The sequence below is a fragment of the Methylobacterium tarhaniae genome, from assembly GCF_001043955.1.
Taxonomy (GTDB): Bacteria; Pseudomonadota; Alphaproteobacteria; order Rhizobiales; family Beijerinckiaceae; genus Methylobacterium; species Methylobacterium tarhaniae.
In genome coordinates this window covers 1-55649 of record NZ_LABZ01000027.1, presented here as the reverse complement: position 1 = coordinate 55649, position 55649 = coordinate 1, and the positions used below count along the sequence as shown (strand labels likewise).

Below are 55649 nucleotides of genomic sequence, written 5' to 3'. Positions count from 1 at the left end.
CACGCGCTCCACTCCGCCGTGGCGCTGGCGCTCGACGGCGCGGTGGCCGAGGTCTTCGTCGTCACCGCGCGGCTCACGATGCGGCCGCTCGATGCGGCGGGGATCGCCGCCTATCTCGACGCCGCCGGCCCCGCCGTCACCGGCAGCGTCGGCGCCTACCAGATCGAGGGCGTCGGCATCCACCTGTTCGACCGCATCGAGGGCGACCATTCGACCATCCTGGGCCTGCCGCTGCTGCCGCTGCTCGCGCGGTTGCGCGGGCGGGGGTTGCTGGCGTTCTGAAGGCGCGCTCCGACTTGGACCGGCGGCGTCATGCGAACCTCTTCCATCCCACCCGCGACACACATTCGAACTGTCCGAAACTTGGCTTCCCCATGACGACCCCGCACCCCAGAGCCTTCGTGGTGGGCCACCCGATCGCCCATTCGCGCTCGCCGCTGATCCACGGCCATTGGCTCGCCGAGCATGGCCTGGCCGGGACTTACGAGCGCATCGATATCCATCCCGATGCGTTCCCGGCCTTCGTCCGGTCCCTGCGCGAGGTGGGCTTCGTCGGCGGCAACGTCACGATCCCGCACAAGGAGGCGGCGTTCCGCCTCGCCCAGGTTCTGACTCCGCGGGCTGAGCGGATCGGCGCGGTCAACACGCTGTGGTTCGAGGACGGGCGCCTGCACGGCGACAACACCGACGCGCCGGGCTTTCTGGCCCATCTCGATGCCAGCCTCGGCGCCGGCTGGCCGGAGGCGACGGGCGTCGCGGATGGCCGCGCCGCCCTGGTGCTCGGGGCCGGCGGGGCGGCCCGCGCGATCCTGGTCGGCCTCCTCGAACGCGGCCTCGACCGCCTGATCGTGGCGAACCGCAGCGCCGAGCGCGCCGAGAGCCTGACCGCCCTCGATCCTGCCCGGATCACCGCCGTTCCCTGGACCGCGGTGCCGTCGCTCCTCCCCGAGACCGGGCTCCTCATCAACACCACGGCGCTGGGCATGGCCGGGCAGGACGCGCTCGCCCTCGACCTCGCGCCGCTGCCCGGCGCGGCGGCGGTGGCCGACATCGTCTACGTGCCGCTCGAGACCCCGCTCCTCGCCGCCGCCCGGGCCCGGGCCCTGCCGGTGGTGGACGGACTCGGCATGCTGCTGCACCAGGCGGTGCCGGGATTTTCCCTCTGGTTCGGCCGCACGCCCGACGTGACGCCGGCCTTGCGCGCCCGCATCGTCGCCGATCTCGGGAGCCACGGATGAGCCGGCCCTTCGTCCTCGGCCTCACCGGCTCGATCGGCATGGGCAAGAGCGCCACCGCGGCGATGTTCCGGGCCCGCTCGGTGCCGGTCCACGACGCCGATGCCTGCGTGCACGCCCTCTACGGGCCTGGCGGGGCCGCGGCGGCGGCCATCGGCGAGGCTTTCCCCGGGACGCTCGCTCCCGACGGCTCGGTCGACCGCGCCGCCCTGCGTGCCGCGGTGCTCGGCGATCCCGAACGCTTGCGCCTCCTCGAATCCCTGGTGCACCCCCTGGTGGGCCGGGCGCGGGACGATTTCCTCGCCAGCCACGCCGCTGCGCCGCTCGTGGTGCTCGACGTGCCGCTGCTGTTCGAGACCGGCGGCGAGGCGAGGTGCGACGCCGTCGCGGTCGTCACCGCTCCGCCCGAGGTGCAGCGCGCCCGGGTGCTCGCCCGCCCCGGCATGACCGAGGACGCCTTCGCGCAGATCCTCATGAAGCAGATGCCCGACGCCGAGAAGCGCCGGCGCGCCGACTTCCTGATCGAGACCGACCGCGGATTCCCCCATGCCGAGGCGCAGGTCGACGCGGTGATCGCCGCCGCGGCAGCGAGGCGGGCCGGTTAACGCTTCGTCGCTATACCGGTCGAAAGACCTCTCTCATGGGAGCCGCAGGATGCTGCGCGAGATCGTCCTCGACACCGAGACCACCGGCACCGACGCCAAGACCGACCGGCTGATCGAGATCGGCGGCATCGAGCTTCTCAACCACATCCCGTCCGGCCGCGAGTTCCACCGCTACATCAACCCGCAGCGGCCGGTCTCGGAGGGCGCGTTCCGGGTCCACGGCCTGTCCGACGCCTTCCTGGCCGACAAGCCGCTCTTCGCGCAGATCCTGCCCGACTTCCTGGAGTTCTGCGGCGACGCGACGCTCGTGATCCACAACGCCGCCTTCGATGTCGGCTTCCTCAACGCCGAATATGCGCGCCTCGGCGACAAGTCTCCGCCATTGATCGAACTGGCCAGCGTCGTCGACACCCTGGCACTCGCCCGCCGCAAGCATCCGGGGGCGGCCAACAACCTCGACGCGCTGTGCTCGCGCTACGGCATCGACAATTCCCGCCGCACCAAGCACGGCGCGCTCCTCGACTCGCAGATCCTCGCCGAGGTCTATATCGAGCTGTTGGGCGGCAAGCAGACGACGCTCGGGCTGACCGTCGAGAGCGTGGCCGGCCCGGCCGGCCCGAGCTTGCGTGCGGCCCCCGTCGAGCACGGCCCCCGCCCGACCCGCAGCCGCCTCACCGAGGCCGAGCTGGCGGCGCACACGGCCTTCGCGGCGGGGTTGGGGGAGAAGGCGATCTGGCGGGACTACGTCGGGGAGGCGGGGTGAGACGGTTTCCGTTCGATTTGTCTAAACAAGGGTAGAGCAGATCTCCCCCTCTCCAGGCGATGCCGGGCTTGCCCGGAGAGGAAATACCACGCTTTGTTATTTTAGTTATTGATCGTTTGAAATGTAAAATCGCGTAAAAACGATCTATATTCAAGTTCCAAAGGAAGCGGGCGGCCATGCGAAACGGCCGCCCTTCGTTCGTTACTCCGCCGCCTTCATGTAGCTCTCCACCGGCGGGCACGCGCAGACGAGGTTGCGGTCGCCATAGGCGTTGTCGACCCGGTTGACGGGCGGCCAGTACTTGTCGACCCGGAAGGCGCCGGCCGGGAAGCAGGCGGCCTCGCGGGAATAGGGCCGCTCCCAGGGGCCGATCAGGTCCTCGACGGTGTGGGGTGCGTTCTTGAGCGGGTTGTCGGCCCGGTCCATCCGGCCCTCCTCGATCGCTCGGATCTCCTCGCGGATCGCCAGCATGGCGTCGCAGAAACGGTCGATCTCGCCCTTGGTCTCGGACTCGGTCGGCTCGATCATCAGGGTGCCGGCCACCGGCCAGCTCATCGTCGGCGGGTGGAAGCCGCAATCGATCAGCCGCTTGGCGATGTCCTCGACGCTGACGCCCGCGCTCTTCATCAGCGGGCGGGCATCGATGATGCACTCATGCGCCACCCTTCCGTGGGTGCCGGTGTAGAGCACGTCGTAGGCCCCGGCGAGGCGCCTGGCGATGTAGTTGGCGTTGAGGATCGCGATGCGCGTGGCTTGCGTGAGACCCCGCCCGCCCATCAGCAGGCAATAGCTCCAGGAGATCGGCAGGATCGCCGCGGAGCCGAAAGGCGCGGCCGAGACCGAGAACTCGCGTCCGTCGGTTTCCACGTGACCGGGCAGGAACGGGATCAGGTGCGCCTTGACGCCGATCGGTCCCATGCCGGGCCCGCCGCCGCCATGCGGGATGCAGAAGGTCTTGTGCAGGTTGATGTGGCTGACATCGGCCCCGATATCGCCCGGCCGGGCGAGGCCGACCAGGGCGTTGAGGTTGGCGCCGTCGAGATAGACCTGGCCGCCATGGGCGTGGGTGATGTCGCAGATCTCCCGCACCGCCTCCTCGAACACCCCGTGGGTGGACGGGTAGGTGATCATGCAGGCGGCGAGGTTCTGGCCGTGTTTCTCGGCCTTGGCGCGGAAATCGGCCACGTCGACGTTGCCGTTGCGGTCGGCCCCGACCACCACCACGGTCATGCCGCACATCTGCGCCGAGGCCGGGTTGGTGCCGTGGGCCGAGGACGGGATCAGGCAGATCGTCCGGTGCCCCTCCCCGCGCGACAGGTGGTAGGCGCGGATCGCGAGCAGGCCGGCATACTCGCCCTGCGCGCCGGAATTCGGCTGCATCGAGATCGCCGCGTAGCCGGTGATGTCGGCGAGCTTCTGCGAGAGATCGGCGATCATCTCGGCATAGCCCTCGGCCTGGTCCTTCGGCGCGAAGGGATGCAGCTCCGAGAATTCCGGCCACGAGATCGGCAGCATCTCGGCGGTGGCGTTGAGCTTCATCGTGCAGGACCCGAGCGGGATCATCGCCCGGTCGAGGGCGAGGTCGCGGTCGGCGAGGCGGCGCATGTAGCGCGTCATCTCGCTCTCGGCCCGGTTCATATGGAAGATCGGGTGGGTCAGGTACTCCGAGGTCCGGATCAGGCCGGCCGGCAGGCGCGGCTCGGGCCAGGATTCGTCGTAAGTGAGCGCATCGCCCCCGAAGGCGCGCCACACCGCCTCGACGATGTCGGGCCGGGTGCGCTCGTCGACCGTGATGCCGATCCGGTCGCTGCCGACTTTGCGCAGGTTGATCCCGTTGGCGACGGCGTTCTTCAGGATCACGCCCTGGAACGGCCCGACCGTCACGGTGATCGTGTCGAAGAACGCGTCCGGATGGGTCTCGAAGCCGAGCTGGTTGAGACCTGCGGCGAGCCGGGTCGCGTCGCGGTGGATGCGCATCGCGATCGCCTTGAGCCCGCGCGGCCCGTGGAACACCGCGTACATCGAGGCGATGACCGCCAGCAGCACTTGGCTGGTGCAGATGTTCGAGGTCGCCTTCTCGCGCCGGATGTGCTGCTCGCGGGTCTGGAGCGAGAGCCGGTAGGCGCGGTTGCCGCGGGAATCGACCGAGACGCCGACGATGCGCCCGGGCAAAGCCCGCTTGTGGGCGTCCCGCGTCGCCATGTAGGCGGCGTGGGGCCCGCCATAGCCCATCGGCACGCCGAAGCGCTGCATCGAGCCGACCGCGATGTCGGCCCCCATCTCGCCCGGGGGCTTCAGGAGGGTGAGCGAGAGCGGGTCGGCCGCCACCACGGCGATGGCGCCCGCGTCGTGGAGCTTGGCGAACACGTCGGTGAAGTCGTGGGCCGCGCCCTCGACGCCCGGATACTGGACGATCGCGCCGAACACGCTCGCGGGGTCGAGATCGGTGAAGGGATCGCCGACGACGATCTGCCAGCCGAACGGCTCGGCCCGGGTCTTCAGGACCGCGATGGTCTGCGGCAGGCACTGCGCGTCGACGAAGAACGCATCCGGCTTGGCCGTCGCGACCCGGCGCGCCATGCCCATCGCCTCGGCGGCGGCGGTCGCCTCGTCGAGGAGCGAGGCGTTGGCGATGTCGAGCCCGGTCAAGTCGCTGACGCAGGTCTGAAAATTCAGGAGCGCTTCGAGCCGGCCCTGGCTGATCTCGGGCTGGTAGGGCGAGTAGGCCGTGTACCAGGCCGGGTTCTCGAAGATGTTGCGCTGGATCGCCGGCGGCATCGTGGTGCCGTGATAGCCCTGGCCGATCAGCGAGGTCAGGAGCTTGTTCTTGTTGGCGGTGGCGCGCAGGCGCTCGATCGCCCGGCGCTCCGACAGGGCGGCGCCGAACTCGGTCGCTTCCGTCTGGCGGATGCCCGCCGGCAGGGTCTCGTCGATCAGGGCGTCGAGGCTCTCGGAACCGACCACCTCCAGCATGCGGGCGATCTCCTCCACCGACGGGCCGATATGGCGGCGGTTGGCGAAGTCGTAGGGATCGTACTTGTCCATCGGCATGAGGGGGTGCCCCGGTCGGAGCCGTTGCGAAGCGGCTCGAAAGGTGGAGCGCGTCTCCCCTCTCCAGGCGATGCCGGGCTTGCCCGGTATCGCGACAAGGTGTGGGAGAGGGGCCGGGGGTGAGGGTGATACGGTTCAGTGTGAAGCTCAGACCGTCGTGCTGGCAGCTCGACGCTCAGTGCTTCATCCGGAGGCGTGTCACCCTGCGCGATCTTCGATCGCCCCTACCTCTCTCCCACTCGGGAGAGGGGATCCCGCGCTATACTGGTGTCAGATCAGGTCGAGCGGAAATCCCGTCAGCCGACTAAGGCGCGGTAGGCCGCCTCGTCCATCAGCCCGTCGAGCTGCGACGGGTCGCTGAGGCGGACGCGGTAGAGCCAGCCGGCGCCCTGCGGATCGGTGCCGACGCTCTCCGGGTTGCTCACCGCATCCTCGTTGACCTCGGTCACCTCGCCATCGACCGGCGCGTAGACGTCCGAGGCCGCCTTGACCGATTCCACCACCGCGGCGGCGGCGCCCTTGGTCAGCGTGGCGCCGACCTTCGGCAGCTCGACGAAGACGAGGTCGCCGAGCTGCTCGGCGGCGTGGTCGGTGATCCCCACCGTCGCCACGTCGCCCTCCAGGCGCAGCCACTCGTGCTCGTCGGTATATTTCAGCATGAAAATTCCCTCTCCTCAGGACCGTTTGAAGCCGGCGGGGCGGAACGGCAGCGGCACCACCGCGCAGGGCAGGCGCTGGCCGCGGACCTCGGCGAAGACTTGAATGCCCGGCATGGCGAGCGCACTCGGCAGCACCCCCATGGCGATCGGCCCGTCCAGGCTCGGCCCGAAGCCGCCGGAGGTCACCCGGCCGACCGCCTCGGGCGCGTCGGCCGCCTCGTAGAGCGCCGCACCGGCTCGCACCGGGGTGCGCCCCTCCGGCTTCAGGCCCACCCGCAGGCGTGCCGGCCCATCCGCCAGCTCGGCCAGGATGCGCTCGGCCCCCGGAAAGCCGCCGGCCCGGGCTCCGCCGCGACGGCGCACCTTCGGGATCGCCCAGGACAGGCCCGCCTCGACCGGAGAGGTCTCGTGGTCGATGTCCGAGCCGTGCAGGCACAGGCCGGCTTCGAGGCGCAGCGAATCGCGGGCGCCGAGGCCGATCGGCTTCACCTCCGCATCGGCGAGCAGTGCGCGGGCGAGCGCCAAGGCGGATTCGGCCGGCAGGGCGATCTCGAACCCGTCCTCGCCGGTATAGCCGGAGCGAACCGCCACGCCCTCCTCTCCCGCGAACGCGATCGGGCGCGCATCCATGAAGCGCATCTCGGCGACCGCCGGCAGGTGGCGGGCAAGCGCCGCTTCCGCCCCCGGACCCTGGAGCGCGATCAGCGCCCGCTCGACCGGCTCGACGGTGCACGCGGTGCCGATCGCGTCGAGCAGGTGGGCGAGGCCGGCGGCCTTGTTGGCGGCGTTGACGATCAGCAGGTAGTGGTCGCCCAGATTGGCGAGCATCAGGTCGTCGAGGATACCGCCGCCCTGCGTGGTGAAGAAGCCGTAGCGCTGGCGCCCCGGCTTGAGCCCGAGAACGTCGATCGGCAGCACCGTCTCGAGGGCGCGGGCGGCGTCGGTAAGGTCGCCGGAGCGGGCCCGCACGGCGATCTGGCCCATATGCGACACGTCGAACAGGCCGGCGGCCTTGCGGGTATGCAGATGCTCCTTCAGGAGCCCGAGCGGGTATTGCAGCGGCATCGCGTAGCCGGCGAACGGCACCATCCGGGCGCCGACCTCCTGGTGCAGGGCATGCAGGGGAGTCTGGAGCAGGCTGGAGGCCGTATCGGCGGTCATCGGTGGGAGGCTCCCGCGCATCCGGGCACGAGCGGGCCGGCGACCCCCGATCCCTTGCCGAAGCTGGTTCGGCGAGGAAATATCGACGGGAGGGCCGGTCCCGCACGGTCCGACTTTGCCCGGGACCTTAGGACAAAAGTGCCATTGACGCTACCCGGCGGGTGAATTCCGGACCTGGCTCGACGGCGGCACGGATAGGTGGCGCTGCCGCCACGTTGCGGCAAGATCGACCGCGTGAACCCGGTCTCGCGAAAATGTTTTGCGCTTCCAGTCGAACCGGCGGCAAACGAAGCAGCATCTGCCGCGACCGGGGGATTATCCTGGCGCCATCGATGGGAGGAGACAAGGCCATGAGCGCGAGCGCCAAGCCGATTCCGGCCATGCCGGTCAACGAGAACGACCGCTCGAACGGGCCAGGAAACGGGCCAGGAAACGGGCAAGCCATCCTGGGGCCGCGCGGCGTCGCCGATCCGGATCCGGCCGAGACCGCGGACTGGCTCGCCTCGCTCGAATCGGTGCTGCGCCACGGCGGCGCGGCCCGGGCCCGCTTCCTCCTCGACCGGCTGGAGCAGAAGGCGCGGGAGATCGGCGTCGTCGAGGAGGCGCCGCCCTACTCGCCCTACCGCAACACCATCCCGCTCGAGAAGCAGCCGCCCTATCCGGGCGACCTCGCGGTCGAGGAGCGGATCACCTCGATCATGCGCTGGAACGCGCTGGCCATGGTGGTGCGGGCCAACATGGCCTATGGCGAACTCGGCGGCCACGTCGCCTCCTACGCCTCGGCGGCCGAGATCTTCGAGCTCGGCTTCAACCACTTCTTCCAGGCCGGCGACGCCACCGGGGCCGGCGCCGACCTCGTGTTCTTCCAGCCGCATTCGGCGCCCGGCGTCTATGCCCGCGCCTTCCTGGAGGGGCGGCTCTCCGAGACCAACCTCAAGCATTACCGCCAGGAGATCGCCGGCGAGGGCCTGTGCTCCTATCCGCATCCCTGGCTGATGCCCGAGTTCTGGCAGGTGCCGACCGGCTCGATGGGCATCGGGCCGATGAACGCGATCTACCAGGCGCGCTTCATGCGCTACCTGAGCGACCGCGGCCTCGCGGATACGGCCGGTCAGCACGTCTGGGGCGTGTTCGGCGACGGTGAGATGGACGAGCCGGAATCGATCGGCGCCCTGACGCTCGCCGCCCGCGAAAAGCTCGACAACGTCACCTTCGTCATCAACTGCAACCTCCAGCGCCTCGACGGGCCGGTGCGCGGCAACGGCCAGATCATCCAGGAGCTGGAAAGCGTCTTCCGCGGCGCCGGCTGGAACGTCGTCAAGGTGCTGTGGGGCTCGGAATGGGACGCGATCTTCGCCCGCGACACCAACCACGCCCTGCTGCGCCGCTTCGCCGCCACGGTGGACGGCAAGTACCAGACGCTCGGGGCCAAGGACGGCGCCTACAACCTCGCCCACTTCTTCGGCGAGGACGAGGAGGTGAAGGCGCTCGTCTCCCACATGTCGGATGCCGACGTCGACAAGCTCAAGCGCGGCGGCCACGATTTCCGCAAGCTCTACGCGGCCTTCGCCGCCGCCAAGGCCACCAAGGGCCGCCCGACCGTGATTTTGGCCAAGACCAAGAAGGGTTACGGCATGGGCGGCGCGGGTGAGTCGCGCATGACCGCTCACCAGGCCAAGAAGCTCGACACCGACGCCCTCAAGGCGTTCCGGGACCGCTTCGCCCTGCCGCTCACCGACGCGCAGGTCGAGCGCTTGGAATTCTACAAGCCCGACGAGAACAGCCGCGAATTGCGCTACCTGCGCGAACGGCGCGAACAACTCGGCGGCTTCCTGCCCAAGCGCCGGCGCACGGCGGCCCACGTCGCGGTGCCGGACCTCTCCACCTATGCGGGCTTCGCGCTCGAGGCCGACGGCAAGGAGATGTCGACCACCACCGCGGCGGTGCGGCTGTTCAGCAGCCTGATCAAGCACAAGGAACTGGGACCGCGCGTCGTGCCGATCGTCGCCGACGAGGCACGAACCTTCGGCATGGCCAACCTCTTTCGCCAGGTCGGCATCTACTCGCCGCTCGGCCAGCTCTACGAGCCGGAGGATGCCGGCTCGATGCTCTACTACAAGGAGTCCCGCGACGGGCAGTTGCTGGAGGAGGGGATCACCGAGGCCGGCGCCATCTCGTCCTGGGCCGCGGCCGCGACCTCCTACAGCGTCCACGGCCTCGCGATGCTGCCGTTCTACATCTACTACTCGATGTTCGGCTTCCAGCGCGTCGGCGACCTGATCTGGGCGGCGGCCGACCAGCGCGCCCGCGGCTTCCTGATCGGTGCCACCGCCGGCCGCACCACGCTGGGCGGCGAGGGCTTGCAGCATCAGGACGGGTCAAGCCACCTCGTCGCCGCGACGATCCCGAATTGCCGCGCCTACGACCCGGCCTTCGCCTACGAGATGGCGGTGATCCTCGATCACGGCACCCGCGACATGATGGAGCGCGACGTGGACGCGTTCTACTACGTCACCGCGATGAACGAGAATTACGCCCAGCCCTCGATGCCGGAGGGCGTACGCGACGGGATCATCCGGGGGATGTATCGTTTTGCCGGCTACGGAAATGGTGAGCCGGCTATTCGCCTCCTCGGCTCGGGGGCGATCCTGCCGGAAGTCATCGCGGCTGCAAAGCTTCTCGCCGAAGAGTGGGGTATCGCCGCCGAGGTCCACAGCGTCACGAGTTTCAGCGAGCTCGCCCGCGAGGCCCGCGAGGTCGAGCGCATCAACCGCCTGAACCCCGGTTTGCCGGCAAAGCGCAGCCTCGTCGAGGAGTCGCTGTCCGGCTCCGCGCCGGTCGTCGCCGCCACCGACTACGTCCGCGCCTACCCGCAGCTGATCGCGACCGCGATCCAGGCCCGCTACGTGACGCTCGGCACCGACGGCTTCGGCCGCAGCGACACCCGCAGCGCACTGCGCGCCTTCTTCGAGGTCGACCGGCACCACGTCGCGGTGGCGGCGCTCGCGGCGCTCGCCGACGAGGGCCATCTCGACCGGGCCAAGGTGGCGGACGCCGTGGCGCGCTACGGGATCAGCCCGAACCGGCCGGCGCCCTGGACGGTGTAACGGGATTCGGCGACGCAGGCCGGGGCGCTCCGTCTGGGAGCGCCCTCCCCCTTCTCCTTTGTGAGAGAGGATCCCGCGCGTCCGCGTGAAGTCGGGAGCGAGGGCCAGCCAATCCCGCTCAGCTTGACCGTGTGGAGGGCCGTTCAGGATGGTTTACGGACCATGGCCCTGAGCCTACGCGAGCACGCAAGACTCGAACACCGTAGCTTGAAGGCTCTGCCTACGACCTCGCTCTTAACAGCTAAATTTCTTAAATGCATCGAATCAAGGCGGCGTGCCCGCACGCTCTCGAACCATTTTGAGCTTCAGCCGTTTCCTCTCTCCGATTTATGTAACATCGAAAAAGGGAGGGGTCTATCATGGGCAAATGGGTGTTCGCCGCCGCGACGACTGCCGTGCTGATAACGTCCGGTGCTCCTAGCTTTGCCCAGGGCATCCGGATCGGGCCTGGCGGCGTGGAGATCGATGACGGACGAGGCTATCGCGAAGAGCGCGACGAGCGTCGCCACCGCCGCATGTGTCGGGAGCTTCGTGACCGTTGCGAGAACAGGGACGTCTACGGCGAGGAAGGGCAGGGCAACTGCCGCCGCTATCGCCGCATGTGCGGTTGAGCGGTGGTTATCGCTTAGCTAATACCAACGGTCGTTGAAAACGACCTTTGGTTCCGTTCTCGAGTTTTCGCCAAGCCTCTGGCTTGATGTCGAAAATTCGAGATGGTCAACGGTCTGATGCGTCAGCATCTTAGGCCGTTGGTATAATGGTTCCAAAAATCCAACCTGAGGGTCGGAGCAAATAATCCATGACCTTCTTGGATGAATGCGGAACGAGAATTTTCAGGCACTCGAGATTTGCAAGATAGAGTGCCTGAAAAGACATTTTTTAAAAGATATTATTTCTATATGTCGGATCATATTGCAGGTTGATCGCTCAAGGTTGCAGGCGGCCTTTCGCATGGCCAGCCTGATGAGGTTTGATCCCAGGCGCCGGGCGCTCTCGCCCTCCACCGCGGACTTAAGCACACCCCACCCGCCTCACTCGCGGGATTGACGCATCGGAAAAGACACGGCCTGATCCCCCAAAAGCCGGCACGCGAAGCACCGGCCCGATGGGGGAGACGCAACGAATGGCGCGAGGCGCTGAGCAGGTCGCGATGCGCAGCATCGCGGGAGCCGAGGATCCGGTGCGCGCGCGGCTCCACGCCCTGCGGACCGGCCTGGAGGCGGGCCTGATCGGTGCGTCCGGCCTCGTCGAGCGGCTGTTGATCGGGCTCCTCACCGGCGGCCACCTGCTGATCGAAGGCGCGCCGGGCCTCGCCAAGACCCGGGCGGTCAAGCGCCTCGCCGACGGGCTCCATACGGGCTTCGCCCGCATCCAGTGCACCCCCGACCTGATGCCCGCCGACCTTACCGGCACCACGGTCTGGCGGCCCGACGGCGGCCGGTTCGAGTTTTTGGCGGGCCCGCTCTTCCATTCCCTGGTGCTGGTCGACGAGGTCAACCGGGCGCCGCCGAAGGTGCAATCGGCCCTGCTGGAGGCGATGGCAGAACGCCAAGTGACGGTGGCGGGCATCACCCACCCCTTGCCCGATCCTTTCATGGTGGTGGCAACCCAGAACCCGATCGAGCATGCCGGCACCTTCCCGCTGCCGGAGGCGCAGCTCGACCGGTTCCTGCTTCACGTCGTCGTCGAGATGCCGGACGAGGCGTCCGAGCGCCGCATCCTCGACCTCGTCGAGGGCGAGATGAACGCGGAAGCCGCGCCGATGCCGGTGCGCCTGACCGCCGAGGAATTGCGCGCCGCCCGCGCCGCCGCGCTCAAGACCCATGTCTCGCCGGCCCTGAAGGACTTCCTGGTCCGCCTCGTCGCCGCCACCCGCGGCGGGCCGGCGGCGGCCGACCTGCGCGGCGCCATCGAGCATCCGGTCTCGCCCCGCGGCACCTTGGCGCTGATGCTCGCCGGCAAGGCCCGGGCCTACCTGCACGGGCGCGACCACGTGGTGCCGGACGACGTCGTGGCGCTCGCCGGCGACGCGCTCGCCCACCGCCTCGCCCTCACCTGGCGCGCCGCCGCCGAGGGGCAGACCGCTCGCGCCGTGGTGGCCGGCCTGCTCGACCGGGTGCACCCGCTCTGAGGATCTTGAACTCTGAGGATCTCGTCTCCCGTGGCACGGCCGCTCCCCAGCACGGATCCGCTCGCGCAAGCAGGCATCGCCCTCGAGGCCGGGGCGCTGATGGGCCTGCGCCACCTCGCCCGCCGCGGCGCCGGGGCGACCACGAAGGCGCGCTCCGGGCTGCCCGGCGGCATCGTCACGCGGCGGCGCGGGCGCGGCAGCGAGCCCGACGACGTGCGTCCGTGGGCCGAGGGCGACGACGTGCGCCACATCGACCGCAACGCCACGGCCCGCACCGGCACGCCGCACGTGCGCACCCACCACGAGGAACGCGACCGCGCCGTGGTGCTGCTGGCCGATTTCCGGCCCTCGATGCTGTTCGGTACCCGCCGGGCCCTGCGCTCGGTCGCCGCCGCGGAGGCGCTGGTGCTGCTCGGCTGGCGCATCGTCGGCGATGGCGGCCGGGTCGGCCTCTGCGCCGCCGCCCCCGAGCCGGTGGCCCTGCCGCCGCGGGCCGGTGGGCGCGGCATGGCGGCCCTGTGCCAGGGCCTCGCCCGGGCGCATGAGAGCGCCCTGGCGGCGGCGCCCCACCTCGATCCGCCCCTGGGCCCGACCCTGGAACGAGCCCGCGCGCTGCTGCCGGCGGGCGGGCACCTGGTTCTGGCGAGCGCCCTCGACGCTCCGGGCGAGGGCTTTTCGGAGAGCGCGGCGGCGCTCGCCGAGCGGGTCTCCCTCAGCCTGATCCTGGTGAGCGACGCCTTCGAGCGCGCGCCCCCTCCCGGCCTCTATCCCTATGCTACCCCGGACGGGCGCCGCGGCACGGCCCGGATCGGAAAGGCGCGCCCGGCGCCGGAGGATCGTCTCGCGGCCTATACCCGCCTCGGCCTCGCGGGTCTGCGCCTCGACACCGAGATCGGACCGGAAGGGTTCGCCCCCCTGATGGAGCGGCTCGATGCCGTGCTGTGAGGGGGCACAGTCCATCCAGGCGACCCTCGCCGGCCTTCGCGGCCTGCACGCCCCGCCCGATCCGGGCTGGATCCGGCCCGAGATCCTGGCCGCCGTCACCCTCGGCCTGGCCCTGGCCGGCCTCGCCGCCTGGCTGACGCCGCGCTGGCGCGCCCGCCCGATCCGCCAGGCGGCGTTGGCCGACCTCGCCGCCGCCCGTGCCCTGCCGCCGCAGGAGCGCCGCGTGGCGCTGGCGCGGTTGAGCCGGCGGCTCGCCCGCAGCCTCGGGGTCGAGGGAGCGGCGGGGCTCGATGCACGTCTCGGCACCGATTTCTTCGACAGCGGTCCCGGCCGGGCGCTGAGCCACGATCTCTACGCCCCGGGCCCGGCGCCCGATCTCGGCGCGGCGGAAGCCGGCCTCGCCCGGGTCCTCGCGGGCTTGCGGGCTTGACGACGATGGCCGGTCTCGCCTCCCTCGATTTTGCCGCTCCCCTCGCCGGCCTGCTCCTGCCGCTGCCGCTGCTGGCCGCGCGCTTCCTGCCGCCGCGGCCGGGCGGCAGCGGGGCGCTGGCGGTGCCGTCCTCGCTGGTGGCCGGGCTCGACCGCGGCGGGCCGCTCACCGTCGGCGTGCGCGGGCGCGCGGCGCTCACCTGGCTGCTCTGGGTCTCCCTGGTGGCGGCGCTCGCCGGCCCGCGGCTGGTCCTGCCCGGCGCGGCGCTCCCGGCCTCAGGACGGGACATCGTGCTCGCCCTCGACCTGTCGGGCAGCATGGAGCGGATCGATTTCTCGCTCGACGGCCGCACCACCTCGCGGCTCGCGGCGGTCAAGCGCGTCGGGGCCGAGTTCATCCGCCGCCGGGCCGGCGACCGGGTCGGCCTGGTGATCTTCGCCGATCAGGCCGACGTGGCGGCCGCCCCCTCCTTCGACACGCGGGCCGTCGCCCGGGCGCTGGAGGAGGCGCAGATCGGCCTCGTCGGCCGCTCGACCGGCATCGGCGACGGGCTCGGGCTCGCCCTCAAGCGCCTGAACGCCCTGCCGGGCCCGTCCAAGGTGGTCGTGCTGCTCTCCGACGGCGCCAACAATGCCGGCCAGACCACGCCGCGGGACGTGGCCTTGCTCGCCCGCGACCTCGGCATCCGCGTCCACACCATCGCGCTCGGCCCTCGCGACCTCGCCGACGCCAACGGCGAGCAGGACGTGGTCGATTCGGAGACGCTCCGCGACGTGGCCGCGACGAGCGGCGGTCGATTCTTTCGCGTCCGCACCACCGAAGACCTCCAGGGCGTCGCCGACAGCATCGACGCCCTGGAGGGTGGGCGCGACCGGGCGCCGCCGGTGCCCCTGCGCCGCGACCTCTGGCCGTGGCCGGGCGGGGTGGCGCTCCTCTCGGCCCTCGTGCTCCTGCTCACCCGGAGGGCGGCGTGACCGAGGCCTTTACCATGCTCCGCCCCTGGTGGCTCCTCGCCCTGCCGCTCCTCGGGCTGCTCGCCTGGCGTGCCGCCCACCGTTCCGCGCCCCTCGGCGACTGGGCCAAGGCGGTGGACCCGCACCTGATGGCGGCGCTCGCGGCGCGCGGCGCGGTGCGGCCGGGGCGGCGCGTCGGGCAGGGATTGCTGGTGCTGGCCGCTGCCCTCGTCGCCATCGGCCTTGCCGGTCCGGCGCGGGAGCGCCGCGAGGTGGCGGGGTTCCGCAACCTCGACGCCACGATCATCGCCCTCGACCTGTCGCGCTCGGTCGCCGAGGGCGGGCGGCTCGGCGAAGCGCGGGCGCTGGCGCAGGGTCTCGCCGAGGCCGCCGGCACGAAGGCCGTCGCGGTCATCGCCTATGCGGGCGACGCCTATCTCGTCGCGACGCCGACCACCGACCGCGACAGCCTCAGCACCATCCTGTTCGCGCTGGACGGGGCCACCGTACCGGACCGCGGCAGCCACCCGGCCCGCGCCCTGGCGCTCGCCCGCCGGACGCTTGCCGAGGGCGCGGTGGTGACCGGCGACGTGGTGCTGGTGAGCGACGGCGGCGGCCTCGACGACGCCACCTCCCGCGAGGCGGCGATGCTCCGGGACGAGGGCCACCGGCTGCATACCGTGCTGGTGCCAGGGGGCCCCGCCTTGCCGCCAGACGCGCCGCGGCCTGACGGAACCGGGCTCGCCCGTCTCGCCTCCCTCGCCGGCGGCAGCGCCGGCAGCCTCGACGCGCCGGCCCCGGTCCTGGCGGCCGTCTCCGAGACGGTCGCCCGCCATCTCACCGAGGGCGGCTACACGGTGCTGGCCTGGCAGGATCTCGGCCGCTGGCTCGCCGGCCTCGCGCTGCTGCCGGTCCTGCTGCTCTTCCGGCGGAGCGCCTGATGCGGACACTCCTCCTCGCCGCCGGTGCCGTCGCGCTCATGGGGCTCGCCGTCGAGCCCGCCGCCCTCGCCCGCCTGCTCCTCGGGGCCGGCCTGCCGGGGCTGGCGGCGCGCGTCAGCGACGATCCGGACTGGCGCGGCACCGCCCTCTACGCCGCCGGGCGCTACGCGGACGCCGCCGAGGCCTTTTCGACATCGCCCTACAACCGCGGCAACGCGCTGGCGCTCGCCGGCGACCTGAAAGGGGCACTCGCCGCCTTCGACGCGGCGCTCGCCCGCGACCCGGCGGACGAGGATGCCAAGGCGAATCGGGAACTGATCGCGCGTCTCCTCGACACGCCGGACGCCCCCGGCGGCCGGACCGCCGGTCAGGCGAACGCCCAGGCCGACGCCGCCACCCGCTACGCCACCAAGACCGAATCCGACGCGAACGATCCCGGCACCGCCTCGACCGGCGACGGCCTCGCCGGCCACCGCGAGGCCTCCTCGGCCGCCGACTCACCCGGTAATTCCAAGGCCGCCCGCACCGGTCGGGCCGAGCAGCGGGCGGTCGATCCCGGCCGCGGCCAGGCCCGCGGCTCGGCCAGCGACGCGGAGGGCGGCGGGCGCCAGGGCGGCGGCAATGCCAGCGTGTCCGAGGTGATCGAGCGCGAGGTGCGCCGGGTCTCGAAGAGCTTCGAGGCGCGGGAGATCCGCCCCGACCGGCACTGGCTCGCGACCCTGACCGACGATCCCGGCCGCTTCGTCCGCTTGCGGATCATCGCCGAGCAGACCCGCCGGCGCGAGGCCGGCACCGCCGTCCAGCCCGGAAGTAACCCCTGGTGAGGCAACCCATGGTGATGAGGGGATCTCTCGTCGCTCTCCTGGTGCTGGCCGCGACGCCGGCTTTCGCCCTGGAGGACGGCGACCTCAGCCTGACCGTCACCGCCGAGGTGCCGGGCGGCGCCACCCCCTTCCCGCGCGAGATGGTGCTGCTGCGCATCCGCGGCACCTACCGGGCGCAGATCGCCCTCGAAGACCTGCGCCAGCCGAGCCTGCCGCATTTCGGCTGGACCCAGCTCGGCCGCGATCACTGGTCCCGCGTGACGATCCAGGGCCAGGAGGCGCGGGGCTTCGAGCGCACCGTCGCGGTGTTTCCGCAGGGGCCCGGCCGCCTCGTAATCGATCCCTTCGTGCACCGCCTGACCATCGTCGATGGCGGCGAGCGCCGGGTGGTCGAGGTGCGATCAAGCCCCCTGCCCCTCGAGGTCGCGGCCTGGCAGGGGCCGGGCGGGCCGGACGCCTCCGAGCCCTGGTGGCTGGCGGCGCAGGACGTGACGGTGACGGACCGGTGGGAGCCCGAGCCGGAAACCCTGAAGCTCGGCGAGCCGGCCCGTCGCACCGTGACCTTGGACGTCCGCGGCGTCACCGCCGACGCCCTGCCGCCGCGGCCGGTCCTGCGCACCCGCGGCGTCCTCACCTTCGCCGGGCCGGTCGAGCGCCAGACCCGCATCACCCCGGCGGGGCCCGTGGCCCGGGTGACCTATCGCTGGGACGTGCGACCGGGCGTGCCGGAGCCGATCACTCTCTCGGCGATCGCCGTCCCGTGGTTCGACACGCGGGCGCGGGTGATGCGCACGGCCGAGATCCCGGCCCGGATCGTCGGCGGCCGGGCCGCGAAACCCGCGGAGGAGGCGCCTCCTCCCCCGGCCTCGCCCTGGCGGGCGCTGGTCGCGGGGCTCGCCGCCTTCGGGCTGGGCTTGGGCGCCTGGGGTGTCTCCCGCCGCCGCGAGTCCCCGGCGGCCGCGGCCCTGCGGACCCTCGCCCGGGCCGCCCGGCGGCGCGACGTGCGGGGCGTCCACGCCGCCCTCAACCAAGCCGCCCGCCGCGATCCGGCCCTCGCGGCGGCGTGGCGGGCCGATCCGGGCCTCGCACCGCGCCTCGTTGCCCTCGATGCCGCCCTGTTCGGCAAGGGCGACACCCCGGTGCCGGAACTCGCCGGCCTCGCCCGGGACCTCGGACGCATCCGGGCGCCCGCCGCGCCGACGGACGGTCTCGCCCCCCTCGACGGTCCACGACCTCACGCCGGCTGAACCGAGCGGGCTGCTGCGAGACGGAGGTGCTCCGGCGGGAGGAGCCGTGCGCGGGCGGTATGGAAGGCGGTGCCGGCCGACGTGAGACAGCCCGCCGGCAGCGCGCGGTAGCGCGACAGCCGCGCCTCTACCTCGTCCCAGCCGACCGCCTCGGCGACCGCGTAGGCGCGCAGGCCCTTCTCGATCCGCTCGTCGGTGTCGGCGAAGTTCGCGAAGTGCAGCGTCTCCCGATGCCGCATGTAGGCGAAGCGGATCGAGGGGCGCAGGGCGAGGCGGCGGACTGGCTCCCAGGTGAATCCGTTCGCCGCGGCGGCAACGGAGGGCGCGACGACCGCGCGCTGCTCCCAGCGGAAGAAGGCCTCGAACAGGCGGGCCCGCTCGGCTTGGCCCAAGGCCCGCATCCGGCGCACGGCGTGGTGGCAGCGGTTCAGCGCGTCGAGGAGGAGCGCGTCGACGTAAGCGTCCGTCCCGGCCCTCTCGCCATGCGCGAGGGTGAAGCGGTACGTCGCGTAGACCTCGACGCAGACCCGCCGGTTGATCTCGCGAAAGGCCTCCGCGAAGGCCGCCAGGGCCGCGAGACGGGCGCGCCTGCGTGCCGGCCGGTGCAACGCCGAGAGTGACAGGCCCAGCCCGATCCGCTCGCCCCTGGCGAAGTGGCCTCCGGCCCACAGGGCGCCATGCGCGGCGAGCAGCGGGAAGGCGTGATTGCCTCCCGAGTGGCGGAAGAGGTGGTGATACACCATGGCCCGCTGCGCGAGATCGCGGCTCGCGCCCGCCATCACCTCCGCCTCGTGCCGCGCCGCCGTGTAGTCCCGGTCGAGCTGTCCGGCCGAGCCCGGTGCTCCCCCCATCCGCCATGACCCGCTCCTGTTTAGGCTATAGCCTAATTTGCACAGGGTGGCGCAGCCTGGTATTTTGTCAACGGTCTAATTAGGCAGGAGCCTAAATTGTCGGACGGTCTGCAGGTGATGGCGGAGGCGCTGGTGTCGCCCGTCCGGCGCAAGATCCTGGCCTATCTCTCAGCCGGTCCTCTGAGCGCCGGGGAGATCGCGGCGCGGTTCGACATCTCGAAACCGTCGCTTTCGGCCCATCTCTCGATCCTGTCGGCGGCGGGGCTGATCGTGGGCGCGCGCCGGGGCAACCGGATCGATTACAGCCTGGTCGAGGACAGTCTGGTCAACATGCTCGGCGCCCTGGTTCAGGAGGTCTGCCCGGTGGCAGGCCCGCTGCGGCGCGAGGCCCGCCGCAAGGCGACGCGCCGCACCCCGCCGGGGGAGGAGTGAACCGGACGTCGCGATTGCCTCGACCGGCACCGACCCTGCATACCGCCCGCTCGACACTGGAAGGGTCGCGACCACCATGACCGACACCCCCCGCCTCGGCGCCCGCGTGATGGCGCTGATCGACGACCTCGCCCGCCATACCGACGAGCCCGGCCGGCTGACCCGGCTCTATCTCTCGCCGGCCCACCGGGCGACGGCCGAGGCGGTGCTCGGCCTGATGCGGGAGGCGGGCCTGACGGCGCGGATCGATGCCGCCGGCAGCGTGGTCGGGCGGATCGAGGGGCGGGAGCCGGGTCTGCCGGCCCTGGTGCTCGGCTCGCATATCGACAGCGTGGTCGATGCCGGGCGCTATGACGGCCCCCTCGGCGTCGTGGCGGGACTGGTCGTGGCGCAGGAGGTCCGCGGCCTTCCCCTGCCCTTCGCCCTGGAGGTGGTGGCCTTCGGCGACGAGGAGAACGTGCGCTTCCCGACCTCGCTCTCGACCTCGAAGGCCTGGGCCGGGCAGTACAAGACGGAGTGGCTGGAGGGCCGCGACGCCGCCGGCACCACCCTGCGCGAGGCGCTGACGCAGTTCGGCGGCGATCCGGACGGCATCCCGGCCCTCACCCGGCGGCGCGAGGACATCGCCGGCTACCTCGAAATCCATATCGAGCAGGGGCCGGCCCTCGAGGCGGCGGCGCAGCCGGTCGGGGTGGTCTCCGGCATCGTCGGGCTCACCCGGGCGCGCTGCACCGTGACGGGCGAGGCCAACCATGCCGGCACCGTGCCGATGGGCATGCGCCGGGACGCGCTCGCCGCCGCCGCCGAGATGGCCCTCGCCGTCGAGCGCCTGGGCGAGGCCGTGCCGGGCGCGGTCGCGACGGTGGGATCCCTCGCGGTGGTGCCGGGAGCCGTCAACGTGATCCCGGGCCGGGTCGATTTCAGCCTCGACCTGCGCGCGCCGGAGGATGCCGACCGCGCGGGCCTGTTCGCGGCGATCCAGGCCGAGTGCCGGGCGATCGCGCAGAAGCGCGCGGTCGGCTTCACGTCCGAGACCTACATGGACAACCCGGCGGTCGCCCTCGATCCGGGCTTCCAGGCCGCGTTCGACCGGGTGGCGCGGCGCCTCGGCCACGCCCCCCTGCGGCTGCCCTCCGGCGCCACCCACGACGCGGTGGCGATGGCGGCGCTCGGCCCCTCGGCGATGCTGTTCGTGCGCTGCCGCGGCGGCATCAGCCACAACCCCGCCGAGTCGATCACCCCGGAGGATGCCGACGCGGCGACGCGGGTGCTCCTGGGGACGGTGCTCGATCTGGCGGGTATCTCTGACGGACGGCAGGGACATTCGGAAAACTAGAGCGCGGGTTTTTCCCGGACAACCCTGCCGCCCGTGGGTAGAGGAGAGAGCTCGCGCCTCTTTTTTCCCGCACACATCTGCATTGAGCGAAAAGAAACAGCAGCGATGCAACACGACGAGCAGACGGCCGACATCGTGGTGGTCGGCGGCGGCATGGTGGGCCTGTCCTCCGCCATCGCCCTGAAGGACCGCGGGCAGGACGTGGTCCTGTGCGACCCCGGCGAGGCCCGCGCGCGCACCTCCTACGGCAATGCCGGCGTGGTCAGCCGCGGCTCGATCTTCCCGATGTCGAGCCCAGGCCTGTGGGGCAAGCTGCCGGCCTACCTGCGCAACGCCGATCCGGGCCTGCGGCTGCGCCACCTCCACCTCTTGCGGGTGCTGCCCTGGGCGGCGCATTTCCTGGCGAGCGCCCGCACCTCCGCCTGGCGCCGGGCCGCCGACGCGCTCGCCCCGCTCACCGACGCCGCCTATCCGGAGCACCGGCGCCTCGCCGACCGGGCCGGCGTGCCCCACCTGCTGCGCGAATGCGGCTGGGTGAAGCTCTACCGCACGGAAGAGGCTTTCGCCGGCGCGGCCCTGGAGCGCGAGATCCTGGGCCAGCACGGCGTGCCGTTCGAGATCGTCGAGGGAGCCGCCATCCAGGCGCTGGAGCCGGCGCTGATCCGCCCCTTCGCCCGCGCGATGCTGCTGCCCGAGACCGGCGCGGTCGGGGATCCCGGCGGCCTCGTCGAGGCGGCCGAGCGGCTGTTCGCCGGTCTCGGCGGCCGGACCCTGCGCACCGCCGTCACGCGCCTGGAGCCGGGGCCCGAGGGCTGGCGCGTCGTCCATCCGGCCGGCACCGTCCGGGCGCGCCAGGTGGTGCTGGCGACGGGGGCGGCGGCCAACAAGCTGTCGCGGCCCCTCGGCTACCGCTTCGCCTTCGCGGCCGAGCGCGGCTATCACCGCCATTACGCCCTGCACCCCGACAGCCCGGCCCTCACCCGCCCGGTCTACGATACCGGCGCCGCCTCGATCCTGTCGCCGATGGGCGAGGGACGGGTGCGGGTGCTCTCGGGCGTCGAGGTCGCGGACCGCCATGCCGAACCGGATTATTCCCAGATCGAGGCGGCGGCCCGCGAGGCCGCCGGCACGGTGCGCCTCGGCCAGCCCCTCGACAACTGGCCCTGGCTCGGCTCGCGCCCCTCGACCCCGGACGGGCTGCCGGTGATCGGACCCGCGCCGCGCCATCCCGGCCTGATCTTCGCCTTCGGCCACGGCCATATCGGCCTCTCGACCGGCCCGATCACCGGCCAGCTCGTCGCCGACCTCGCCACCGGCCGCACGCCGGCAGTGCCGGTGGCGCCGTTCGCGCCGGGGCGGCTGCTCGGGTGGCCATCCTTGTAGGCGATCCGAGTGACCCCCTTTCTCCGGGGCCGGTACGGACCTGGAGAGGGGGGACGGAGTACCGATGGCGGTGTCTCATGCGACGCGGCGGTGGGCGCTCCAGGTCGAATGAGCGCGGGTCCACCGTCGCAGACGCACTCGACCGACATAGGCGAGTTGACGCACGGACGGCGCCATATAGTATGGCGCCTTATGATACTGCTGGCTCAGAAATATGCCGCTTTGCTGGACCGATCGGAGGACCAGCCCGAGGCCATCGTCGAGGGCATGCGCACCTGTTTCGAGGTGCTTTCGCTTACGGCGGCAATCGACCGGGATTGCGCCGCGCGCCTGGGCCTCCATGACCTGTCGGAGGGAAAATTCGTCCTCCTGTTCCTGCTCCAGGACGCCGAGGACGGCCTGTCGCCGCATGAATTGGCCGAGCGGGCGGGCATCACGCGCGGCACCGTCACCGGGCTCGTGGATGGGTTGGAGCGATCAGGGCTCGTCCAACGGGCCTCGAACGATATTGATCGCCGCAAGCTGACGATACGGCTCACTGCTGGTGGTGCCGCCCTGATACGACGGCTGACAGGTGAGCATAGCCGCTGGATCGGCTCGCTCCTCTCGGACCTGTCGGCGGCGGAGCGCGACACCCTGCGGCATCTGCTCGCGAAGGTCTTCGCCCGCACGGATGCGGGCACGCGGAAGGCGGCGGCACATGGAGCATGAGCGCGACAAACGCCGCGCGGCGATCGATGCCGGCCTGATCGGGACCTGCAACCTCGCCGAAATCCTGGCGGTCGATTTCGGCAGCCTGCTCCGTCACGTCGTTCCCGCGGATACCGGTTTGGACGACGGCGATGTCCTGCGGCTCGGCGCTTTGGGCATCTCCGCCCGCATGACCGCGGTCGGGCAGATCCTGCTGGAGCGGCTCGGGCCACAGGCGATCGGACCTCTGGGACGCCACCCGAGCGACACGGTGCGCGGCTGGGCGTGCTTCATGATCGGCGCTCAGGACAAACCATTGTCCGACCAGCTGGCAGCCATCCGTCGCTTTGCCGATGACGAGCATTTCGGCGTCCGGGAATGGGCCTGGCTCGCGGTCCGTCCGGCGATCGCGGCCCGGATCCACGAAGCGATCACGCTTCTCGCCAAGTGGACGGCCGACCCTTCCGACCGCGTCCGACGTTTCGCGTCCGAGGCGACCCGGCCGCGCGGCGTCTGGTGCTCCCACATCGCGTCCTTGAAATCCGATCCGTCGTCCGGCCGCCGGGTGCTCGAACCGCTCCGCGCCGATCCATCCGCCTATGTCCAGGATTCAGTCGGAAACTGGCTCAACGACGCCGCGAAATCGAGGCCGACTTGGGTCCGTGGCCTCGTCGCGGAATGGTGTGAGGGCGACCCGCTGCCCGCAACCCGGCGGATCGCCCGGCGCGCGCTACGCTCGATCGACAAGCCCGTTCTCAAGGAGATCAAGACATGACGCACATGCTCGTCGAGCTCTACGAGCCGAAGCCCGCCTGGCTCTCCCTCGACGCAGGAGCGCGCGAGGCGTTCTTCGCGAAGGTCGGCGACGGAATGGCGGCCTTGACGGCGCTCGGCATCGAACCGGTCGGGTTCGGGGACGCCGATCCCGCTGTCCCGCATGGCACCGGTCGACGCTTCTTCGCCGTATGGCGTCTCCCGGACCGGCACGCACTCGGCGCGCTCGTGGAGGGCATCGCCGCCTCGGGATGGCAAGACTTCTTCGACACGATCAACGCCGCGGGGCAGGTAACGGGCATCGCCGATCACCTGACCCAACTGGCGCGGCTATAGCGGCCGATCGGGGCGCGTCCGCCGGCGGGGTTCGGTGTCAGGTCAGGGGCGCAACCGGTGGCGCACGCCCAACCTCAGAACCCGTATAACCGCGCCGGATTCTCCACCAGCACCCGGTGCCTTTCGGCCGCGTCCGGCACCCACTCGGCCAGCAGGTCGAGGAGGTCGCCGACATTCATCATCGGGCCCCAATGCGCGACATGCGGCCAGTCCGAGCCCCAGACGCAGCGCCCGGGCGCCGCCGCGTGGAGGGCGCGGGCGAACGGCACCGTATCGGAGTAGGGCGGGCCGGCGACGGAGTTGCGGTAGGCGCCCGAGAGCTTGACCCAGGCCCCGTCGCGCACGAGCGAGACCAGGGTGCGGAAGCCCTCGTCCTCGACCCCGCAGGAGGTCGGGAAATGGCCCATATGGTCGATGCAGAACGGCACCGGCAGCCGGGCGAGCCGCCCGGCGAGCGGCGGCAGGCTGCGGGCATCGATCAGGAATTGCAGGTGCCAGCCCATCTCGCGGCAGAGTGCGCCATAGGCCTCGACCGCCTCGAAGCCGATTCCGCCGCCATAGAGCACGTTGAGGCGCAAGCCGACCACGCCGGCATCCTTCAGCGCCGCCAGCTCCGCCTCAGGCAATCCCAAGGGGATGACCGCGATGCCGCGCAGGCGGTCCGGATGCGCCCGCAGCGTCTCCAGCATCAGCCGGTTGTCGGTGCCGTGGACGCTGACCTGGATCAGCACCCCGCGGGTCATCCCGGCGGCGTCGAGCATGCCGAGATAGGCCTCCGGCGCGGCTGGCGGCGGCGTGTAGCTGCGCGTCGCCACGAAGGGATAGGCCGGGGGCAGGCCGATCACGTGAGCATGGGTGTCGACCGCGCCCGCCGGCACGGTGAAGCGGGTGGGACCCCGCGGATGCGGGGCGGGCCCGGGACAGTCGCGGATCTCAGGCATCGGCGTGCAGCACCTTTCCGCGGGTTTCGGGCAGGGCGTAGGCCGTGAGGAAGAACACCCCGTAGGCGATGGCGGCGAAGATCGCGATGGCGCTCGCCAGGCTCATCCCGGCCGAGAGATAGCCCACGAGGGCCGGGAACAGCGCGCCGATGCCGCGGCCGAAATTGTAGCAGAAGCCCTGGCCGGAGCCGCGCAGGCGCGTCGGGTAGAGCTCGGTCAGGAAGGCGCCCATGCCGGAGAAGTAGCCCGAGGCGAAGAAGCCGAGGGGGAAACCCAGCACCCACAACACCGCGTTCGAGAGCGGGACCTGCGTGTAGATCAGGATCACCGCGACGGCGCCGAGGGAGAAGATCAGGAACAGCGGCCGCCGCCCGAGCCGGTCGGCGAGCCAGGCGCCCGCGAGATAGCCGGCAAAGGATCCGACGATCAGGGCGGCGAGGTAGCCGGTCGAGGAGACGATCGACAGGCCGCGCTCTGTGGTGAGGAAGCGCGGCAGCCAGGTGGTGATGGCGTAGTAGCCGCCCTGGCAGCCCGCCGACATCAGCGAGGCGAGCAGCGTGGTGCGCAGGAGCGGGCCGGAGAAGATCTCCCAGATGGCCGGGCTGTCGCCGGATGCCTTCGCCTTCGCCCGGGTCTCGACGGCGACCTTCGGCTCCTCGACGTAGCGGCGCAGGTAGAAGACGAGGAGCGCCGGCGCGGCACCGATCACGAACATCCAGCGCCACGCGGTCTCCGGCGGCAGGACCGAGAACAGGATGGCCTGGGCCAGCACCGCCATGCCCCAGCCGATCGCCCAGCCCGACTGCACCGAGCCGACGGCGCGGCCGCGATATTGGGCCCGGATGGTCTCGCCCATCAGCACCGCGCCCGCCGCCCACTCGCCGCCGAAGCCGAGGCCGAGCAGCGCCCGGGCGATCAGGAGCTGGGAGAAGTCCTGCGCGAAGGCGCAGACCAGCGAGAAGAACGAGAACCACAGGATGGTGATCTGAAGCGTGAGCACCCGGCCGATCCGGTCGGCGAGGTAGCCGGCGAGCCAGCCGCCGAGCGCCGAGGCGAGCAGCGTCACGGTGGCGGCGAGGCCGGCGGTGCCGGCATCCACGCTCCACAACGTGATGATCGTGCCGATCACCAGCGGGTAGATCATGAAGTCCATGCCGTCGAGGGCCCAGCCGGCGGCGCAGGCCCAGAAGGTGTGGCGCTCCGGCGGGGTCATGTCGCGGTAGAAGGCGGTGAGGCTGGCATCCTCCACCGCCACCGCGTCGTGGGCGGGCGTGGGCATCGGGACGTTCCCTGGTCGATTGTTGATCTCAAGGCCCGAGGCGGGCAGGGGGACCAAGGCACGATTTGCCGCCGCCCGCCACCGCATCGCCGTGGGAGAGGCGTTAAAAAGCCGGCTAACGAAATGATTTCCCGTGGCAAGAATCGGTGTCGGCCTCACGCGACGAAGCGGAGGCCGATCTCGCAGCCGTGCTGGCGCAGGACTTCGCAGGAACGTGCCGCCTGGTGGTCGACATGCAGCAGGATCCGGGCCGGCAGCCGGACCGGACGCGCGAGCGCGATCTTCGCGCCCGATGCCGAGAGGTTGAGCACGACGCATTCTATCGCATCCACCGGCCCGGATCCCGGCGGCAGCGCGACCCGGCCGGGCATCGAGGTCCGTACCCGCTCCTCGGTTCGCCTTTCCTCCAGGCCGAGCAGCCATCCGTCGAGGCTCCTGGCGATGTCGGCGACGCCCGCAGCGGTGGCCTGGACGCTGGCGCTGACCTCGCCGGTGGTGCTGCGCTGGTGCTCGCTCGCCGCCGCCGTCCCGGCTATGAAGCCCTGCACGGCATCAACGGCGCCGCGGATCGAGCCCAGGGCCTCGGCGACTTCGCGGGACACGGTCTGCATGGCGCCGATCTCGCCCGAGATCCGGCCCGTGGCGGCCCGGGCCTGGCCGGCGAGGTTCTTCACCTCGGCGGCGACCACCGCGAAGCCGCGGCCCGCCGCCCCGGCCCGGGCCGCCTCGATCGTGGCGTTGAGCGCCAGGAGGTTGATCTGGTCGGCGATCACCGTGATGGCCTCGACCACCCCGTTCATCGCCTGGGCGGCCTGATCCAGTCGCTCGGTGGCGGCGCCCGCCGCGCCCATCCGCTCCTGGATCTCGCCGACGGCCTGGCGCGACTGGCCCATCTGGCCTGCGATCGAGACCGAGGTCCGGTGCATCTCCTCGGCGGCGGCGGATACGGTCTGGACCCGGGTCAGGGTCTGCTCGGCGTCCGCGATCGCCTCCGCCCGCACGCTCATGCTGTGGGTGACGTCGGTGGCGAACTTGATCACCTTGCAAGGGCGCCCGTTGAGGTCGAGGACCGGGGTATAGGTGGCCTGGATCCAGACCTCCCGGCCGCCCTTGCCGCGGCGCTGGTACACGGCGGAGGTGTAGCGCCCGGCGCGCAGCCCCTCCCAGAACTCGGCGTAGCTCCGGCTCGCGGCCTGGTCGGGGGAGACGAACATCCGGTGGTGCCGGCCGACGATCTCGTCGAGGCCGTAGCCCATCGCCTTCAGGAAATGGCCGTTGGCGTCGAGGATGATGCCGTCCATGTCGAACTCGATCACCGCCTGCGAGCGGAGCGCCGCCTCGATCTTGCCGGCCGTGTCGGCGGCGTGCTGCTTGGCGGCGGTGATGTCGGTGGCGTACTTGACGATCTTGAGCGTGCGCCCGGTCGCGTCGAGGATCGGGTTGTAGGTCGCCTGGATCCAGATCTCGGTGCCGTCCTTGCCCTGCCGCTTGAACTCCCCCGCATGGTACTCGCCGCGGGCGAGCCGGGCCCAGAACTCGCGGTAATCCGGTCCGGCGGCCTGCTCGTCGGTCACGAACAGGCGGTGGTGGCGCCCGACGACCTCGTCGAGCCGGTAGCCCGTCGCCGCGAGGAAATGCGCGTTGGCGTCGAGGATCGTCCCGTCCGGGGCGAAGTGGATCACCGCCTGCGAGCGGTTGATGGCGGCGATCTGGCCGGCGGCGTCGGTCGCCGCCTGCTTCTCGGCGGTGATGTCGAGGGCGAACTTCACGATCCGGATCGGCCGGCCGGCCGCATTCAGCACCGGGTTGTAGCTCGCGCGGATCCAGACCTCGCGCCCGCCCTTGGCCAGGCGCCGGTACTCGGCGCTCTGGAACTCGCCACGGCGCAACGAGGCCCAGAACGCCTCGTAGGCGGGATCCGCCGCCTCGGCGGGATCGACGAAGAGGCGGTGGTGGCGGCCGCGCACCTCGTCGAGGCGGTAGCCCATCAGGGACATGAAATTCTCGTTCGCCTCGATCAGCAGCCCGTCGAGGCCGAACGTCACGGTGGCCTGCGAGCGCTCGATGGCGTCGAGCTTGGCGGCGGCACTGGAGCGCCGGGTGGAGGCGAACATGATGCGTCCCAGGTTATCGTGGGCCCCTCCCCCTGGACCACGACCCGCTTAACGTGGCGTAATGATTTTCAGGCGCGGGCCAGCATGTCGCGGATGCGCAGGGCCAGGGCCTCGACCACGAAGGGCTTGGTCAGCACCTGCATGCCGGGTTCGAGCTGCCCGGTGCCGAGCGCCGCGTTCTCGGCGTAGCCGGTGATGAACAGCACCTTCAGGCCCGGTCGCCGCACCCGGCCCGCATCGGCCATCTGGCGGCCGTTCATGCCCCCCGGCAGGCCGACATCGGTGACGACGAGGTCGATGCGCACGTCCGATTGCAGCACCTTGAGGCCGGAGGCGCCGTCGGCCGCCTCGATGGCGGTGTAGCCGAGATCCTCCAGCACCTCGGTCACCAGCATGCGCACGGTCGGCTCGTCGTCCACGATCAGCACCGTCTCACCGCGCTCGGCCCGGGGTGCGTCCGCCAGGCTCGTCGGCGCGGATTCCGCCTCGGAGGCGCCGTGGTGGCGCGGCAGGGTGACGCACACGGTGGTGCCGTGGCCGAGCTCGGAGGTGATCCGCACCTGACCGCCCGATTGCTGGGTGAAGCCGTAGATCATCGAGAGGCCCAGGCCCGTGCCCTGGCCGATCGGCTTGGTGGTGAAGAACGGGTCGAAGGCGCGGGCCATCACGTCGGGCGCCATGCCGCTGCCGCTGTCGGTCACGCTGAGCGACAGGTAGTCGCCGGGCGGAAGGTCGTGGGCGCGCGCCGCCGCCGCGTCGAGGCGCAGGTTGGCGGCCTCGATCGCGATGCGCCCGCCATCGGGCATCGCGTCGCGGGCATTGAGGCAGAGGTTGAGCAGCGCGTTCTCGAGCTGCGGCGGATCGACGAGGACGGTCCAGAGGTCGGGGGCGCCCGAGACCGCGATCTCGATCGCCGGCCCGACGGTGCGCCGGATCAGCTCCTCCATCCCGGCCACCAGGTGGTTGACGTCGGTCGGGCGCGGGTCGAGCGTCTGGCGGCGCGAGAAGGCCAGCAGCCGGTGGGTGAGCGCCGCCGCGCGCCTGGCGGCGCCTTGCGCCGCCACCATGTAGCGGTCGACGTCCTTCAGCCGGCCCTGGCCGATGCGGGTCTGCATCAGCTCGAGCGAGCCCGAGATGCCGGCGAGCAGGTTGTTGAAATCGTGGGCGAGGCCGCCGGTGAGCTGGCCCACCGCCTCCATCTTCTGCGACTGGCGCAGCGCCTCCTCGGCCCGCATCAGCTCGGTGGTGCGCTCCGCCACCTGCTGCTCCAGGGTCTCGGTCAGCGCCCGCAGCTGGGCGATGGCGCGGTCGCGCTCCGCCTCGACGGCGCGGCGCTCGTTCACGTCGATGAGGACGCCCGGGAAGCTCAGCGGCGTGCCGTCCGGGCCGTGGTCGACCCGGCCGTTCGCCTCCAGCCAGTAATACTGCCCGTCGGTGCGCCGGGTGCGATACTGGTGGGCATAGGCGCCGCCGCGGATCACCACCGCGTCGATCGCCGCGATCAGCCCGGCCCGGTCGTCCGGATGCACCGTCTCGATCACCTGCTCCAGGCTCAGGCCCTCGCGGCCTAAGCCCGGATCGAGGCCGAAGCTGCGGGCGAAGGCCTCGTCGACGGTGAAGCGGTCGTTCGGCAGGTCCCAGAACCAGGTGCCGATGATCGCCCCGGCCGAGAGGGCGAGCTGGACCCGCTCGATGTTCTCCCGGGCGATCGCCTCGCTCTCCCGCAGGCGCCTTGCCGCGATCACCTGGGCGGTGGTCTCGTTGGTGAGGATGAACAGGCCGGCGACGCGCCCCTGCCCGTCGAGCACCCGCGAATAGGAGAAGGTCCACCAGGTCTCGGCCTCGCCCCGATCGGTGCCGAGCTTCCACGGCAAGTCGACGAAGCGCCGGCTGCTTCCCGCGAAGGCGTCCTCGATGATCGGCCTCGCCTGCTCCCAGCCATCGGCCCAGACCTTGTCGAAGCGCTCGCCCATCGCCCAGTCGAGCCGGGGGCCGAGCAGCGGGAAGTAGGTCTCGTTGAAGAAGAAGTGCAGGTCCGGTCCCCAGGCCAGGATCATGCTCTCGGGCGAGTTCAGCACCAGGCTCAGCGCCGTGCGCAAAGCCTCGGGCCAGGTCTCGGGAGGCCCGAGCGGATGCGCCGACCAGTCGCGCGCGCGGATCATCGCGGCCGCGCGGCCGCCACCGGCCAGGAACGGAAGGGAGTCACTCATCGGTGGGGCGACGTTCACCTGAGTAAGGTCGGGCTCGCGCCGCTGCGACACTGCCCCGGCGGGTCTTGAAGGTCTGTCCGGTCCGGGCGCTGCGGTCGGGGCACCGCGCGGCGCCGGAAAGACGCCGGCCCGAAGGATTCGCGTCTTATCACCCGAAGTGACCGATTCGGCAAAGCCGTTCCGAACCTGCGCGCGGCGTCCCCGCCATGGCGGGGACGCCACGCTTTTGGCAGGATCCCGCGGCCGCCGCCGCGTCGCGACTGGGAGCCGCGACGGAGCCGCCAGGGAGGACCGACCGGATGGCCCACTTCATCAACGACCGCGCCGCCCTGGTGGCGGAGGCGGTGGACGGCCTCGTCACGGGCAGCGGCGGACGGCTCGCCCGCCTCGACGGCGACCCCGCGATCCGGGTCGTGCTGCGGGCCGACTGGCAGGCCGACCGCGTCGCACTCGTCTCAGGGGGAGGCTCGGGGCACGAGCCGGCCCATGCGGGCTTCGTCGGGCAGGGCCTCCTCACCGCGGCGGTCTGCGGCGACGTGTTCGCCTCCCCCTCGGTCGACGCGGTGCTGGCGGGCATCCTGGCGGTGACCGGGCCGGCGGGCTGCCTCGTGATCATCAAGAACTATGCCGGCGACCGGCTGAATTTCGGGCTCGCCGCCGAGCGCGCCCGGGCCCTCGGCCTCGGGATCGAGACCGTCACGGTCGCCGACGACGTCGCGATCCCGGGGGCGGCGCAACCCCGGGGCATCGCCGGCACGCTCCTGGTGCACAAGGTGGCGGGCCATGCGGCGGAGACCGGCCGGCCGCTCGCGGAGGTCGCGGCGGCCGCGCGGGCCGCCGCCGCCGGGATCAAGTCCCTCGGCATCGCGGTCTCGGGCTGCACGATGCCGGGCGGCGTCGCGGAATCCCGCCTCGCGCCGGGCCAGGCCGAGCTGGGTCTCGGCATCCACGGCGAGCCCGGCATCGAGCGCATCGCCCTGCCGCCGGCCGCCGACCTCGGCCGCGTGATGGCCGCGCGCCTCACCGAGGCCGTTCCGGGCGACGGGCCGCTCGCCCTCCTCGTCAACAATCTCGGCGGCACCACGGCGCTGGAGATGCAGGTGCTGACAGGCGCGGTGCTGGCGACCCCGCTCGGCGCGCGGGTCCGCCTGCTCCTCGGGCCGGCCGCCGCGATGACCGCCCTCGACATGCACGGCGCCTCGCTGTCGGCCATGCCCCTCGACGCCGCGACGGAAGCCGCGCTCACCGCCGAGACCGAGGTGCCGGCCTGGCCGCGCGCGGTGCCGGTGGCGCCGCCGGCGATCCGCCCCCTGCCCGAGCGCCTCGTGCGGCAGGGCCCGGCCGCCGCCGCCTCGCACGACCCCGCCGTGGCCCGGGTGGTCACGGCGGTCTGCACGGCACTGGTCGGGGCGGAAGCGGAACTCAACGCCCTCGATGCGCGGGTCGGGGACGGCGACACCGGAACCACCTTCGCGTCGGCGGCCCGGGCGGTGCTCGCCGATCTCGACCGGCTGCCGCAGGCCGAGCCTGCCGCCCTGTGCCGCGCACTCTCCGACCGCCTCGCCCGGGTGGCCGGCGGATCGAGCGGGGTGCTGATGTCGATCTTCTTTTCCGCCACCGGCTCCAGCCTGGCCGGGGGAGCGGGCTGGCCCGAGGCCCTGACCCGGGGCGCGGAACGGCTCCAGGCCCATGGCGGGGCGAGGCCCGGCGACCGCACGCTCCTTGACGCCCTGGTGCCGGCCCTCGCGGCCCTGTCGGCCGGCGACGGCCTCGCCGGCGCGGCGCGGGCAGCGGAGGCGGGAGCGGCGGCAACCGCCCGGATGAGCCGGGCCGGCACCGGCCGGTCGAGCTATCTCGCGGCGAGCGACCTCGCCGGGGTGGAGGATCCGGGCGCCGTCGCGGTGGCCCGGGCCTTCGCGGCCCTGGCGGGCTGAGCCGGCACACCTCCGCGTCGCGACGCACTCCGTGGGATGCGTCGGCGGGTTCGACGAGGTTCCGCGGCCCTGCCCTGCCCGACGGGCGTGATCCCGAAAGGTGGCGGGCCCGGGGGGCTCAGGCGCCGCGACGGCTGCGACGCGGCTTGCCGTCGCCGGGGGCCTCGGCATCCGACTCGGGGGCGACCGGCTCTGCCACCTCCAGATCGGTCTCCTGCTCCTCGCTCTGCGCGGCGGCGCTGCGGCGGCGCTGCTGGCCGAGGCCGAGGGAGCGGGCCAACTCGGAGCGCTGTTCGGAGTAGCTCGCCGAGGTCATCGGGTAGTCGTGCGGCAGGCCCCATTTCTGGCGATAGGCCTCGGGTGTCAGGCCCCGCAAGGTGAGATGGCGGCGCAGGGTCTTGTACGACTTGCCGTCCTCGAAGCTGATCAGGAAGTCGTGGGTGATCGAGCGGCGGATCTCGCCCGGCGTCGCCTTGGGATGGGCCGGCTCGGCCGACGCTTTGCCGCCCTGTGCCACCTCGTTCAGCACGCCGTAGACATCGGCGATCAACTTGGGAAGATCGGCGCTCTGCAGATGGTTGCTGCTCACATAGGCAGAGATGATATCGGCTGTCAGCGTGACGATCTGATCTTGAGTCTTGGCGGTCTCGTCCATGCCGGCGCGCTCTGTGAATCACTGAAAATCGGTGACCTATCCTTAAGTTCGCAGCGGGCGAGAATGCAAGGAATATCTTTCGATAAAAAACACTATCTCTGAGGAATCGGTCCTTTGACATAACAAGCGCACGAGGGATCGATATCCGTTCTGCACGATCGGGGGCGGCCGCGGCCGGAACCCGGCCGTGCCGCGGCGGTTCTCCCGCGGGACAACCGGGAGCCGCGGATGCGCGTCGTCGTCGACCTGAATCGCTGCCAGGCCTACGCCCAGTGCTGCTACGCGGCACCGGAGCGTTTCGTGCTGCAGGGCGACGAGATCCTGGTCTACGACCCGGCGCCGCCCGCCTCGGATCGCGCGGCGATCGACCGGGCGGTGCAGGCCTGCCCGGTCCGCGCCATCCGGGTCGAGCACGACGCCCTGGCGGAGCGCGCGGCGTGAGGGACGGGACGATCGTCGTCGCCGGCGCCTCGCTGGCGGGCCTGCGCGGGGCGGAAGCCCTGCGAGCCCACGGCTTTGCCGGCCGCCTGATCCTCGTCGGCGACGAGCCCCATCTCGCCTACGACCGCCCTCCCCTGTCCAAGCACGTCCTCACCGGCGAGGTCGCACCCGGCGCCACCACCCTGCCGGGCGTGGGCGCCCTGGAGGCCGAGTGGCGCCTCGGGGTGAAGGCGCTCGGCCTCGACCGGGCCGGCCGGACGCTCCTCCTGGCGGACGGGGAGCGCCTCGCCTTCGACCGCCTGCTGATCGCCACCGGGGCCCGCGCCCGGCCCTGGCCGGCGCCCGAGGAGGCGCGTCTGTCGGGCGTCCACACCTTGCGCAGCCGGGACGATGCGGCGTCCCTGGCGGCGGGACTCGCGGCGCGGCCGCGACGGGTGCTGATTCTCGGCGCCGGCTTCATCGGCTGCGAGGCGGCCTCCAGCATCCGCGCTCTCGGGCTGCCGGTCACGGTGGTCGATCCGGAGCCGGCGCCCCTCGCCCAGGCGCTGGGCAGCGTCATCGGCGGCTTCGTCGCCGGGCGGATGGAGGCGGCGGGGGTCGATGTCCGGCTGGGCGCGCGGGTGACGCATCTGGAGGGCGATCGCGCGGTGCGGCGCGCCCGGCTCGCCGATGGCGGGACGATCGAGGCCGACCTCGTCGTGGTGGCGTTGGGCGCCGTGCGCAACACCGGGTGGCTCGCCGGCGCCGGCCTTCGGGCGGATGAGGGCGGACTGTCCAGCGACGGCGCCTGCCGCGCCCTCGACGAGGCGGGCCGGCCCGACGAGGCGATCTTCGCCGCCGGCGACGTGGCGCGCTTCCCCCACCCGCTCTACGGCCACCGCCCGGTCGCCCTGGAGCATTGGGGCAACGCGGTCGCGCAAGGGGCGCATGCCGCCCGCGCCATGCTCCATGGGGCCGATGCCGTGGGCGCCTACGCCGAGCTGCCGGCCTTCTGGTCGAGCCAGTTCGGCCTCAACATCAAGTCGCTGGGCCTCACCGAGGGGGCCGACGCCGTGGCGATCGTGCAGGGCAGCCCGCGGGCCGGCCGCTTCCTGGCCGTCTATGGCCGGGCCGGGCGGACGATCGCGGCAGTCTCGGTCAATGCCGGGCGCTGGCTGCCCGCCTACGAAGGTCCGATCCGGGACGGCGCGCCCTTCCCGCCGATCACCGGCGGTGCCGACCAGCCCGACCCGGAGCCGGTGCCGCCGGGCCTGCCGTCGCGCGAGGCCGCCTGATCTTCGAGGTTCATCGATGACCGACGCCTCCGACGGCACCCTGTTCGCGCAGGTCCGCGATTCCGCCAACCGCGCCGATCCCTACCCGCTCTATGCCCGCCTGCGCGTCCGCCCCGTGGCGCGCCAGGACGACGGCACGTTCGTGGCGAGCGGCTACGCGGCGATCCGCGCCCTGCTGCACGATCCGCGGGTCAGCTCGGAGGACCTGCCGCCGGCCGAGCATCCGCCCACCGGCAACCCGGTCAAGGATTGGATCGTCAACCCGCTGAAGGACTGGGTCACCGACCGCCACCGGCCCTTCATCTTCCGCGATCCGCCCGACCACGGCCTCTTGCGCCGCCAGGTGATGGGGCAGTTCACGATCGCGCGGGTGCAGGGCATGAAGCGCCGGACGGAAGGCCTGGTGGCCCAGTGCCTTGAGCGCTGCGCGGGCTCCCGCCACTTCGACCTCGTCGACGACCTCGCCTACCCGCTCCCCGTCACGGTGATCTGCGAGCTCCTCGGCGTGCCGCGGGAGGACGAGCCGCGCTTCCACGCCTGGGCGACGCAGCTCGCCACGGCGCTCGAGCCCGAGAGCCGCCACGACGAGGCGCTGCGCGCCCGCAACACCGAGACCTTCGATGCCATCGCGGACTACATGCGCGACCTGATCCGCGAGAAGCGCCGGGCGCCCCGGGACGACATGCTCTCGGGGCTCGCCACCGCCAAGGACCCGCAAGCCGGCCGGATGAGCGACCCCGACCTGATCGCCACCGCGATCCTGCTGCTGATCGCCGGCCACGAGACCACCGTGAACCTCATCACCAACGGCATGCTGACGCTCCTGCGCCGTCCCCGTGAGCTGGCGCGCCTGCGCGCCGACCCGGAGCGGGCGCCGCGGGTGATCGAGGAATTGCTGCGCTACGAGCCGCCGGTGCATTTCCGCACCCGGGTCGCGCGGGCGCCGATCCCGGTCGCCGGCACGGTGATCCCGGAGGGCGCGCCCCTGGTGCTGCTGTTTGCCGCCGGCAACCGCGACCCGGCGCGCTTTCCCGATCCCGACCGGTTCGACCCGGACCGCGCGGACAACCAGCATTTCGGCTTCGGCGGCGCGCTGCATTACTGCGTCGGCGCGCCCCTGGCCCGCATCGAGGCCGAGGCCGCCCTGACGGCGCTTGCCGCCCGGCTCAGCAATCCCCGCCTCGCCGAGGACCCGCCGCCCTACCGGCCGGGCGCGTCCTTGCGCGGGCCGAAGCGCCTGCTGCTGCACATCGACGGGATCGGCTGAGGCACCGTTACGGCACACGCGCGTTGCCTGCCCACGATGCAGCGACTGACGAAGGGGCAGGCCATGGCCGACACGCGTTCTGAGGAGAAGCCGGACTTCGCGCGCGGCATCCCGTCCGGCGACCTGCCCGAGGGGGCGATGGTCGAGGGCACCCTCGGCGCCGACAAGGTGCTGCTCCTGCGCCGCGACGGTGCGGTCAGGGCGATCGGCGCCCGCTGCACCCATCTCGGCGCGCCGCTGGCCAAGGGAATCGTCGCCGGGGGCGAGGTGCGATGCCCCTGGCACCATGCCCGCTTCAGCCTGGAAACCGGCGAGGCGGTCGGCGCCCCGGCCTTCGATCCGCTGCCCTGCTACCGCGCCGAGGAGCGGGACGGCCGCATCACCGTGACGGGACGGCGCGAGGCGGCCGCCAGACCTCCCGGACGATCTCCCGGCAAGGTGGTCGTCATCGGCGGAGGGGCCGGCGGTCACGCCTGCGCCGAGTGGCTGGCCCGGGCCGGACACGGCGCCGCCGTCACCCTGGTGAGCGACGATCCCGATCCGCCCTACGACCGCACCTTCTGCTCGAAGCAGTATCTCTCCGGCAAGGCGAAGCGCGAGGCGACCCTGCTCGCCCCCGAAGGCTTCTATCAGGGCGAGGGCCCGCGTCTCCTGCGCGACCGGGCGGTCTCCCTCGATCTCGGCGCGGAGGAGGTCGTGACCGCGGGCGGCGAGCGGCTGCCCTACGATGCCCTGGTGATCGCGACGGGCGCCGCGCCGCTTCGGCCGGACGTGCCGGGCTTCGACCGTCCGGCCGTCCATACCCTGCGCAGCCTCGCCGACGCCGACGCGCTGATCGCGGCCGCCGGGACGGCGCGCAAGGTCGCGGTGGTCGGGGCGAGCTTCATCGGCCTCGAGGTCGCCGCCGCGATGGTGGCCCGCGAGAGGAGCGTCACGGTGGTGGCGCCCGATGCCGTGCCGCTCGCCAAGGTCCTCGGCGAGGCGGTCGGCCGCTTCGTCCAGGGCGTGCACGAGGAGAAGGGCGTCGCCTTCCGCCTCGGCCGCGAGGTGACGGGCTTCGACGGCGAGGCACTCACCCTCGACGACGGCAGCCGGATCGCGGCCGATCTCGTGGTGCTCGGCACCGGGGTCGCGCCCCGCACCGATCTCGCCGAGGCTGCCGGCCTGACGCTCGCGGACGAGGACGAGGGCGGCGGCATCGCGGTCGACGGGAACCTCGCCGCCTCGGCGCCCGGGATCTACGCGGTCGGCGACGTCGCCGCCTATCCGGATCCGCGCAGCGGCCGGCGCCTGCGGGTCGAGCACTGGGTCCATGCCCAGCGCCAGGGCCAGCACGTCGCCCGCGCGCTCCTAGGCGCGACCGCGCCCTTCGCCGAGACGCCGTTCTTCTGGAGCGGCCATTACGGCACCAGCCTGCGCTACGTGGGCCACGCCGCCTCCGCCGAGGACGCCCGCATCGAGGGCGACGTGGGCAAGGGCGATTTCGCCGTGACCTACCGCGAGGACGGCCGCGACGCCGCGCTCGCTACCTGCAAGCGGGACCAGCGCTCTCTCGAGGTCGAGGCGGCGTGGGACCGGGAAGGCGCCGCTGCAGGCTGATCCGCATGCCCCGGGCACGGCCTCCCCGCTTGCGCCCGGGCCCGATCGCGGGCAGGTGGCGGGACCGATGTCACGGCCGGAAAGGTCCCCTCCAGCGTTGCAGAGCGATGATTCCGCGGGCCTCGCCCATCTCGAAGGACTGATCGGTTACACGTTGCGGCGCTCGCAGGTCGCGGTGTCCCGCAGCTTCGTCCAGCTCTTCTCCGACCTCGACGTGCGCCAGACCCAGCTCGGCGTGCTCAACATCATCGAGGGCAGCCCCGGCCTCAAGCCGAGCCAGATCGGTGCCGCCATCGGCATCAAGCGGGCGAATGTCGGCCCGCTCCTCGACGAGTTGGAGGCGCGCGGCCTGGTGCGCCGGGAGCCCAGCCCCTCGGACCGCCGCTCGCAGGCCCTCTTCCTCACCCGCCGGGGCACGGCGCTGATGGCCGAGCTGCATCAGCGCGAGGCCGCGCACGAGGAGCGGATCGCCGCCTTCCTGAGCCCGGAGGAGCGGGCCGTGCTCCTCGACCTGCTGCGCCGCGTCGCGCAGGGCGCACGGGATGCGGCGGGGGACGAGGTGGGGGTGGACGAGGCGGATTGACCCTCACTCCCCCCGGAACCGCCGCACCAACTCGTCGGGGATCGGCGCCGCCTTCATCCGGGCCGGGTCGTCGGGGTGGCGGCCGGCCCAGACCCGGCGCTCGCGGCCCTCGACGGCGAGGGTGCCGGCATTGAGCAGGCGGTGGCGCACGGCAAAGCTCGAGCGGCCGACATCCACCACCGTCGAGACGATCTCGACCGTATCGCCGTAGCGCGAGGGCTTGAGGAAGCGCGCGCCGGTCTCGACGAGCGGGATGCCGAGGAGGTCGTAGCGCGCCAGCATCCCGGCCTTCGGCAGCCCGGTGGCGGCCTCGCACAGCATCGCGGTCGACCAGTCGAAGAAGTCGAAGAAGCGCGGGTTGAACACGATGCCGGCGGGGTCGCAATGGCCCCACTCGACCGTCAGGGTGCGGGCATGGGTGAAGCCCTCGTGATCGACGATCGGGTCCTGCGTCGGCGGGGTCATGCGGTCTCCGGGGTGATGATGGCGGGGCCGATCGGCGCGGCGTAGAGCATCTCCACCGCGTCGGCCCGGTTGCGCAGCACGCCGCGCTGGTTGATCGAGCCCTTGTCGGTCACCTCGTCGCGGTCGAGGGCCGGGGGCTCGGCAAGGAGCATCAGCCGGGCGATGCGGTTCGACGAGCCGGTGGCGTTCCGGGCGAAGGCCGCGAGACGCCGGGCGAAGTCCTGGCGCAAAGCCGGGTGGGCGAGGACCGCATCATCGTCACGCGCGTCCCCGCAGAGCGCCCGGCAGGCGGCGAGATCGGGGAAGACCAGGGCGGTGACCTCGTCCCGGGCCTCGCCCGCGATGGCGACGTCGCGCACCAGCGGCTGGAACGCGTCGAGGAAGGCGGCGCGCAAGGGCCCGACGCTGACCCAGACCCCGGTGGTGAGCTTGAAATCCTCGTTGAGGCGCCCGTCGAAGGTGAAGCCGCGATGCGGGTCGTCGGGATCGACCGGCACCAGGGCGTCGCCGAGACGATAGAAGCCCTCCTCGTCGAAGGCGGCCGCGGTCAGGTCCGGCCGGCGCCAGTAGCCGGGGGTGACGTTGGGCCCGCGCACCCGCGCCTCGCGCTTGGCGCCGACGGGCGCGACCTTCAGCTCGACACCCGGGGCCGGCAGGCCGACCTGGCCGGCCTTCGCCGGGCGGTCGTCGGTGACGAGGGCGAGCGGCGCGGTCTCGGTGGCGCCGAGACCCGTCACCATCGGCACCGTCCGGCCGATGGTCTGGCGGGCGAGGTCGTCGATCGCGTCCCAGACCGGCTGCGGCAGGCCGGCCGCGGCGAAGAAGGTGACCTGGAGCCGGCTGAAGAAGTTCTTCCGCAACGCCTCGTCGTCGCGCAGATGCGGCACCAGCGCCTCGAAGCCCTTCGGCACCGTGAGGTAGAGCGTGGGCGCCACCTCCCGCAGGGCCCGCACGGTCTCGCGGATCCCGCCGGGGGTCGGCCGGCCCTCGTCGATGTGGAGCGTGCCGCCATTCGCCAGCACCAGGTTGAAGTTGTGGTTGCCCCCGAACGTGTGGTGCCAGGGCAGCCAGTCGACCATCACCGGCGGCTCGCGGGTCAGCGCGGGGAACCGGGCTTGCAGCATCGCCTGGTTGGCGGCGAGCATCCGGTGGGTGTTCACCACCGCCTTCGGCACGCCGGTGGAGCCGGAGGTGAACAGGAGCTTCGCCACCGTCTCAGGAACCACCGCCGCATGGGCGGCGGCGACGGCTTCGGGGCTTTCTCCCTGCAGCAGATCCGCGAACGGCGTCGCGGCCCGGCCGATCGCCGCACCGTCGCCGATCACCACCTCGGTTCCCGGCGGGACCGCCGCCGCGATGGCGGGGGCGTAGGGGGCCCCTTCCGCCGCGAAGACCAGGCCGGGGGTGAGCAGCTCCACGATCGCCCGCAGGCGGGCATGGTCCTGCGACACCGTCGAATAGGCCGGCGAGACCGGCGCCACCGCGATGCCGACATGGAGGGCGGCGAGCGAGAGCAGCGCGTGCTCGAAGCTGTTGCCCGACAGGATCATCACCGGCCGCTCGGCCGAGAGATTGCGGGCAAGCAACGCCGCGGCGATCCGCTCCACGGCCTCGAGCGCCGCCCCGTAGGTCAGGGGCTCGAAGGCCCCGTTCGACCCGCGCCGGACCAGGAACGGCCTGTCCGGCGCTTCTTCGGCGTGGCGGGTCAGGTGCGCGGTCAGGCGCTCGGGGTAGGGCGGCAACGCGGCGTGGGCGGTGACGAGCAGGCTGCCGTCGGCGCGTTCGACGAAACGATGCGTGTCCATCGGCATGTCCATCGCCTCACCCCTTCGCCAGCGGGCAGCCGCCCTCGGAGAGCGGGCGCCAGGCTTCCTCCGCCGGCACGGTGCGGACCGGCTTGAAGTAGTCCCAGCCGCCCTTGCTCTCGGCCGGGGTCTTGGTGGTGAGGAGATACATCGGGTGCAGCTTGCGGCCGTCCTCGCGGATGCGGCCGGGCCCGAAGATCGGATCGTCGGTCGGCATCGCCTTCATGGCGGCCACCACGGCGCGGCCGTCGCCGGCCTCCTTCACGGTGCCGAGCGCCTTCAGGTAATGCTCCACCGCCGAGTAGACTCCGGCCTGCATGTCGTTCGGCATGGCGTGGCGCGGATGACGGGCGGCATAGCGCGCCGCGAAGGCCCGGGTGCCGTCGTCGAGGTCCCAGTAATACGGCGTGACGATGTAGACGCCCTGCGTCGCCTTGAGGCCGAGCGCCGGCATGTTGGTGATGTTGAGGATCAGCCCGGCGAGGCGCTGGGCCGGGGCGATGCCGAATTCCGCCGCCTGCTTCAAGGCGTTCGAGGTGTCGTCGCCGGCATTCGCCAGCCCGATCACGTCGGCGCCCGACGCTTGCGCCTGGAGCAGGAAGGACGAGAAGTCGGCGGTGCCGAGGGGATGGCGCGACGCCCCCTTCACGCTGCCGCCCGTGGCCTTCACCTCCTCGGCGGCCGAGCCTTCGAGGTCCTTGCCGAAGGTGTAGTCGGCGGTGAGGAAGTACCAGGACTTTCCGCCCTGCTGCACCAGGGCCTTGGCGAGCGCGTGGCCGAGGGACCAGGTGTCGTAGGTCCAGTGCACCGTGTTCGGTGAGCATTGCTTGCCGGTGAGCTCGGCGGTGCCGGCGCCCGAGCCGATGAACACCTTGTTCTTCTCCCGCGCCAGGTTCGACACCGCGAGCGCCACGGCGGAGTTCGGCACGTCGACGATCAGGTCGACGCCGTCCTGGTCGAACCAGCGCCGGGCGATCGAGGCGCCGATATCGGTCTTGTTCTGGTGGTCGGCCGAGACCAGCTCGACCGGCCGCCCGGCCTTGGCTGCGAAATCCTCGATGGCGAGCTGGGCGGCGATGACCGAGCCCTGGCCCTGGTAGTCGGCGTAAGGCCCCGACATGTCGTTGAGGACGCCGATCTTCACCGGCCGCTCGGCGGCGGCAGCGGGGGCGAGGAGCGACAGGAAGGCGGCGAGCGCCGGGGCGAGCCGGCGGATCGGGCGATGGGGCATGGTTTCCTCCGGGGGTTAAGCCGGTCTTGGTGCCGGTTCTTGGGATTCAGTGTTGGGAAGTCGGGACAATTTCTTGGTATAGCCGAATAAAGATCGGGCGCAGGATCCCCTCTCCCGTGTGGGAGAGGGGTCGGGGTGAGGATGATGCGCGTCAGTGTGAAGCGCTGAGCGTGGTGATCGAAGCGGGACGGTTCTTCCCAATTCAGGACCGTGTCACCCTCACCCCCAACCCCTCTCCCACACGGGAGAGGCGAACCGCGCTCGACGTTGATCCGCTGCGTTTCCACCTCTCAGGGTCATCCCGGGGCTCGCCGAAGGCGAGAGCCCGTGGTGCCGAAGGCACGCCCAGAACCGCGGGCGGTGCCGGATGAGTCGGCCGTGTTCCGCCCTTTGCTGAACATCCTGCGGTGCTGGATTCCGGGCTCCGCTTTCGCGGCCCCGCAATGACCAAGCGGGTTTCAGGACGTGGTGCGGGTCAGCAGGACTACTCCCGCACCTTCTTCGCCCGCCCCTCCAGAAATTCCGCCAATCGCCGCTTCGCCTCGGCGTCGCTCTGCGCCACCGCGGTCATCAGCGCCTCGGTGAGGTACCCGGTCGCCGGGTCGGCCTCGGCGATGCGCGGCAGGGCGTGGATCAGGGCGTAATTGGTGAGCGGCGCGTTCTCGGCCGCCCGGGTGGCGAGCGCGATCGCCCGCTCCAGCCCCTCCCCTGCCGGCGTCACGTAATGCGACAGGCCGAGCCGCTCGCCGCTCTCGGCATCGTGGACGCGGCCGGTCAGCATCATGTCGCGCATCCGCGAGACGCCGATCAGCCGCGGCAGCCGCACCGAGGCGCCGCCGCCGACGAAGATGCCGCGCTGGCCCTCCGGCAGGGCGTAGAAGGCGGAGGTCTCGGCCACCCGCAGATGGGCCGACAGCGCAAGTTCCAGCCCGCCGCCGATCACCGCGCCCTTCAGCGCCGCCACCACCGGCACCCGGCCGAACTCGATTTCGTGGAAGGCCCGGTGCCACATCCGCGAATGCAGCATCCCGGCCGGGGCGTCGCGCTCGGTCAGCTCGGCGAGGTCGAGCCCGGCGCAGAAATGCGGGCCTTCCGCGGCGATGACCAGCGCCCGCACGTCGTCGGGCAGGTTCCGGGCGATGCGCTCCAGCCCCAGCACCATGCCGTCGTCGAGGGCGTTGCGCTTGTGCGGGCGGTTCAGGGTGACGATCGCCACGGCGTCCCGCCGGGTGACGACCAGGGACTCGGTGCCGAGGCCCGACAGGTCCTCCGCCATATCGGCGCTCCTCCGATTCTCGCTCCGGCCGTTTCGCGCCGGATTGCCAAACCTGATTTGTAATGTGATATAACTATCTCAACGGGTCAATCGGGCGACAAGCCCTGACAGAGACCCGATCAGGGAGGGCGCCGCGATGGACGACGCGAGCGAGCGGGCGAGAGACCCGGATTCCGGCTACCGCACGGCCATCGGACGGGTGGCGGTGATCGGCACCGGCGTCATCGGGGCGTCCTGGGTGTCTCAGTTCTTAGGCTCCGGCCTCGACGTCGTCGCCACCGATCCGGCCCCCGGTGCCGAAGACCGCTTGCGCGAGACAGTCGCCCGGCACTGGCCGGTTCTCGAATCAATCGGCCTTGCCCCCGGCGCCTCGCCCGAGCGCCTGACCTTCGTGGCCGGGCCGGAAGAAGCGGCGGAGGGCGCCGATTTCGTGCAGGAGAACGGGCCCGAGCGCCTGGAGATCAAGCACGAGACCTATCGGCGCCTCGACGCCGCGGCGGCGCCCGACGTGGTGCTGGCGACCAGCTCCTCCGGCCTCACCCCGAGCGCGGTGCAGACCGCCTGCCGTCATCCCGGCCGGGTCGTCCTCGGCCACCCCTTCAACCCGCCCCATCTGGTGCCGCTGGTCGAGGTTCTGGGCGGAGAACGGACCGACGAGGGCGCCATCGCGGCGGCGATGACGTTCTACGCGCGCATCGGCAAGCGGCCGATCCGCCTGCGGCGCGAGCTCGTCGGCCACGTCGCCAACCGGCTCCAGGCGGCGCTCTGGCGCGAGGCCTTCCATCTCGTCGGCTCGGGCGCCGCCACGGTGGCCGATATCGACGCCGCCATCGCCCATGGGCCGGGCCTGCGCTGGGCGCTGATGGGGCCGTGCCTGCTCAACCATCTCTCGGGCGGCCCCGGTGGGCTCGCCCACACCCTCGACCATCTCGGGCCGCTGATGGAGGCGATGTGGGCCGATCTCGGCGACCCGCGCCTGACGCCCGAGCTGAAGCAGGCCCTCGTGCGCGGCCTCGAACAGGCGCTCGAAGGGCGCGACCGGGACGCGATGGTGGCGCAGCGCGACCGGCTCCTCGTCGACCTCGTCCGGCAGAAGCGCGAGGCGCCGGACCTGCCGTAACCCAACCCCGACGAACCAAGGGAGGACAACATGGCCAAGGTGATCGTGACGGTGGCGCCGACCGGCGGCATGGCCTCGAAGGCGCAGAACCCCAACCTGCCGACCCAGCCGCAGGAAATCGCCGAATCGGTGCACAAGTCCTGGAAAGAGGGCGCGGCCATCGCGGCGCTCCACGCCCGCCGGCCCGACGACGAGGCGACCTGCAACGACGGGATCTACCGCGACATCAACCGGCGCATCCGCGAGCGCTGCGACATCATCCTCAACAACTCGACCGGCGGCGGATCGAGCGGCGACATGCTGGTGCCGCGCCCCGACGGGCTGTTCGAATCGAGCTTCGAGGAGCGGCTGAAGGGCTGCGAGGCCGGCGCCGAGATGGCGACCTTCGACGGCATGACCTTCGCGGACGTGCATGGCGGCCGCGAGATCCTGGTGGTGACGACGCCGAGCCGCTGCGAGGCCCTGGCGAAGCGCATGCAGGAGCGCGGCATCAAGCCGGAATGGGAGGTGTTCGGGCCCCAGCACATCCTGCAGGACGTGACCCGGCTGATCGAGAAGGGCTACGACAAGCCGCCCTACTACATCAACATGGTGCTCGGCGCCGACAAGGGCTTCCAGGGCGCGATGCCCTACTCGCACGACATCCTGGCGGCGATGATCCGGATGCTGCCGCCGCAATCGATCTTCTGCGTCTCCGGCATCGGCCCGGCACAGCTGCCGGCGACCACGCAGGCCATCCTGCTCGGCGGCCACGTCCGGGTCGGGCTCGAGGACAACAACTATTATTCCCGCGGCCAGCTCGCCACCAACGAGCAGCTGGTGGCCCGCACGGTGCGGATCATCAAGGAGCTGAACCACGAGCCGGCGAGCCCGGCCGAGGCCCGGGAGATCCTCGGCCTCAAGGCCGTCTGACGGGAGGGAGCACGATGCGCGCCCTCCGCTCCGCCCTGCTCGCGGGCCTGATCGCCTTCGCGCCGGCTGCCGCCGATGCGGAGGGCGCCGTTTCCGGCGACCGCGTCAAGATCGGCGTGCTGGCCGACATGTCGACGGCGATGTCCGACAATTACGGCACCGGCAGCGTCACCGCGGCGCGGCTCGCGGTCGAGGATTTCGGCGCGACCGTGCTGGGCCGCCCGATCGAGATCGTCGCCGCCGACCACCAGAGCAAGCCGGACGTGGCGAGCACGCTCGCCCGGCGCTGGTACGACGTCGAGGGGGTCGACATGATCACCGACCTCGGCAATTCGGCGGTGGCCCTCGGCGTCCAGGCGCTGGCCCGTGAGAAGGGGCGCCTCGCCCTCATCACGGGCTCGGGCTCGACGGTGATCACCGGGGCGCAATGCTCGCCGAACGGCGCGCTCTGGGTCATCGACACCCACGCTCTCTCCCGCGCCATCGCCAAGCCCCTGGTGGAATCGGGGGAGAAGACCTGGTTCTACGTCGTCGCCGACATCACGCTGGGAAAATCCTTCGTCGCCGACGTGACCCCGGTGGTGACGGGCGGCGGCGGCAAGGTGGCGGGCCAGGTCTTCCATCCCCTGCTCTCGCCCGACCTGTCGTCGCAGATCCTCCAGGCGCAAGCCTCCGGCGCCGGGGTGATCGCCCTGTTCAATGTCGGCGGCGACGCGATCAACGCGGTCAAGCAGGCCTCGGAATTCGGCGTGCTCGGCGGCCAGCAGAAGCTCGCCGGGTTCTACATGACGGCGGTCGATGTCCACGCCCTGGGGCTCAAGGTGGCGGGCGGCCTCTACCTCGCCGAGGCGTTCTACTGGGACACCGACGAGGCGACCCGCGCCTTCGCCAAGCGCTTCTACGACCGCCAGCGCGCGATGCCGAACAGCTACCAGGCCGGCGTCTATTCGGCGGTCATGCACTACCTCAAGGCCGTGAGGGCCGCCGGCACCGATGCGGCCGAGCCGGTCATGGCCAAGATGCGCGAGATGCCGATCGAGGACGTCATGACCAAGGGCGGCCGCCTGCGGCCGGACGGGCGGGTGGTCCGCGAGGTCTCGCTGTTCCGGGTCAAGCGCCCGGAGGAGTCGACGGGAGAATGGGACGTGATGGAGCGGGTCGCGACGCTCCCCGGCGACGAGGCTTTCCGGCCACTCGCCGAGAGCGACTGTCCCCTGGTGAGGGCCAAGCCATGACGATCCCGGCCCCCACCCTCACCCATGTCTTCGACGCCCGCATCGCGGTGGCGGCGCCCGTCGAGGTCGGCGTCACGACGGCAGGCAGCCGGCGGGTCATCGCCATCACCGGCGGCACCGTGTCCGGCCCGGGCCTCGCCGGCCGGATCGTGCCCGGCGGCGCCGATTACCAGACCATCGCGGGCGACGGGCTGACCCAGCTCCACGCCCGCTACGTGATCGAGGCCGCGGGCGGCGCCCTGGTCTATGTCGAGAATACCGGCCTGCGCTTCGGGCCGCCCGAGGCCCTGGAGCGCCTGCGGCGGGGCGAGCCGGTCGATCCGGCCCTGATCTATTTCCGCACCGCGCCCCGGTTCGAGACCGCTTGCCCACACCTCGCCTGGATGCAGACCAGCCTGTTCCTCGCCACCGGCGCCCGGGCGCCGGACCATGTCAGCCTGAGCGTATACCGGGTAGGGTGACGTCTCCCTCCGCCCGGGCCACCGCCACGGTTCCGCCCTCGACGAGGGTGAAGACGATCCCGGCACCACGCAGGGCCGCCAGGACATGCGGGCGCGAGCGCGAAGCCGCTCCCTCGGAATCCTCCTCCAGGCGCCGCACGGTGGAGAGGGAGACGCCGCTCGCCCGCGCGAGGTCGTTCAGGGTCCAGTCGAGGAGGCCGCGGGCCGCCCGCAGGTGGCAGCCCTCGATCGCCGCCTCGACCTGGCGCGGCGAGATATCCCGCAGGGGGGGCGCCTCACCCTCGAGCGGCGTGATCACGGCGGTCCAGCAGACCGGATCGGGAGCCCCGTCGCGCAGGGGCACCATCATCATGCGGAACGGTGCAGCCCCGCCTGCCGCGAGCCGCAGGGTCGGCGTGATGCTGAACGGTCGCCCCGCCGCCGCGAGGCGGGGCAGCGCGTCGCGCCAGCGCGGCCACTCTTCCGGCACGAACGGGGTGAGCCAGTTCGCCCGCACCTCCTCGCGGCGCAGGCCCACCAGGGCCAGGAAGTCGGGGCCGTACTCGGTCAGCGGCAGGCTCGGCTCGGTATACATGAAGATCTGTGCCTGCCGCGCCAGGCTGGCCCGGCGCTGCTGCTCGAGGCGGTGCATCTCGGCCAGGCGCTCGCGGTCGGTCACGTCGAGGAGCACGCCGGTCGCCGCGACCGGGCGCCCGTCGGGGCTGAAGAAGACCTCGCCGCGACTCACCACCGTGCGCGCCGTACCGTCCGGGCGGATCAGCCGGACCGTGTGGCTACCCAGGATCCCGGCGTGAAGGATCTGGGCCACGTCCTCGATCATGTCGCGGTCGGCCGGATGGACGAGCCCGAGCAGTCGCTCGTAGCTCGCGGGGTCACTCTCCGGCAGTCCGAGCAGCCGGTACAGTCCGGACGACCAGATCTGCCGGCCGGTGAGGAAGTCCCAGCGCCAGGCGCCGGTCAGACCGAAGGCCTCGATCAGGCGCATGAAGTCGTGCGACGACAGGTCTGCCGGCCGCGGATCCGCATAACGGTTCGGAAGGGGCAGGCTCATCGGGCGCCCATCATGCATCGTTCCGGGCCGACCCGGCCTGTGCTGCCCCGCCAGGTCGTCGGTCCGTGACGACGCGGTACATGCCGGCGTCCGCCCGCGCGCCGCGCGTTCGAATTCTCCTCTCCAAGGTAAATTTTCCTAAGAGCAGTTGATGCGCGCGGCCACGAACACGCCGAAGTGCCGCAGCGGCATTTGATTGTAAGCCACTGAATACCGGCGGATCAACCGTATCCGAGGTTAGATGCCGGGTGATCCGGGCCGGGCGACCGGTGCCTCGTCCGCCTGCGGGTGAACCGGCTTAGATGGCTGGGCGCGGGCCAGCGGGTACGGCCTTCGTCGCGCGAGCGGCGCTCCGATGCGTCACCACGCAGCACCGAAACATCGATCTTGCAGGGAACGAAGACGGAATTTCTCTCTGCGAGCTTTCACGCAGTAAACATATTCTACTCCGATGCAGAAAATGGAAAAGCGCGTCTATTGCTGCGAGGCCTGCCCTGGACATATCTAATGTGCGGAAGCTCCGGTCCTCGGGGCCGTACGTCATGCCGGGTTCGTCCATGCGTCCTGCCATCTTCGATCCGTTCGGCGAGCGCCTCGACCTGCGGTCCGGGCAGGAGCGGGACGTCGCGTGCATGGCGGGGCGCCGCCGTCCGGTACGGACGCGGCGGATCGTCGGCGCCGTGCTGTTCTGGGCCCTGGCGGCCGGGCTGATCACGGCCCGCGGCGCCTACTTCGATCCGAGCACCGCTTTCGGGCCCGAGGCGCCGGCCCGTGTCGCCGCCACGGGCGCGCCGGTCCTGCGCTGAGCCGAGCGCATCCGGTCAAGCTCCGCCCCCTCGGCGGATGGGATTCGTACCGGAGACAACGAGTCCTCTTCAGGAACCGCATCCGGCACCCCACATCAGGTCGCGATCAGAGGCGTCTCGCCTCCGGAGCCGCGAGGCTCCGTTCCGATACCGGAGCGACCCGATGCTGTTCTTCCGCAAGCGCGCCGAGATGCCCGCCACCGACCAGATCCTGCCGGGGCGGCCCACTCCCCTGCCGACGGCGGAGCGGCACTTCGTCAACGGCCGCCCGCTCAAGGGCCCCTACCCGGACGGCATCGAGACGGTCGTGTTCGGCCTCGGCTGCTTCTGGGGCGCGGAGCGCAAGTTCTGGCAGCTCGGCGACGGCGTCTTCGTCACTGCGGTGGGTTACGCGGCCGGCACCACGCCGAACCCGACCTACGAGGAGGTCTGCTCGGGGCTCACCGGGCACAACGAGGTCGTGCTGGTCGCCTACGACCCGGCCGTGATGCCCTTCGCCGCCCTGCTCAAGACCTTCTGGGAGAGCCACGATCCGACCCAGGGCATGCGCCAGGGCAACGACGTCGGCACCCAGTACCGCTCCGGCATCTACCTGCCCGACGAGGCGCGCCGGGCCGAGGCCGAGGCCTCGCGCGACGCCTACGCGGCGGCCCTGAAGGCTCGGGGCTACGGCCCGATCACCACGGAGATCCGCGACGGCGGCCCGTTCTACTTCGCCGAGGATTACCACCAGCAGTACCTGGCCAAGAATCCGGGCGGCTATTGCGGCTTGGGGGGAACCGGCGTGTCCTGCCCGATCGGGGTCGGCGTCGCGGCCGAGTGAGCGACGGGGGCCGGGACCGGCTCGACCGGTCCCGGCCTTGCGATCACCGCGCCTTCAGCACCGTGCGGCAGGCTTCGGGCAGGCCCGCCAGGGTCATCGGCGGGCGCGGCTTGCCGGGCGGGCGCGGCTTGGGATTCAGCACCGCGTCCGAGAACCAGTAATCGAGCTCGGAGCCGCAGCCGTCGCCGGCCGGCGGCGGGTCCTGGTCGTGGCAGGCCGCCTCGCCGGCCGGGCATTCGAGCCGGATGTGAAAGTGGTAGTTGTGGCCGTAGATCGGCCGCACCTTGGTGAGCCAGCTCCGGTCGGACCCCGCCTCGCGGCAGAGCGCCAGCTTGATCGCCGGGTTGACGAAGATCCGCGCCACCCCGGGCTCGCGCGCCACCATCTTGATCAGGCGCAGGTGCTCCGGCCGCCACACGCTCGGGTCGATGTCGCGCCGGTCCGGGCGCACCACGTTGGTGGCGGACATTTCCTCGCGCTCGGCCCGGGTCAGGCGCCGGTCCGGCATCGGCGTGAGCCAGATGTCGGCGTCGAGGCCGAGCTGGTGCGAGGCGTGGCCGGTCAGCATCGGCCCGCCCCGGGGCTGGGACATGTCGCCGACGAGGAGCCCCGGCCAGCCCGCCTTGCGCGGCGCATCGGTGGCGATCTTCTCCAGGAAGGCGACGAGCCGCGGGTGGCCCCAGTTCCGGTTGCGCGACAGGCGCATCACCTGCCAGGTGGCGCCGTCGATCGGCAGGGACTCGGCGCCGGCCACGCAGCCCCGCGCGTAGCCGCCGATCGCCTGCGGCGGCAGGGCCGCCGGCGTCGTGGCGCGGCCGAACAGGGCCTTGGCCGGCGTGGACGGATCGTCCGGGTTGGCGAGCGGCGGCAGCGGCTTCGGGTTGAGGGTGCCGCGATCCTGCGCGAGGGCGGGAGCGGCGAGCGCGAGGAGAACCGTCAGGACGGCGGCACGGCGAATCGGCATGGCTGCAGGCTAGCGCTACCACGGCCCTTGGGGAACCGCCCCGCGCTTCGCCATTCGCCGCAGAGCCCGACGGGATGAGCCGCATCGGGGCTCCCGACCCGGATGGCCGCCGGGACTTTCTGCCGGGGCTCGAACGAGGACCCGCGCGGGGCCGGAACAGGTATCGCCGCGGAAGCGTTGCCGGAATGGAAGACGCGTGACCAAGACACGCGATATCAAGACACGCGACCCGGAGGAATTCCGATGACCACCGTCGCACCGACCGTCGGCGATCGCTCCGACATGGGGAGCACCACCACCAACGAAACCAACTCGCTGATTGCCAGCGACCGCGTCGAGGGCACCACCGTGCGGCGCCCGAACGGCGACGGCATCGGCCGCATCGAGCGCCTGATGATCGAGAAGACCTCCGGTCAGGTGGTCTATGCCGTGATGAGCTTCGGCGGCTTCCTCGGCATCGGCGAGGGCTACTACACCATTCCGTGGTCGACCCTGCGCTTCTCGCCGGAGCTGGACGCCTACGTGCTCGACATCACCGAGGAGCAGCTCCGCTCCGCACCGCAGGCCTCGCCGGAGGGCAGCGATCCGTCCTATGACCGGCAATGGGAGGAGCACGTCCACCGCTACTTCAACGCCACGCCGTACTGGAGCATCTGACGGGTCGAGCGCGTCCGATGCCGGCCGGCGGATGGCGCCTCACGGCGCCTCCGCCGGCACGCCGGACAGGGTCCAGCGGCACAGGCTCGATTCCTTGACCTTCAGGCAATCGTAGGCGGTGCCGCCGATCACCACCCGCTCGGCATTGCCCTCGACCCGGTCGCGGCCGACCCGCGAGCAGCCGAGATGGTCGGCCTTCGGGTCCGCCAGCCGCGCCTTGATCGCGGCGGGATCGCCCCCCGTCTCCGCCATCAGGATGCGCAGGTTGGCCAAGGCCCCGCAGGTCAGGATCTTCTCGGGCGCGGCTCTCGCGGGTGCGGCCGGTGGCTTGGCTCTCTGGGCCCGCGCGTGATCCGCGAGCAGCAGAAGGACGAGCCCGGCACCGCCGAGGAGACGCCTCACGCGCAAGACCGCCCTCGTGTGCAAGACCGCGCCGCGTCCCTCATAGACCACCCATGCGCCGCACCAGCGCCCATTCCGTCTCGCTGACCGGCTGCACCGACAGGCGCGAGTTGTTGACGAGCACCATCTCCCGCAAGGCCGACTCGGCCTTGATCGCCTCCAGGGTGACGGGTCTGGGCAGAGCCGCGACCGCCTTGAGATCCACCATGCCGAAGCGGCCGGTCTCGTCGGTATGGTCGGGATAATAGGTGCGGATCACCTCGACGATGCCGACCACCGCCTTGCCCTCGTTCGAGTGGTAGAAGAAGCCCTGCTCGCCGAGCCGCATCGCCTCGAGATTCTTACGGGCGACGTGGTTGCGCACCCCGTTCCAGTACGTCCCGGCCTCCCCGGCGGCGACCTGGTCGTCCCATGACCAGACCGAGGGCTCGGATTTGTAGAGCCAGTACGCCATCCCGTCGTCTTTCCTCTCGCGCGATCGAGCCCCCATCGCCCGATCCGGGGGCGGGAGTCCAGGGGGCAGGGCTCGCCCGTCCTGCGGTCACCTGCCCCAGGGTCCGCCGATGTGGCGGCCAACCGCCCGGCGATCGGAACCGGAGATCCGCAGCAGAGCGCGGGATCGCCGCATTGCGAGAGCCGATGGGGCGGGCCTGGCGGAGAACCATGTATCATCGTGCCCGTGTCGCAGGCGCGGCGGGGAGCCGACGGATCGTGGACTGGACCTGGTTTCTCTCGGCGACCGCCTTCGCGGTCGCGATGTCGGCGACGCCCGGCCCCAACAACACCATGGTGGTGGCCTCCGGCGCCACCTACGGCTTTGCCCGCACCGTGCCGCACATGCTCGGCATCGCGGCAGGTTTCCCCGTGATGCTGGTTGTCCTCGGCACCGCCGGCCTGCCGCTCCTCACCGATCCACGGGTCCACGCGGTCCTGAAATGGGTGGGGGCGGCCTACCTGCTGTGGCTCGCCTGGAAGATCGCCAACGCCGATCCTGATCCCGCCGATCCGGCGACGACGGCCTCGGGACGGCCGCTCGGCGCCCTGCAGGCGGCCCTGTTCCAATGGGTGAATCCGAAGGCCTGGATCATCGCCGCGGGGGCGCTCGCCACCTACACGGCTCAAGGAGAGGGCGGCTCGCTCGCCGCGACCCTGCTGCTGGCGGTCCTGTTCGGGCTCGTCGCCCTGCCCTGCCTGGGGTTCTGGACGCTGATCGGCGTCGGCACGGCCCGGATCCTCAGGACGCGGCGCGGCATCAGACTGTTCAACCTCGCCATGGCCGGGCTGCTGGTGGCGTCCCTGGTGCCGGCATTGCGAGAGTAGGGAGAACGGCCGCGTTTCCCGTGAAACACTTTATCAAGAATGCGCGGACCGGGGGACCGGCCCGCGCAGGGGACCGGCGTTACGCGACGCCGCCCTGAGTCTGGGCCTCGGCCGCCTTCTGGCGATAGAGGCCGACGAAATCGATCGGGTCGATGTAGAGCGGCGGGAAGCCGCCGTTGCGCACCGCGTCGGCGATGATCTGGCGGGCGAACGGGAACAGCAGACGCGGGCACTCGATCATGACCGCCGGGTGCATCTGGTCCTGCGGGATGTTGCGCAGGCGGAAGATGCCCGAATAGGTCAGCTCGAAGGCGAACAGCACCTCGGCGCCGATCTTGGCATCGCCCTCGAGGCGCAGGTCGACCTCGAAATCCTCCTCGGCGAGCTGCCGGGCGTTGACGTTGACCTGGATGTTGATCTGCGGGCCCTGCTGCTGCGGCTGCAGCGAGCGCGGCGCGTTCGGGTTCTCGAAGGAGAGGTCCTTGGCGTACTGGGCCAGGGCGTTGAGGGTCGGCGTGAAGTCGTCGGGCTGCGCCGCGGCGCCACCGTTGCCGTTCGGGACCGGGGAGTCGGCCATGGCGGAGGGTTCCTTCGAGGGCTGGACGTAACGACGAACCGTCGCACACTGGCGCGAGAAACGGCGCGCGCGACGGCGGCGTTGCCGCTATCATGCCCGCATCGCGCGAACAAGCAGAGGCGCCGACCATCTCTCCCGCGTCACTGCCCCCCGTGTACTGCGCCCATGCCTGACCCCGCTCCCGACCCTGCGGCAGGCCGGCTTCCGGCCCGGATCCGCGCGGACCGGCGCGTCGTCGCGCGCGGGCGCCTGGATACGGCGGGGGCCCGACCCCATATCGTCCGGAGGCCCGCGGTGCGGCGCCGGCCGGACGCTTGCCTTGCCCCGGTCCCGGTGCCAAAGCCGTCGACGCGCCGGAGATGTCGCAAGCTGTGCCGGGGCGGTCAGGGATGCTCCGCGTAAAGCCGCCACGAACGGATCGATGATGCAGGATTCCCTCGACCTTACGACCCTCATCTTCCTCGGGCTTGCGGTCTTCGTGATCTGGAAGCTGCGCGCCGTCCTCGGTCAGAAGACCGGGAGCGAGCGGCCGCCGTTCAACCCGCTCGCCCGGCGCGAGGAGCCGCCGGCCGCCTCCCGCGACGGCGACAACGTCGTGCGGCTGCCCGGCGCCGGCCCGGAGCGCGGCGCCGCCGCGCCGGTCGCGACCGCGGTGCCGCGCAACTGGAAGGGCGTGGTCGAGCCGAACTCGCCCGCCGCCCGCGGCCTCGACCTGATCCTCCAGCAGGAGCCGAACTTCGACCCCCGCGCCTTCACCGACGGTGCCAAGGTCGCCTACGAGACCATCGTCACCGCCTTCGCCAAGGGTGATCGCAAGACCCTCAAGACCCTGCTCTCGCGCGAGGTCGCCGACGGCTTCGAGCGGGCGATCCAGGGCCGCGAGCGCGCCGGCCAGACCGTCGAGACCACCTTCGTGTCGATCGACCGGGCCGAGATCGTCGGGGTCGACGTGCGCAACCGCGTCGCCCAGGTCACGGTGCGCTACCTCTCGAAGCTGATCACCGCCACCCGCGGACCTCAGGGCCAGGTGATCGACGGCAGCCCCGAGAAGGTCGTCGACGTGACCGACGTCTGGACCTTCGCCCGCACCCTCGGCAGCCGCGACCCGAACTGGCAGCTCGTCGCCACCGAGGCCGGGCATTGAGGGCCGGGCGCTGACGCAAGACCGTCCGGCGGCTTGATCGGCCGCCGGCCATCGGTGACAATCCCTCGCGTCGCGACAGGGTTCGCCGCGCGATGCCACCAGAACACCGCTTTACCGGGGCCGGAGCCCGTCAAGCCCATGCCGCCGGCCCTCGGCTCCCGTCTTCCCGCTCTCGTCCTCGCCTGTGCCGCGGCCGGCCAGGCCGCAGCCTCCCCCGCGACGGCGCCCCTGCGCGTCGGCGAGGCGGTGCTCGAGCCCGTTCCCTTCACCGCCCTCCCGGGCTTCGCCGGCGACGACCTCGCTGCCGCCCTCGCAGCCTTCCGGGCGACCTGCGCGCAGGCCTCCGGGCCGGTCCTCGCCGAAGCGGCGCCGAACGCCCCGAACCAGGATCTCTCCGGGCCCTGCGCCGCCGCGTCGGCGGTGCCGCCGGACGGGGCGAAGGGCTTCTTCACGCGTCACTTCTCCGCCTATCGCGTCCTGCGGCCGAACCGCGACGCCGCGACGGAGCGCACGGCCGGCTTCCTCACCGGCTATTTCGAGCCCGAACTCGACGGCTCGCCGGTGTCGACGCCGGACTTCACCGTGCCGGCCCTGGGGCGCCCCGACGATCTCGTTTCCCTGGAGCCCGGCGAGACCCGGCCCGGTCTCGATCCGGCCTTGCGCGCCGCGCGCCGCGACGGCGACGCCTTCCTTCCCTATCCGGACCGGGCCGCGATCGAGGACGGGGCGCTCGGTGCCCGCGCCCGCCCGCTGCTCTGGCTGCGCGACGCCGTCGACCTTCTGGTGCTGCAGGTCCAGGGCTCCGGCCGGGTGCGTCTGCCGGATGGCCGTTCGGTGCGCCTCGCCTATGACGGCCGCAACGGCCGGCCCTACACCTCGGTCGCCCGCCTCATCGTCACCGGCGGTCACCTGCCGCTCGAAGGGCTGACCCTCGCCCGCTGGACCGGCTGGCTGCGGGCCAACCCGGCCATCGCCCGGGACCTGATCCGCCGCAACGCCTCCTACATCTTCTTCCGCATCGATGACGGGATCCCGGAAGGGGCCGGTCCGCGCGGCGGGGCGGGCGTGCCGCTGACCGCCGGACGGAGCCTCGCGGTCGACGCGACCCTGTGGCGCTACGGCCTGCCGTTCTGGCTGGAGGGATCGCTGCCGGACCCCGATGGCGGCAGCGCCCCCTTGCGCCGCCTCGTGGTGGCGCAGGATACCGGTTCGGCGATCCTGGGGCCTGCCCGCGGCGACCTCTATCTCG

At 71.8% G+C, this 55649-nt stretch carries 53 protein-coding genes (1 of these 53 running past the window's edge); 35 read left to right on the top strand and 18 right to left on the bottom strand.

Translation table 11 applies throughout. The annotated features are described in order from the left end of the window. From VQ03_RS05325 to dnaQ, 4 genes are all read left to right on the top strand, one after another. Positions 1 to 282, top strand: the 3' portion of a protein-coding gene (locus VQ03_RS05325; RefSeq protein ID WP_048449827.1) for a Maf family protein. The gene continues 345 nt to the left of window position 1, outside the view; only the last 282 of its 627 coding nucleotides appear in the window; its start codon lies off the left edge, out of view; it ends in the stop codon at positions 280 to 282. 92 nt (positions 283 to 374) lie between these two features. After that, positions 375 to 1238 (top strand): shikimate dehydrogenase, encoded by an 864-nt coding sequence (locus VQ03_RS05320; RefSeq protein WP_048449826.1) that lies wholly within the window; start codon positions 375 to 377, stop codon positions 1236 to 1238. Further along, positions 1235 to 1840: a dephospho-CoA kinase gene (gene coaE / locus VQ03_RS05315; RefSeq protein ID WP_048449825.1), complete on the top strand. Its 606-nt coding sequence runs from the start codon at positions 1235 to 1237 to the stop codon at positions 1838 to 1840. The genes VQ03_RS05320 and coaE overlap by 4 nt, the downstream gene beginning before the upstream one ends. A 49-nt stretch (positions 1841 to 1889) precedes the next feature. Continuing rightward, a complete protein-coding gene (gene dnaQ, locus VQ03_RS05310) occupies positions 1890 to 2603 on the top strand; it encodes a DNA polymerase III subunit epsilon (protein WP_048449824.1) in 714 nt (237 codons plus the stop codon). A 201-nt stretch (positions 2604 to 2804) separates the two neighbouring features. Here dnaQ and gcvP read toward each other — a convergent pair whose 3' ends face one another. The 3 genes from gcvP to gcvT form a co-directional block, all read right to left on the bottom strand. Beyond that, on the bottom strand, positions 2805 to 5654 hold the full coding sequence (gcvP, locus tag VQ03_RS05305) for an aminomethyl-transferring glycine dehydrogenase (RefSeq protein WP_048449823.1): 2850 nt from the start codon (positions 5652 to 5654) through the stop codon (positions 2805 to 2807). 296 nt (positions 5655 to 5950) lie between these two features. Further along, positions 5951 to 6313, bottom strand: coding sequence for a glycine cleavage system protein GcvH (gcvH, locus tag VQ03_RS05300; RefSeq protein WP_048449822.1), 363 nt, complete (start codon positions 6311 to 6313; stop codon positions 5951 to 5953). A gap of 15 nt (positions 6314 to 6328) precedes the next feature. Beyond that, positions 6329 to 7474: a glycine cleavage system aminomethyltransferase GcvT gene (gcvT, locus tag VQ03_RS05295; RefSeq protein WP_083467789.1), complete on the bottom strand. Its 1146-nt coding sequence runs from the start codon at positions 7472 to 7474 to the stop codon at positions 6329 to 6331. A 380-nt stretch (positions 7475 to 7854) separates the two neighbouring features. Here gcvT and mdeB point away from each other — a divergent pair, with 380 nt between their 5' ends. From mdeB to VQ03_RS05255, 9 genes are all read left to right on the top strand, one after another. Next, positions 7855 to 10581: an alpha-ketoglutarate dehydrogenase gene (mdeB, locus tag VQ03_RS05290; RefSeq protein ID WP_083467792.1), complete on the top strand. Its 2727-nt coding sequence runs from the start codon at positions 7855 to 7857 to the stop codon at positions 10579 to 10581. A gap of 359 nt (positions 10582 to 10940) precedes the next feature. Then, the gene (locus tag VQ03_RS31590) at positions 10941 to 11192 is read left to right on the top strand and encodes a hypothetical protein (protein ID WP_083467788.1); all 252 of its coding nucleotides are present in this window, start codon (positions 10941 to 10943) and stop codon (positions 11190 to 11192) included. Between the two features lie 539 nt (positions 11193 to 11731). After that, positions 11732 to 12712 (top strand): AAA family ATPase, encoded by a 981-nt coding sequence (locus VQ03_RS05285; protein WP_245291974.1) that lies wholly within the window; start codon positions 11732 to 11734, stop codon positions 12710 to 12712. A gap of 99 nt (positions 12713 to 12811) precedes the next feature. Further along, the gene (locus VQ03_RS05280; RefSeq protein ID WP_083467791.1) at positions 12812 to 13657 is read left to right on the top strand and encodes a DUF58 domain-containing protein; all 846 of its coding nucleotides are present in this window, start codon (positions 12812 to 12814) and stop codon (positions 13655 to 13657) included. Next, positions 13644 to 14087, top strand: a complete 444-nt coding sequence (locus VQ03_RS05275; protein ID WP_048449818.1) for a DUF4381 family protein — start codon at positions 13644 to 13646, stop codon at positions 14085 to 14087. The genes VQ03_RS05280 and VQ03_RS05275 overlap by 14 nt, the downstream gene beginning before the upstream one ends. Positions 14088 to 14092: 5 nt before the next feature. Then, positions 14093 to 15061 carry a VWA domain-containing protein gene (locus VQ03_RS05270; protein ID WP_048449817.1) on the top strand — a complete coding sequence of 323 codons (969 nt, stop codon included), beginning with the start codon at positions 14093 to 14095 and terminating at the stop codon, positions 15059 to 15061. Next, positions 15058 to 15981 (top strand): vWA domain-containing protein, encoded by a 924-nt coding sequence (locus VQ03_RS05265; RefSeq protein ID WP_048449816.1) that lies wholly within the window; start codon positions 15058 to 15060, stop codon positions 15979 to 15981. Before VQ03_RS05270 ends, VQ03_RS05265 begins: the two co-directional genes overlap by 4 nt. Beyond that, the gene (locus tag VQ03_RS05260) at positions 15981 to 16805 is read left to right on the top strand and encodes a hypothetical protein (protein WP_048449815.1); all 825 of its coding nucleotides are present in this window, start codon (positions 15981 to 15983) and stop codon (positions 16803 to 16805) included. Before VQ03_RS05265 ends, VQ03_RS05260 begins: the two co-directional genes overlap by 1 nt. Positions 16806 to 16819: 14 nt before the next feature. Continuing rightward, positions 16820 to 18052, top strand: a complete 1233-nt coding sequence (locus tag VQ03_RS05255) for a BatD family protein (protein WP_048449833.1) — start codon at positions 16820 to 16822, stop codon at positions 18050 to 18052. On the opposite strand, the gene VQ03_RS05250 is transcribed toward VQ03_RS05255, so the two are convergent. Next, a complete protein-coding gene (locus VQ03_RS05250) occupies positions 18040 to 18903 on the bottom strand; it encodes a hypothetical protein (RefSeq protein ID WP_048449814.1) in 864 nt (287 codons plus the stop codon). The genes VQ03_RS05255 and VQ03_RS05250 overlap by 13 nt on opposite strands. A 96-nt stretch (positions 18904 to 18999) precedes the next feature. Between VQ03_RS05250 and VQ03_RS05245 the strand changes: the two genes are divergently transcribed. The 6 genes from VQ03_RS05245 (at position 19000) to VQ03_RS05220 (ending at position 23854) form a co-directional block, all read left to right on the top strand. Beyond that, positions 19000 to 19335, top strand: a complete 336-nt coding sequence (locus VQ03_RS05245) for a metalloregulator ArsR/SmtB family transcription factor (protein ID WP_245291972.1) — start codon at positions 19000 to 19002, stop codon at positions 19333 to 19335. 76 nt (positions 19336 to 19411) lie between these two features. After that, positions 19412 to 20671, top strand: a complete 1260-nt coding sequence (locus VQ03_RS05240) for an allantoate amidohydrolase (protein ID WP_048449813.1) — start codon at positions 19412 to 19414, stop codon at positions 20669 to 20671. A gap of 105 nt (positions 20672 to 20776) precedes the next feature. After that, positions 20777 to 22054: an NAD(P)/FAD-dependent oxidoreductase gene (locus VQ03_RS05235; protein WP_048449812.1), complete on the top strand. Its 1278-nt coding sequence runs from the start codon at positions 20777 to 20779 to the stop codon at positions 22052 to 22054. 192 nt (positions 22055 to 22246) lie between these two features. Continuing rightward, the gene (locus VQ03_RS05230; protein WP_048449811.1) at positions 22247 to 22765 is read left to right on the top strand and encodes a MarR family winged helix-turn-helix transcriptional regulator; all 519 of its coding nucleotides are present in this window, start codon (positions 22247 to 22249) and stop codon (positions 22763 to 22765) included. After that, positions 22755 to 23519, top strand: a complete 765-nt coding sequence (locus VQ03_RS05225) for a HEAT repeat domain-containing protein (RefSeq protein WP_048449810.1) — start codon at positions 22755 to 22757, stop codon at positions 23517 to 23519. Before VQ03_RS05230 ends, VQ03_RS05225 begins: the two co-directional genes overlap by 11 nt. Continuing rightward, complete coding sequence (locus tag VQ03_RS05220) at positions 23516 to 23854, top strand: DUF6616 family protein (protein ID WP_048449809.1); 339 nt, start codon at positions 23516 to 23518, stop codon at positions 23852 to 23854. Before VQ03_RS05225 ends, VQ03_RS05220 begins: the two co-directional genes overlap by 4 nt. Positions 23855 to 23928: 74 nt before the next feature. Here VQ03_RS05220 and VQ03_RS05215 read toward each other — a convergent pair whose 3' ends face one another. The 4 genes from VQ03_RS05215 to VQ03_RS05200 all read right to left on the bottom strand — a co-directional run bounded on the left by VQ03_RS05215 (position 23929) and on the right by VQ03_RS05200 (position 30398). Continuing rightward, a complete protein-coding gene (locus VQ03_RS05215; protein WP_048449808.1) occupies positions 23929 to 24795 on the bottom strand; it encodes an amidohydrolase family protein in 867 nt (288 codons plus the stop codon). Next, positions 24788 to 26074: an MFS transporter gene (locus tag VQ03_RS05210; protein ID WP_048449807.1), complete on the bottom strand. Its 1287-nt coding sequence runs from the start codon at positions 26072 to 26074 to the stop codon at positions 24788 to 24790. Before VQ03_RS05210 ends, VQ03_RS05215 begins: the two co-directional genes overlap by 8 nt. 155 nt (positions 26075 to 26229) lie before the next feature. Beyond that, positions 26230 to 28188 carry a methyl-accepting chemotaxis protein gene (locus VQ03_RS05205; protein ID WP_048449806.1) on the bottom strand — a complete coding sequence of 653 codons (1959 nt, stop codon included), beginning with the start codon at positions 28186 to 28188 and terminating at the stop codon, positions 26230 to 26232. 68 nt (positions 28189 to 28256) lie between these two features. Next, entirely contained in the window at positions 28257 to 30398 is a 2142-nt protein-coding gene (locus tag VQ03_RS05200; protein ID WP_048449805.1) for a PAS domain-containing hybrid sensor histidine kinase/response regulator, read from the bottom strand. 299 nt (positions 30399 to 30697) lie between these two features. On the opposite strand from VQ03_RS05200, the gene VQ03_RS05195 reads away from it, so the two are divergent. After that, a complete protein-coding gene (locus tag VQ03_RS05195) occupies positions 30698 to 32332 on the top strand; it encodes a dihydroxyacetone kinase subunit DhaK (protein ID WP_048449804.1) in 1635 nt (544 codons plus the stop codon). Between the two features lie 118 nt (positions 32333 to 32450). Here the strand turns inward: VQ03_RS05195 and VQ03_RS05190 are convergent, their stop codons facing one another. Continuing rightward, positions 32451 to 32987, bottom strand: a complete 537-nt coding sequence (locus VQ03_RS05190; RefSeq protein ID WP_048449803.1) for a Ros/MucR family transcriptional regulator — start codon at positions 32985 to 32987, stop codon at positions 32451 to 32453. Between the two features lie 228 nt (positions 32988 to 33215). Here VQ03_RS05190 and VQ03_RS05185 point away from each other — a divergent pair, with 228 nt between their 5' ends. The 5 genes from VQ03_RS05185 (at position 33216) to VQ03_RS05165 (ending at position 38151) form a co-directional block, all read left to right on the top strand. Next, on the top strand, positions 33216 to 33428 hold the full coding sequence (locus VQ03_RS05185; protein WP_048449802.1) for a ferredoxin: 213 nt from the start codon (positions 33216 to 33218) through the stop codon (positions 33426 to 33428). Continuing rightward, positions 33425 to 34702, top strand: coding sequence for an NAD(P)/FAD-dependent oxidoreductase (locus tag VQ03_RS05180; RefSeq protein ID WP_048449801.1), 1278 nt, complete (start codon positions 33425 to 33427; stop codon positions 34700 to 34702). Before VQ03_RS05185 ends, VQ03_RS05180 begins: the two co-directional genes overlap by 4 nt. A 16-nt stretch (positions 34703 to 34718) precedes the next feature. Next, positions 34719 to 35969: a cytochrome P450 gene (locus tag VQ03_RS05175; RefSeq protein ID WP_048449800.1), complete on the top strand. Its 1251-nt coding sequence runs from the start codon at positions 34719 to 34721 to the stop codon at positions 35967 to 35969. Between the two features lie 63 nt (positions 35970 to 36032). Continuing rightward, the gene (locus VQ03_RS05170; RefSeq protein WP_048449799.1) at positions 36033 to 37568 is read left to right on the top strand and encodes an FAD-dependent oxidoreductase; all 1536 of its coding nucleotides are present in this window, start codon (positions 36033 to 36035) and stop codon (positions 37566 to 37568) included. Positions 37569 to 37665: 97 nt separating this feature from the next. Beyond that, positions 37666 to 38151, top strand: a complete 486-nt coding sequence (locus VQ03_RS05165) for a MarR family winged helix-turn-helix transcriptional regulator (RefSeq protein WP_048449798.1) — start codon at positions 37666 to 37668, stop codon at positions 38149 to 38151. A 3-nt stretch (positions 38152 to 38154) separates the two neighbouring features. Here the strand turns inward: VQ03_RS05165 and VQ03_RS05160 are convergent, their stop codons facing one another. The 4 genes from VQ03_RS05160 to VQ03_RS05145 form a co-directional block, all read right to left on the bottom strand. Beyond that, entirely contained in the window at positions 38155 to 38616 is a 462-nt protein-coding gene (locus VQ03_RS05160) for an acyl-CoA thioesterase (protein WP_048449797.1), read from the bottom strand. Beyond that, positions 38613 to 40421 carry a feruloyl-CoA synthase gene (locus tag VQ03_RS05155; RefSeq protein ID WP_167376058.1) on the bottom strand — a complete coding sequence of 603 codons (1809 nt, stop codon included), beginning with the start codon at positions 40419 to 40421 and terminating at the stop codon, positions 38613 to 38615. The genes VQ03_RS05160 and VQ03_RS05155 overlap by 4 nt, the downstream gene beginning before the upstream one ends. A 16-nt stretch (positions 40422 to 40437) precedes the next feature. Further along, positions 40438 to 41652 (bottom strand): ABC transporter substrate-binding protein, encoded by a 1215-nt coding sequence (locus VQ03_RS05150; protein ID WP_048449795.1) that lies wholly within the window; start codon positions 41650 to 41652, stop codon positions 40438 to 40440. Between the two features lie 484 nt (positions 41653 to 42136). Then, entirely contained in the window at positions 42137 to 42928 is a 792-nt protein-coding gene (locus VQ03_RS05145) for a crotonase/enoyl-CoA hydratase family protein (RefSeq protein ID WP_048449794.1), read from the bottom strand. A 136-nt stretch (positions 42929 to 43064) separates the two neighbouring features. Between VQ03_RS05145 and VQ03_RS05140 the strand changes: the two genes are divergently transcribed. The 4 genes from VQ03_RS05140 to VQ03_RS05125 are packed head-to-tail and all read left to right on the top strand — an operon-like array spanning position 43065 to position 46656. Then, the gene (locus tag VQ03_RS05140) at positions 43065 to 44048 is read left to right on the top strand and encodes a 3-hydroxyacyl-CoA dehydrogenase NAD-binding domain-containing protein (protein ID WP_048449793.1); all 984 of its coding nucleotides are present in this window, start codon (positions 43065 to 43067) and stop codon (positions 44046 to 44048) included. Between the two features lie 30 nt (positions 44049 to 44078). Then, entirely contained in the window at positions 44079 to 44960 is an 882-nt protein-coding gene (locus VQ03_RS05135; RefSeq protein ID WP_048449792.1) for a beta-keto acid cleavage family enzyme, read from the top strand. A 14-nt stretch (positions 44961 to 44974) separates the two neighbouring features. Then, positions 44975 to 46195 carry an ABC transporter substrate-binding protein gene (locus tag VQ03_RS05130; protein WP_048449791.1) on the top strand — a complete coding sequence of 407 codons (1221 nt, stop codon included), beginning with the start codon at positions 44975 to 44977 and terminating at the stop codon, positions 46193 to 46195. Then, positions 46192 to 46656 (top strand): DUF3237 domain-containing protein, encoded by a 465-nt coding sequence (locus tag VQ03_RS05125; RefSeq protein WP_048449790.1) that lies wholly within the window; start codon positions 46192 to 46194, stop codon positions 46654 to 46656. Before VQ03_RS05130 ends, VQ03_RS05125 begins: the two co-directional genes overlap by 4 nt. Here VQ03_RS05125 and VQ03_RS05120 read toward each other — a convergent pair. Next, positions 46628 to 47707 (bottom strand): PAS domain-containing protein, encoded by a 1080-nt coding sequence (locus VQ03_RS05120; RefSeq protein ID WP_048449789.1) that lies wholly within the window; start codon positions 47705 to 47707, stop codon positions 46628 to 46630. The two genes, VQ03_RS05125 and VQ03_RS05120, sit on opposite strands and share 29 nt — an antisense overlap. 557 nt (positions 47708 to 48264) lie before the next feature. On the opposite strand from VQ03_RS05120, the gene VQ03_RS05115 reads away from it, so the two are divergent. Next, positions 48265 to 48513 carry a hypothetical protein gene (locus tag VQ03_RS05115; RefSeq protein ID WP_157063969.1) on the top strand — a complete coding sequence of 83 codons (249 nt, stop codon included), beginning with the start codon at positions 48265 to 48267 and terminating at the stop codon, positions 48511 to 48513. 163 nt (positions 48514 to 48676) lie between these two features. Beyond that, positions 48677 to 49336, top strand: coding sequence for a peptide-methionine (S)-S-oxide reductase MsrA (gene msrA, locus VQ03_RS05110; RefSeq protein ID WP_048449787.1), 660 nt, complete (start codon positions 48677 to 48679; stop codon positions 49334 to 49336). Between the two features lie 43 nt (positions 49337 to 49379). On the opposite strand, the gene mepA is transcribed toward msrA, so the two are convergent. After that, a complete protein-coding gene (gene mepA / locus VQ03_RS05105; protein ID WP_048449786.1) occupies positions 49380 to 50300 on the bottom strand; it encodes a penicillin-insensitive murein endopeptidase in 921 nt (306 codons plus the stop codon). A gap of 282 nt (positions 50301 to 50582) precedes the next feature. On the opposite strand from mepA, the gene VQ03_RS05100 reads away from it, so the two are divergent. Next, complete coding sequence (locus VQ03_RS05100; protein WP_048449831.1) at positions 50583 to 50957, top strand: PRC-barrel domain-containing protein; 375 nt, start codon at positions 50583 to 50585, stop codon at positions 50955 to 50957. Positions 50958 to 50996: 39 nt separating this feature from the next. On the opposite strand, the gene VQ03_RS05095 is transcribed toward VQ03_RS05100, so the two are convergent. Next, positions 50997 to 51359, bottom strand: coding sequence for a hypothetical protein (locus tag VQ03_RS05095; RefSeq protein ID WP_048449830.1), 363 nt, complete (start codon positions 51357 to 51359; stop codon positions 50997 to 50999). Positions 51360 to 51399: 40 nt separating this feature from the next. Further along, complete coding sequence (locus tag VQ03_RS05090) at positions 51400 to 51813, bottom strand: EVE domain-containing protein (RefSeq protein WP_048449785.1); 414 nt, start codon at positions 51811 to 51813, stop codon at positions 51400 to 51402. Positions 51814 to 52070: 257 nt separating this feature from the next. On the opposite strand from VQ03_RS05090, the gene VQ03_RS05085 reads away from it, so the two are divergent. Next, positions 52071 to 52679, top strand: coding sequence for a LysE family translocator (locus tag VQ03_RS05085; RefSeq protein WP_245291971.1), 609 nt, complete (start codon positions 52071 to 52073; stop codon positions 52677 to 52679). A gap of 79 nt (positions 52680 to 52758) precedes the next feature. Here VQ03_RS05085 and secB read toward each other — a convergent pair whose 3' ends face one another. After that, on the bottom strand, positions 52759 to 53256 hold the full coding sequence (secB, locus tag VQ03_RS05080) for a protein-export chaperone SecB (RefSeq protein ID WP_048449784.1): 498 nt from the start codon (positions 53254 to 53256) through the stop codon (positions 52759 to 52761). 424 nt (positions 53257 to 53680) lie between these two features. Here secB and VQ03_RS05075 point away from each other — a divergent pair, with 424 nt between their 5' ends. Together VQ03_RS05075 and mltA are read left to right on the top strand one after the other, a co-directional pair. Beyond that, complete coding sequence (locus VQ03_RS05075; protein ID WP_208605477.1) at positions 53681 to 54400, top strand: Tim44/TimA family putative adaptor protein; 720 nt, start codon at positions 53681 to 53683, stop codon at positions 54398 to 54400. A 138-nt stretch (positions 54401 to 54538) separates the two neighbouring features. Then, positions 54539 to 55649: murein transglycosylase A (gene mltA / locus VQ03_RS05070; protein WP_048449782.1), on the top strand; the 1111-nt coding region annotated here is incomplete at its 3' end.

Bases quoted from the DNA above. Each gene is read 5' to 3' on its own strand.
- VQ03_RS05240 (WP_048449813.1), top strand. From the start codon at position 19,412: ATGACCGACACCCCCCGCCTCGGCGCCCGCGTGATGGCGCTGATCGAC.
- VQ03_RS05260 (WP_048449815.1), top strand. From the start codon at position 15,981: ATGCGGACACTCCTCCTCGCCGCCGGTGCCGTCGCGCTCATGGGGCTC.
- secB (WP_048449784.1), bottom strand. From the start codon at position 53,256: ATGGCCGACTCCCCGGTCCCGAACGGCAACGGTGGCGCCGCGGCGCAG.
- VQ03_RS05230 (WP_048449811.1), top strand. From the start codon at position 22,247: ATGATACTGCTGGCTCAGAAATATGCCGCTTTGCTGGACCGATCGGAG.
- VQ03_RS05120 (WP_048449789.1), bottom strand. From the start codon at position 47,707: ATGAGCCTGCCCCTTCCGAACCGTTATGCGGATCCGCGGCCGGCAGAC.
- VQ03_RS05130 (WP_048449791.1), top strand. From the start codon at position 44,975: ATGCGCGCCCTCCGCTCCGCCCTGCTCGCGGGCCTGATCGCCTTCGCG.
- VQ03_RS05255 (WP_048449833.1), top strand. From the start codon at position 16,820: ATGAGGGGATCTCTCGTCGCTCTCCTGGTGCTGGCCGCGACGCCGGCT.
- VQ03_RS05125 (WP_048449790.1), top strand. From the start codon at position 46,192: ATGACGATCCCGGCCCCCACCCTCACCCATGTCTTCGACGCCCGCATC.
- VQ03_RS05250 (WP_048449814.1), bottom strand. From the start codon at position 18,903: ATGGGGGGAGCACCGGGCTCGGCCGGACAGCTCGACCGGGACTACACG.
- VQ03_RS05160 (WP_048449797.1), bottom strand. From the start codon at position 38,616: ATGACCCCGCCGACGCAGGACCCGATCGTCGATCACGAGGGCTTCACC.
- VQ03_RS05195 (WP_048449804.1), top strand. From the start codon at position 30,698: ATGGCCCACTTCATCAACGACCGCGCCGCCCTGGTGGCGGAGGCGGTG.
- VQ03_RS05285 (WP_245291974.1), top strand. From the start codon at position 11,732: ATGCGCAGCATCGCGGGAGCCGAGGATCCGGTGCGCGCGCGGCTCCAC.
- VQ03_RS05185 (WP_048449802.1), top strand. From the start codon at position 33,216: ATGCGCGTCGTCGTCGACCTGAATCGCTGCCAGGCCTACGCCCAGTGC.
- VQ03_RS05135 (WP_048449792.1), top strand. From the start codon at position 44,079: ATGGCCAAGGTGATCGTGACGGTGGCGCCGACCGGCGGCATGGCCTCG.
- gcvT (WP_083467789.1), bottom strand. From the start codon at position 7,474: ATGACCGCCGATACGGCCTCCAGCCTGCTCCAGACTCCCCTGCATGCC.
- VQ03_RS05280 (WP_083467791.1), top strand. From the start codon at position 12,812: ATGGGCCTGCGCCACCTCGCCCGCCGCGGCGCCGGGGCGACCACGAAG.
- VQ03_RS05115 (WP_157063969.1), top strand. From the start codon at position 48,265: ATGCGTCCTGCCATCTTCGATCCGTTCGGCGAGCGCCTCGACCTGCGG.
- VQ03_RS05175 (WP_048449800.1), top strand. From the start codon at position 34,719: ATGACCGACGCCTCCGACGGCACCCTGTTCGCGCAGGTCCGCGATTCC.
- dnaQ (WP_048449824.1), top strand. From the start codon at position 1,890: ATGCTGCGCGAGATCGTCCTCGACACCGAGACCACCGGCACCGACGCC.
- VQ03_RS05100 (WP_048449831.1), top strand. From the start codon at position 50,583: ATGGGGAGCACCACCACCAACGAAACCAACTCGCTGATTGCCAGCGAC.
- VQ03_RS05155 (WP_167376058.1), bottom strand. From the start codon at position 40,421: ATGGACACGCATCGTTTCGTCGAACGCGCCGACGGCAGCCTGCTCGTC.
- VQ03_RS05320 (WP_048449826.1), top strand. From the start codon at position 375: ATGACGACCCCGCACCCCAGAGCCTTCGTGGTGGGCCACCCGATCGCC.
- VQ03_RS05270 (WP_048449817.1), top strand. From the start codon at position 14,093: ATGGCCGGTCTCGCCTCCCTCGATTTTGCCGCTCCCCTCGCCGGCCTG.
- VQ03_RS05140 (WP_048449793.1), top strand. From the start codon at position 43,065: ATGGACGACGCGAGCGAGCGGGCGAGAGACCCGGATTCCGGCTACCGC.
- VQ03_RS05200 (WP_048449805.1), bottom strand. From the start codon at position 30,398: ATGAGTGACTCCCTTCCGTTCCTGGCCGGTGGCGGCCGCGCGGCCGCG.
- coaE (WP_048449825.1), top strand. From the start codon at position 1,235: ATGAGCCGGCCCTTCGTCCTCGGCCTCACCGGCTCGATCGGCATGGGC.
- VQ03_RS05225 (WP_048449810.1), top strand. From the start codon at position 22,755: ATGGAGCATGAGCGCGACAAACGCCGCGCGGCGATCGATGCCGGCCTG.
- VQ03_RS31590 (WP_083467788.1), top strand. From the start codon at position 10,941: ATGGGCAAATGGGTGTTCGCCGCCGCGACGACTGCCGTGCTGATAACG.
- VQ03_RS05190 (WP_048449803.1), bottom strand. From the start codon at position 32,987: ATGGACGAGACCGCCAAGACTCAAGATCAGATCGTCACGCTGACAGCC.
- VQ03_RS05235 (WP_048449812.1), top strand. From the start codon at position 20,777: ATGCAACACGACGAGCAGACGGCCGACATCGTGGTGGTCGGCGGCGGC.
- VQ03_RS05205 (WP_048449806.1), bottom strand. From the start codon at position 28,188: ATGTTCGCCTCCACCCGGCGCTCCAGTGCCGCCGCCAAGCTCGACGCC.
- VQ03_RS05210 (WP_048449807.1), bottom strand. From the start codon at position 26,074: ATGCCCACGCCCGCCCACGACGCGGTGGCGGTGGAGGATGCCAGCCTC.
- msrA (WP_048449787.1), top strand. From the start codon at position 48,677: ATGCTGTTCTTCCGCAAGCGCGCCGAGATGCCCGCCACCGACCAGATC.
- mdeB (WP_083467792.1), top strand. From the start codon at position 7,855: ATGCCGGTCAACGAGAACGACCGCTCGAACGGGCCAGGAAACGGGCCA.
- VQ03_RS05090 (WP_048449785.1), bottom strand. From the start codon at position 51,813: ATGGCGTACTGGCTCTACAAATCCGAGCCCTCGGTCTGGTCATGGGAC.
- VQ03_RS05170 (WP_048449799.1), top strand. From the start codon at position 36,033: ATGGCCGACACGCGTTCTGAGGAGAAGCCGGACTTCGCGCGCGGCATC.
- mepA (WP_048449786.1), bottom strand. From the start codon at position 50,300: ATGCCGATTCGCCGTGCCGCCGTCCTGACGGTTCTCCTCGCGCTCGCC.
- VQ03_RS05075 (WP_208605477.1), top strand. From the start codon at position 53,681: ATGCAGGATTCCCTCGACCTTACGACCCTCATCTTCCTCGGGCTTGCG.
- VQ03_RS05215 (WP_048449808.1), bottom strand. From the start codon at position 24,795: ATGCCTGAGATCCGCGACTGTCCCGGGCCCGCCCCGCATCCGCGGGGT.
- VQ03_RS05275 (WP_048449818.1), top strand. From the start codon at position 13,644: ATGCCGTGCTGTGAGGGGGCACAGTCCATCCAGGCGACCCTCGCCGGC.
- gcvP (WP_048449823.1), bottom strand. From the start codon at position 5,654: ATGCCGATGGACAAGTACGATCCCTACGACTTCGCCAACCGCCGCCAT.
- VQ03_RS05150 (WP_048449795.1), bottom strand. From the start codon at position 41,652: ATGCCCCATCGCCCGATCCGCCGGCTCGCCCCGGCGCTCGCCGCCTTC.
- gcvH (WP_048449822.1), bottom strand. From the start codon at position 6,313: ATGCTGAAATATACCGACGAGCACGAGTGGCTGCGCCTGGAGGGCGAC.
- VQ03_RS05220 (WP_048449809.1), top strand. From the start codon at position 23,516: ATGACGCACATGCTCGTCGAGCTCTACGAGCCGAAGCCCGCCTGGCTC.
- VQ03_RS05145 (WP_048449794.1), bottom strand. From the start codon at position 42,928: ATGGCGGAGGACCTGTCGGGCCTCGGCACCGAGTCCCTGGTCGTCACC.